Below are 57,519 nucleotides of genomic sequence, written 5' to 3'. Positions count from 1 at the left end.
CATCGGTCCACCCCAATCAACTGAGTTTTCGAGATGCGGCGAGTTATATCATCTTCAAGTTGACACAACTGTCATCACAAACACCGGGGAATGTCCCGAGAGACGTATTGGATATAGAACGAAATGCACGGCAATTTAAGCTGGATGGTAAACGGGAAAGGGCATATCCACGAGTTCTTAAAATGAGCAAAAACAAGTTCCCGGTTAGACCAAAGAAAAATGCCGTTCACTCTTAAGTGAACGGCATTAAGCCATTTGGCTGGTTTTTTGTTTTCTAAAATAGCTAAAAATAATGAGTGATAAAGTCGAACCATTAGTAACCTAAAAATGGGCTAGATGAGCATCATCAAGTGGCACGTTAGCTTTAGGTTGTGGCTATCGATCGTAGTGTAGATTGCGGGTTTAGTTTGTGAGTGTAGATAGTGTCTTTAACTTGGGGTTGTATATTGGGATGTCACGAAACACTCGTCTATGCTGCTAGCATCTCGCCGCCAGTCACATGCGATATTGTCTGTGTTCATTTCATTTTCGATAGCGATGGTTTGCAGGAATACCTAGGGCGAGGAGTTCAAGAAGAGGCAATTGAGAAACATCAAAATAGTTGGTTGTATTACTGAGTGCATAAATACTTCATAGGGATTATTTTTAAACGCGTTTGTTCATTTATACCCACTCGTACGGCTGTTTCAGATAATCAACCCGACATTAGTCTAATAGTGTGTTGCTTGACCTCAGTCGCTAACTCAATGAAACTCTCCATTAAATCACCTCCTACTAAAGTATGGATAATTAAATAATGTTAATTTTCTTTATTTGTATCGCACTCTTAGTGCTTGCATACAAGTTCTATAGTCCCTTTGTTGAGCGGCAAGCGGGTATAGATCCTAAAGCGATAACACCACAGGCGAGATTCGAAGATGGCGTCGATTACGTTCCGGTTCATCCGGCTAAAGCGTTTCTGATCCAGTTCCTCAATGTCGCGGGTGTAGGGCCGATATTTGGCCCGATCCTCGGTGCACTTTATGGCCCAATAGCCTTAGTGTGGATTGTACTGGGGAATATTATTGGCGGCGCAGTACATGATTATTTTTCTGGCGTGCTCAGCATAAAAGAAGACGGTAAGAGTCTGCCAGAGATTGCGGGCCACTACTTTAATATTTACTTTAAAGGCGTGATGTTGCTGTTTACGGCTATGCTGCTGTTTTTTGTGGGCGTGGTCTTCATCATGAGCCCCGCAGGTTTACTGAGTAATCTCGATTATTTTAAAGACACCATCTTTGGCAATAATACCTTCTGGGTGTTAGTGATTTTAGTCTATTACTTTTTAGCGACTATGCTGCCGATTGATAAAATCATCACTAAATTATATCCCGCATTTGGTTTGTTGATGATAGTCATGACAGTTTCTATCGCCGTTGCTCTAATGATCAATGCGCCGCAGTTACCTGAAATGGGTGATGTGTTTGCCTATTTCGACCACAGCCATTACAACAATGAGTTACTCGAACCAAATCCAGATGGACTACCTGTTTGGCCTCTGTTATTTGTGACTATTACCTGTGGTGCGATTAGCGGTTTCCATTCAACTCAAGCGCCCATCATGGCTCGTTGCTTGACGAATGAGAAGTATGTTCGCCCTGTGTATTATGGCGCTATGGTTGCTGAAGGTATCGTTGCTTGTGTATGGGCAACGGCGGGTATTGCAGCTTTCCCTGGCGGTTATGTTGAGCTTAAGAGTTTGCTCGACCAAGGTGGCCCTGGTTTAGTGGTTAACCAAGTGGCTACTACGTATTTAGGTGTTGCGGGCGGTATTATGGCGATTGTGGCCGTGGCTATCTTCCCTATTACCTCTGGCGATACCGCATTTCGTTCGCTGCGTTTGACGATTATCGATGCCTTCCATATTCCGCAAAGTATGCGTAATCGTTTATTGGTTGCAGTGCCTATTCTGACCATTGCGTACTTTATGACGAAGATCGATTTCTCTTTGATTTGGCGTTACTTTGCCTTCTCAAATATGCTGCTATCAACCAGTGTGTTGTGGTTAGCGACTAAGTATTTGTTCGATCGCGGGACTTTCCATTGGATTGTTAGCTTACCAGCAATTGGCGGTACCAGCGTTACTGTGTCTTATATTATGACTGCGGGTATTGGCCTAGGTTTACCGCAACCTTTGAGCCAGCCAGTGGGTATCGCTGTCGGGGTTATCTGTTTAATTGCCCTGATCATTGCGCACAATAGACGTAAACCTGTGGCAGAAGTTAAATAGTCAATTATCCCATAGTTTTACCCAATAAAAATCAAGGGCTGCATTTTGCAGCCCTTGTTTTTTATGATTGGTATCATTCTACTATCCTTTAATAGCTTATTTTAGAAAGGGTAATTTTTGCTGAATATTTTTTAATGAGCGGATTCATCGCGTTTCATCTAGAGGTAAGGTAAGGTCGTTAGACTGGTTTTTATTTCTCTATTGAAACGATTAGTCTGTGGTAGAGAGCGTTAAGCAGTACAAACTTGCGGCAAAAGTCATTTAGATTTTATTTACTTGAATATTTTTTGCGAACAGAAGGAGAGCACGTTATGTCTGAGAACAAATGTCCTATGCACCATTCTGCAGGTGGCACCTCGAATCGAGATTGGTGGCCTAAACAGCTCCGGCTCGATATTCTGCACCAACACTCTTTCTTATCTAATCCTTTGGGTGATGACTTCAATTATGCTGAAGCCTTTAAATCCCTCAATTTAGCTGCTGTAAAGCAAGATCTTCTCGCATTAATGACGGATTCACAGGACTGGTGGCCTGCAGATTTTGGCCACTATGGGCCGCTATTTATTCGTATGGCATGGCACAGTGCTGGCACCTATCGTACCGGTGATGGACGTGGCGGAGCGGGGAGTGGTAATCAACGTTTCGCACCGTTAAACAGCTGGCCAGATAACGTCAACCTCGATAAAGCACGTCGGCTCCTTTGGCCGATTAAACAAAAATATGGCAATAAAATCTCTTGGGCCGATTTGATGATCCTCACGGGTAATGTCGCGCTGGAATCTATGGGATTCAAAACCTTAGGTTTTGCCGGTGGGCGGGTGGATATTTGGGAACCTGAGGCCGATATCTACTGGGGAGCCGAAGATCAGTGGTTAGACGATAAGCGTTATTCTGGCGAACGGGATCTTGAAGACCCCCTCGCCGCAGTGCAAATGGGGCTGATTTACGTCAATCCAGAAGGCCCCAATGGCGATCCCGATCCCTTCGCTGCCGCCGTTGATATCCGCGAAACCTTTGCCCGCATGGCGATGAATGATGAAGAAACCGTAGCCTTGATTGCAGGTGGTCATACTTTTGGTAAAACCCATGGTGCAGGTGACGCAGCATTAGTCGGACCTGAGCCAGAAGCCGCAGGTATTGAGCAGCAAGGCCTAGGCTGGCAGAGTCGCTATAAAAGCGGTAAAGGTGGCGATACTATTTCCAGTGGCCTCGAAGTGACTTGGACCTCAACACCAACCCAATGGAGTAACAATTTTTTTGAAAATCTATTTGGATATGAATGGGAACTGACTAAGAGCCCTGCGGGTGCCCATCAGTGGATACCTAAAAATGGCGCGGGTAAAGGGGTGATCCCCGATGCGCACGACGCCTCAAAACGTCATGTGCCAACCATGTTGACCACCGACCTTGCACTGATCTTCGATCCTGATTACGAGAAAATATCACGTCGATTTTTTGAAAATCCCGATGAGTTTGCCGATGTATTTGCAAAAGCTTGGTACAAGCTGACACACAGAGATATGGGGCCATGCACACGCTATTTGGGTCCTGAAGTGCCTGCAGAAACGTTTCTTTGGCAAGACCCCATTCCTGCGGTTGATCATCCCCTGGTTAATGAGCAGGATGTTACTGATCTCAAACTGAAGATTATTGGTTCTGGATTAACGATTTCAGAAGTCGTTGCCACTGCTTGGGCCTCGGCGTCTACCTATCGCGGTTCTGATATGCGCGGTGGTGCGAACGGTGCTCGAATTCGACTCGCACCGCAAAAAGATTGGCCAGTGAATCAGCCTGAACAGCTCGCTAAGGTGCTCAAAGTGCTTGAGAGTATTCAGTCTGAGTTCAATCAAGGAGGTAAGAAAATTTCCCTTGCTGACTTGATTGTGCTAGCAGGTTGCGTCGGTATTGATCAAGCGGCTAGAAATGCGGGGGTTGAAGTGACGATTCCATTTACGCCAGGTCGTATGGATGCCACGCAAGCACAAACGGATGTGGAATCTTTTGCGGTACTTGAACCTGTCGCAGATGGCTTTAGAAATTATCATCCCACTCCGTTTTCTGTTTCGGCGGAGGAGTTATTGGTCGATAGGGCACAATTGCTGACCTTAACTGCGCCGGAAATGACAGTGCTTATTGGCGGTCTGCGGGTGTTAGATACGAACTCTGATCAGTCAAAAACGGGTGTCTTGACTGCGCGTCCTGAGTTTTTGACCAATGACTTTTTTGTTAACTTGCTCGATATGGGGACGACGTGGAAACCCACTTCCAAAGCGGAGGATATGTTTGTGGGTGTTGATCGCGTCAGTGGCCAGCAAAAGTGGACTGCAAGTCGTGTTGATTTGATCTTTGGCTCTAATTCGCAGCTGCGTGCACTCGCAGAAGTGTACGCGAGCAGTGATGCACAGCTGCGATTTATCGATGATTTTATCGACGCTTGGACTAAGGTGATGAACTTAGATAGATTCGATCTTCGCTGAGCTTATATTTATTAGTCTTTTTAGTGGTATATGGATCCAATTTAGGCGCCGCTGGGGTTAATGCAGACCGAGCGTTTAAGGGGATTTTCAGTTAAATGATCGCCTAATCCAAAGTGGTTAAGCGGTCATTTTTATTCATGTGCTTTGACGCTCATCAATTTAGGTGGAATATGAATATTCAGCAAATGTCGGGTTTAGCCATTTTACAGGCAATGGCAAGGGGGGAATTACCCGCACCTTCTATCTCTCTCACTATGCCAATGTCGCTGGTTCAAGCCGACGAAGGAACGGTGACATTCCATGCGACTGCCGATGATAAGCACCTCAACCCATTGGGCGGTGTTCATGGTGGTTTTGCCGCGACTGTATTGGATTCGGTTACCGGTTGCGCCGTGCATACCTTGCTTGAAGCGGGTGTCGGTTACGGCACTATCGATTTGAATATTAAAATGATTCGACCTGTGCCTAAACATCAAGTGTTAGTGGCTGAGGGCAAGGTGATCAATTTATCTAAGTCTTTAGGTATTTCGGAAGGTACGCTAAAAACGCAGGATGGAAAACTGCTCGCCACTGCTACGGCGACTTGTATGATTTTAAGGCCATAAACCGATTTTGCGGGCTGGCGATATTATCTCTTCGAGTTAACATGCTGAGCAGATAATTAACCTATGCCGAAGGTGCACTTTATCTTCAGGTATTAAGTCGACGGCCTTCTTGCTGGCAGTGAAGTTTTTATGGGCGTGAATTCAGTAAATAACGGAATTTTTTAATCATATTTTCATAAATAGGCCTCAAGATTGAAAATAGCTAGCATGCCATATTCCATTCGACAGAAAGTATGCTAGATTCTGGCGAATTGTTGCTGATCGCTGTATTGTTACCTCTGTCATCAACAGTTCTCCACAGGGCCATCGCTGCAATTGAGTCAGATTTGCAGGGAAGTGTCAGGAAGTTACACCAATTCAGAGTCTGCTTATGCAACCCAATTTATTTCCCGAACAAAGAAACGTTTATCAAGAATCGAGGGTGACACTACCCTCGATTGAAGCCCAATCTTCCTCTCGTCGCGGCCGTTTGCAGCGTATGGTTGGCGGCGTATTGTTAACCTGTAGCGTATTGCTGAGTCTTTCAGCATGTGCGGCAGGTAAGCAGGCGTCACCACAAGAAGGTGAAGAGTTTAGTTACGCTTGGCTAAAGGGTTATGCCCGTACTATGGCGGCACAACCCTATGAGAGTCATAAAGGCGAATTACCTAAAAGCCTTCAGGGCATGAGTTGGGATGATTACCAACAATTCCACTTCAAGAAGAAAGCCGCACTATGGCGTGATCAAGATTCGGAGTTTCGTGCCGAACTGTTCCATCTTGGGCTGTTTTTTGATACCCCTATCCATATTTATGAGCTAAATGAGGGTAAGGCTAAGTTAATCGAATATTCACCTTCAATGTTCGATTACGGCAAGTCAAAGGTCAAAGGTAGTCAGTTGCCTAAGGATCTTGGTTTTGCGGGTTTCCGTATGCAATTTAATACCGATTGGCAGCGTGACATTGTTGCCTTCCTTGGCGCTAGTTATTTCCGCGCAGTGGGTCAAGAAATGCAATACGGTTTGTCGGCTCGCGGCTTAGCGGTTGATACTGCACTGCCAAAACCCGAAGAGTTTCCAATGTTCACCAATTTCTGGTTAGAAAAACCTAAACCAGGATCGAATATCACCACTGTGTATGCCTTGCTAGACTCTCCGAGTGTCACGGGTGCTTATCGTTTTGATATCGAACCGGGTGAACGTTTAAAAATGAAGGTGGATGTGGCTGTTTATCCACGTAAAGCGATTGAACGTTTAGGCGTTGCGCCACTGACAAGTATGTTTATGGTGGGTGAGAACGATCGCCGCACCGGTTATGACTGGCGTCCAGAAATCCATGATACCGATGGTTTAGCCATGCACACGGGGAATGGTGAATGGATTTGGCGTCCGCTAGGTAACCCTGAAAACCTGCGATTCAACGCCTATAGCGATGAAAATCCAAAAGGTTTTGGCTTACTGCAACGTGACCGTAACTTCGATCATTATCAGGATGACGGCGTGTTTTATGATAAACGCCCAAGCCTATGGATTGAGCCAACCAGCAGTTGGGGCAAAGGTTCTGTGCAGTTAGTTGAAATTCCAACACTGGATGAAACCTTCGATAACATAGTGGCTTTCTGGAATCCTGCTGAGCCGATTGTTCCTGGTCAAGAGCTGCTGTACGGCTACAACATGTACTGGGGTGGCATTCCACCGGTTCAATCACCCCGTGCTCGGGTTGTCGATACCTTCACCGGGATTGGTGGCGTAGTTGGCCAGAAACGCAAATACTACAGTAAGCGTTTTGTGGTTGATTTCGCGGGCGGCACCTTACCTATGATAGGTAAAGACACCCAAGTTAAAGCCGTGATCACAGCATCTGAAGGCAAAGTGGAAATTGAATCTGCCCGTCCTTTAGCCTCGATTAATGGTTACCGCGCTATGTTTGACGTAGTGCCCCCCGGAGACGGTACTGAGCCAATTAACCTGAGAGTCTATTTGGAGGTCGATGGTCAGCCATTGTCTGAGACTTGGATGTATCAGTGGAATCCGCCTGCAAAGGATGATCGTGAATTGCACAATGCGGGTCACCTGCAATAAGCGATTAGTGAGTCATTAATCTAAAACGCCAGCTAACTTAGCTGGCGTTTTTGTTTTGGCTTAGCCCGCAGAATCCTGCAGCTTCAGGTTGTTTGGGTATATACGGCTTGATAGGTTAGGACTAGATTATCTAAAAAATGCCCCAGCAACTGATTCATCCTAGCCGTTGATTGCCCCAGTATGAACTCAGGGCTTTGAATGTATGGCATTTTCTGTGTGCTAGAAAAAGCATTTTCTTGAGCAATTAATGGCGCTAATTGGCTACTGATAAATTCAAGATGGCATTGAAATCCAAAAACTAAATGTGTGTAACGTACAATTTGCCGCGGGCAGGCTTCACTTGTGGCGAGCACTTCGCAATCGGGAGTGAGGCCAGGCATGTCGTTATGCCAGTGGCCGACCACTTCAGTGGTCGAAAATGTCTTAAGGTTAACATCACTTTTTCCTGCCGCAGTCAGTTCAATAGGAAAGTAACCAATCTCGGCATGTGGACTCTTTTGATAACGGGCTCCTAATGCCTCTCCGATTAACTGTGCCCCAAGACAAACCCCCACAACGGCTTTATTTTTTTGGATAGCTTGTCTGATAAACCTTTGTTCTGCTTGGCTATCAAAATATGGACAATCGTTTTGGCATGTCGCGGGAGACTGAGGGCCACCGAGGATAATTAATAGATCAAAACCATCACTATTGTCGGGTAAAGCTTCATCTAGATAGATTCTGCTAAAGCTCATACTGTAGTTTTTGCTTGCAGCCCAATCGCTAAAATAGCCTGGACCTTCATAGCTTTCATGGATAATGCAATGAATGCGCATCGAGTTTTCCTGTGTCTTTTATGGGATAACGCTATGCTACAATCCTTTTTATTTGGCTGAATAACGTTATATGGACAAGTAATGATGCTAAGTCGCCAACTCGATTCGATTAACGCCATTATTGAGCAAGCGCCTAATATGCCTTCTTTTGTCAAAACGATTGAGATGCAGAAGGGTTATGTGGATGTTTTACATCAGCACTGTTGGCATCAGCTTATTTTTCCGCTTCAAGGCCTGTTACAGACAGAGGCAAATGAGGCACTTTTTTTGGTCCCCCATACCACAGCGCTTTTTGTGCCTGCAGGTGTCATGCATGAGTCTGTTGCGATTACAGATACCTGCTTTATTGGTGTCTATTTGAATCCTATGTATGGTCGAGATTATGGTGCCATGGTTAAGCCCGTCGCCATGAGTGCTTTTATAAGGGAGTTAGTGCTAACGCTCAGAAAACAATGTGCTTTTAATACCCCAACGAATGTTGATCCAATGGTTCAGGCGCCAATACTGCGTTTGCTTGAGGTGTTATATGATCAAATTAATAGTGCGGAAGGACAGACTTTCAAGTTACTGATACCGCAAGATAGGCGCCTAAAATTGATTTTTGAGCATTTAACCCAAACGCCAGCTTTAGATTTCTCTTTAGTGAAATGGGGTGAGATGGTTGGGGCATCGGAACGAACATTGTCGAGGCTATTTGTGAGGGAGTTTGGTTCTTCATTCGTATTATGGCGTCAACATTTACGGCTGATCTATTCGCTGTCGTTATTGGCCACTGACCTATCAATACAGAATGTGGCCCACCAAATTGGTTATCAAAATGATTCATCCTATATCAAAGCCTTCAAGGAGCGTTTTGGGATGACGCCACAGCGATTTCGGTTAGGCGATCATGGGATATAACCCTGTTACGGTTTATGGCGTTTAACACTGCTTTTAGTTGAACTATTTAATATTGAATCAATATATTGCACCTTTTTGCGGAACAAATATTCATTTGGCCGAATAAAATCAAGCCAGTTGTAATTGCAAGCATGCTACTGAGTTATTGGGGGCTAATTCACTTTTTGACAATCTAAACAATTTTTCACTGTAAAAGACCCCAAACTTGGGCGTAATCTGTGGGCGTTCTCGCCATGGGTAAGTATTTTATGTTTGAAATGTTCACAACGTTAGGCTTTGCGTGGTCGGTGGGTTTAGTCCTTGCCGTACTTTTTGTACTGGCATACGAATTTATTAATGGCTTCCACGACACGGCAAATGCGGTGGCGACGGTGATCTATACCAAGGCTATGCCGGCAAATCTGGCGGTCGTTACCTCTGCACTATTTAATTTTGCGGGTGTGTTGTTAGGGGGGTTAGGGGTGGCCTATGCGATAGTGCATTTATTACCCGTAGACTCCTTGCTCGGTATGGACTCAATCCAAGGCTTGCTGATGGTGTTTTCCCTGCTATTTTCGGCAATTATCTGGAACTTAGGTACTTGGTATTTTGGTATTCCGGCATCGAGTTCCCATACCTTGATTGGTTCGATAATGGGCGTGGGTGGCGCGTTCGCTTGGATAAATCATCAGCCTATCCTACAGGGCATTAATGTCTCTAAAGCAACGCAGATCATGCTGTCCTTGATTATTTCGCCGACCTTAGGGTTTGTGATGGCAGGGATTTTTTTGCTCATCATGAAATACGTTTGGCAGAAACATAAAATTCACCGTACCCCAGATGAGCAGATGCAGATTAATGGTAAAAAACACCCTCCATTTTGGGCAAGGGCGAGTTTAATTATCTCTGCTATGGGGGTGAGTTTCGCCCATGGTTCTAACGATGGACAGAAGGGGATAGGTTTAGTGATGCTAGTGCTGATTTGTATGGCACCGGCTTATTTTGCCTTGGACATGGGCAGTCAACCCTATGATTTAGAAAGAACTCAAGATGCTAATCGTCGCATTATGGCGATTTATGACCGTAACCAAGCCGTTATCGCGGATGTTATCGACTTTAAAGCCTTAGTCAACGTTCCCGAATATATGCTGGCCCATTGCTCATCTGCCAATGTATTACCGGCGATGTCGTTGCTTGACCGTCGCTTAGCAAAAGTCTCGACTTACAAAGATATGGATGTAGAAGAGCGACGCGAGGTGCGACGTTTATTGTTGTGCATCGATGATACTGCTCGCCAAGTGGCTAAATTGGATCTTCCTGCTAAGGATTTGAGTTCATTGGCTAAATGGCGAAAAGATCTCACTAGAACTACTGAGTATGCGCCCATTTGGGTGATTATTGCCATTGCTACTGCGCTGGGGTGCGGCACGTTGGTGGGTTGGCGGCGGATTGTATATACCGTGGGGGAAAAAATTGGTTCATCGAGTATGACTTACAGCCAAGGCATTGCCGCGCAGGTCACCGCTGCCGTCTCTATTGGGATTGCCAGTATGACGGGGATGCCGGTATCGACGACTCATATTTTGTCTTCCGCTGTAGCGGGCACTATGGTGGCTAATCGTTCAGGGCTTCAGATCCAAACCATTAAGCAGATCATGCTTGCTTGGCTGCTGACACTACCTATTACTATGTTGCTCTCCGCGAGTGTGTTTATCCTTGCCAATGCACTTTGGGGTTAGCCAAGAATACTCAAGTTGAATGCTCACATAGCCAAGCCTTGAGGGCTTGGTTTTTCGGTTCAGTGCCGTTTCCCGCGATAATTACCTAAGCCATCTTGTTAGAGTTGAGCCTTCAACACCAACAAGGACATAAGATGGCTGAGCTATCTAGAATACTTTTCAAAGCATTACATCAACAATCAGAGCCGCTGATATTAACTAACGCTTGGGATGCCGCCAGTGCGGCCATCATCCAAGCATCGGGCGCCCGTGCGATTGCGACCAGTAGCGCGGCATTGGCTTGGTCGCTCGGTTATCCCGATGGCCAAGCGCTACCTAAAGCGGCTTTATTGGACGCAGTGAACCATATCCTACGGTTGAGCCGAGTGCCTGTGACGATAGATATTGAATCTGGTTATAGCCAAGATCCCGATGAGGTTGCTGCTTTTGTTGCGCAGCTCGCTGAGCTTGGCGTAGCAGGGATTAATATTGAGGATGGCAGTGCAGGTGTTGCTGAGATGGTGGCAAAAATTCAGGCTATTCGCACACATCCTCGTTGCCAAGGATTATTTATTAATGCGCGAACCGATGTGTATTTACTGGGCTTAGCCAGTGGTGATGCCGCGGTCGCTATGACAATCGATAGGTTAACTCAATATCAGGCTGCGGGCGCTGATGGCGGCTTTATCCCTGGCGCTAATCAGGTCGAGACCGCTAAGCGCTTGTCTGCCGCTGTGGATATGCCACTGAATTTTATGCTATTGAATGAGCAGATGGATATCGGCGAGTTATTTGCCGCAGGTGTGCAGCGTTTTTCCACCGGTCCGGCTTCATTTTTACAAGCCTATGACACTTTGTTTAATCCAATTTTGTTAAATTCAATTAAGGCAAAGCCGTTTCAGCTGCAGCCAAAAGATGCGGTTATTGCCGTTGATAACGGTTCAATACCTAAAGCCATTGCCCTTGATTTTGAGCAAATGAATAACTTATTTATCCCGAGTTAAAGCTGTTTTTCATCTATACCCACGGCGAGTTTGCCGTGGGTTTCTTCTTACGTCCGTTTTACTTAGCGCGCGTTTTACCAAGAAAGTCCCATCTGCGTGCTTGTCTCCTCAGGTTTCTTATCAAGCAGGCGTAGCTCGGCGAGGTGAATGTGCGCTGCAATTTGGCTGCGCAATTTTTGATAGAGACGGATGGCCAGTTCAGGCGCGGCTTCATTGTCGGGAGTATGGATAAACAGATAGGGTTCTCGACCTTCTGCGAGCCACTGCGGGAGTTGGGTGAGCCAATTATCAAAAAAGGCATCGTTATCCTTAGGTAAAGCAGTAACGCCTTGCTGTGCGAGTTGTGTTACGGCATCGTCTGGTTGGCCGATAAAGCGCACCACTGGATTATTGGCGGTGGCAATCGCATGCACTGGCACTCGAGGTTTTTTCTTGTGAGCGTCGATAATCGCGACATTGCAGGGCGGCAGTGCAAACAAGGGCCTGCTGTCCATGATGATGCGATTCACTTTTTTATCGATGAGTAATCGATTAAGCGCACGCTCGGCATCTCCCTTAGCAAAAAACGCAGCATGCCTGACTTCGACGCCATAGGTTAACCCTTGGGGGATTTGATCTAGAAATTGCGCTAACGCAAGCAAGTTTTCTGGGCCGAAATGGGCGGGCAGTTGAATTTTCCAGATCCCTGTTTTATCGATTAATGGTGTCATTATCTGGAAAAAATCTTTCAATTCTTGGCCGCAGTGTTGCAATAATCTTTGGTGAGTGATGGTTTGCGGTAGTTTGAAGGTAAAACGAAAGCTCTCTGGCGTGGCACTGTGCCAATTCATTACCGTTTGCTGTGCAGGCGTTGCGTAGAAGCTGGTGTTCCCTTCGACAGTATTGAATATTGTCGCGTAACGGGCGAGTCGCTCCGCTTGTTTAGTTCCGTGACCATACACACTTTCTTGCCAATTCGAGTGCGACCACATGGCAAGCCCAAGGCGAAAATAGTTGGGTTGATGTAACGGAGAGCACAATCGGTCCAAAAATAAATTCCTTTAATGCGATTTGCGCGTACCAAAGCAGCGCCCTGATGTTGACCAACATTTTAGGGCATTGTGCCGATATCTGTCGTCCATAGTCAAATAGTGCCACCGATGGCCTTAAGTATTGTGTTTGATTTTGTTTGAATTTAACTCTGTAAAAGTCGGACTTAACTGAGCCAACTCTGGAATGACATTGAAAATTAACCTACTCTAATAGTGCGTTATTATTATTTTTATGCTTATGATCAAACTTAGGACTTAGCCAAAGACGGACGTTTATTGGAGAATTACGTGAATAATGATGGCTACACTTCCTTAAGCAATTTTATCGACCTTCTCTTGGATGCTATTTGTGTCGTCGATAAAACGGGGAGGTTTGAATTTGTGAGTGCTGGGGCAGAACGTATTTTTGGCTATACCCCAGAAGAAATGATGGGTATGCAGATGCTAGATCTTGTCATTCCAGAGGATAGGGAACGCACTCTCGCAACGGCCAATGAAATTATGGCTGGTCGCTTTAAAGTCGATTTTGAAAACCGTTATGTGCGTAAAGATGGTGTTATCGTCGATATTCTTTGGTCTGCACGTTGGTCCGATGCTTATCAACAACGTGTCGCAGTCGCTAGAGATATTTCTAAGAGCAAAAATGCCGAACGTAGACAAGCAGCCTTATATGAGATTTCAGAGGCTGTGCATGTCGCTGAGGACTTGCTAGCCCTATATCGTAGAATTCATGAAATTATTGCTAAATTATTGCCTGCAGCAAACTTTGCTATTGCATTGTACGATCAAGATTTAAATGAATTAAGTTTTCCTTATAAAGCCGCTACTGGCGAGGATTCGCTTATTGATATTGCAAGTTTCAGTGTGTTCACTGACCAAGTGATCCGCAGTGCTGGGTCTTTACTCCTGTGTCCCGTGACCTTAACTGATTATCCCCAAGCGATTCGTGAAGATTTGGGTAATGGCTGTTTAAGTTGGCTGGGTGTGCCGCTAAAGCTACAGAAAGGCGTTATCGGCGCTTTGATTATGCATAGCTTGCCCACTTCGGCTTCATATACACATCAAGACCGTGAGTTATTGGAGTTTGTTTCTACGCAAATAGCCTTTGCGATTGAGCGTCGACAAATGCTCGCGCGATTAGAGCATATTGCACTTTATGATCAGTTAACCTTGTTACCCAATCGTGAGCTTTTTTACGATAGATTTCAAAAGGCGCTATCTCGAGCCCATAGGGAATCAAGTTATTTCTCTTTGCTTTATTTAGACTTAGATAAATTTAAGTGGGTTAACGATACTTTTGGTCATAGCGTGGGCGATTTATTACTGCAAGTGACAGCGCAGCGAATAGTCAGTTGTGTGAGGGGCTCAGATACCGTTGCGCGTTTTGGGGGGGATGAGTTTGTCATCTTACTTGAGCGAGTTGATTCAGCACATAATACCCTGCTGGCCGCGCAAAAAATATTGCAAGTATTCGAGCACCCCTTCGAGCTTGCCGAACAGCAGATCCATATTCTGCCGAGTATCGGTATTGCTCTGTATCCAGAGCACGGTGAAAATGAGAAACAGCTTATTTCCTGTGCCGATGCCGCTATGTATAAAGCTAAAAAGAATGGCGGAAATCGAATTGAAATGGGTTATCAAGGATTAAGAAACGTACATGCTGAGCTTCGACCTGAGGCCAATATTCCTGAAAATAAAGCGATGAAGATCATTTAAGCTTGCTTTAGGTAAGCCATTGTAAGTCTATAAAGAAATAATATGTAAAGAAATGCCCGCAAATGTCACTGACACTTGCGGGCATTATTGTATGGAACTGTTGATGTAATCTTTATATAAAATAAGGCTTTTGATTACAGTTTGAAGCGATTAACTTCCTGCTGCAATGATGCGGCTAAATGGGCGAGCTCTTGAGCTTGGACCATAGACGTTTGTGCCTCAATCGAGAGATTCTCTGACACTTCACGAATCGACTCTGTATTACGGTTGATTTCGCTGGTGACTGAGGTTTGCTCCTCGGCTGCAGTGGCAATTTGGCTCGCCATATCTGAAATATCATTAATGGCTTTGCTGATTTGCAACAGACTTTCACTGGCTGAATTAGCATCGGCCACACTGGTTTCTGCCATTTCATGACTTTGAGTCATAGACTTAACGGCTTTGCCTGCGGTTTGTTGTAGGGTTTCGATCATCGCTTGAATTTCTTGTGTCGATGAATGCGTACGTTGTGACAGTACACGCACCTCATCAGCAACTACAGCGAAGCCACGACCTTGTTCTCCTGCACGTGCCGCCTCAATGGCTGCATTGAGTGCAAGTAAGTTGGTTTGCTCTGCGATGCCACTAATGGTCAACAAAATGCTGTTGATCTTTTGTGAGTGCTCGTTCAGTTCACCGATAATTCGCCCTGCAGTTTCGACTTCACTGGCTAAATTACGGATAGATTGCTGGCTTTGCATTACCTGTTTATGGCCATGGTTTGAAAGTCCGACCGCATTTTGAGCGGTCTGCGCTGTATGCTCAGCATTACTGGCAATTTCCTCGGTGGCGCTGGCCATTTCGGTCACCGCAGTGGCAACCATAGTCACTTCATCTTGCTGTACTTCAATGCGCTGACTGTTATCCGTTGCCGACGCACTACTTCCTTTGGCTTGATATTCCAATTGACCCGCAATCTTGTGCATGCGGGAAATCATACCGTGTAGACGTTCTACAAAGCGGTTAAAACCCGAAGCTAACATACCAATTTCATCGTGACTGTTGGCAGTATGAATGCGCACAGTGAGATCGCCATCGCCTTCGGCAATATCATTGAGTGCTTGGGCAACGCGTTCGAGATCTTTAAATTGGATTTTAAAGATGGCGATTAAAATCAAACCAAACAGCACCAATAGTGCAACACCTACGGCAGACATCCACCAAGCAAGATCGGTTGCCTGTGACATGATTTCTTGCTTATCCATTACGAAAATCAGCGCCCAGTCTGTTGAGGGTATTGCCGCAACATAGACTAACTTAGTGGCACCATCGAGGTTTCGCTCTTCCATCGTATTGGCATTAGTGCGCTGTGATAACCAGCTATTACTAAAATCACTATCAATTTTAGTGAGTTGTTGAGTATTTAGCTGGCTATTGGGATGACTAATAATGAGCCCTGCATTATCGACCATCAGAGTATAACCTTCGCCCGGCACTACGAGGCGCTGCACCGCATCGGTTAGCTGATCTATGGTTAAGTTCGCTGCGGCAACGCCTATCAATCGGCCAGAACTCATTACAGGTTCGGCAATGGTCACGACTTGTTTTTTCAGTGTGGCGCTGACGTAGGGCGCCGTCATGATCATTTTACCGGCAGCTTTAGCGTCCATATACCAAGGGCGAACGCGGGGATCATAATTCGCGGTATTTAGCGACGGATCTTGGCGATACATGTTGCCTTGTTCGTCGCCATAGTAAGTGAGGGCAAAGTCAACCGCAGTATGCGCTTGCAGCAAATGAGGGGTAACATTTGTACTCGGATCGGCTTCAACGACTTGTTTTAGGCTGGTAATGGCCATTTTTCTGTCTTGCATCCACTGACCTATGCCGGATGAAAAGGTAATCGCTAGTTGGTCAATTTCATGTTGAGTGTTTTCTAACGCATTATTTCTAATGAAATAACTAGAGATACTTACGAGTACAGCAATAGTGATCAGTACAGCGGAAAGACTGCTGAACAGCAGCCGTGTTTTGAGTGTCGATCGCATAATCTATATCCTTTATATTCCGTTAGCTCTCTAACGTTGTTTTAGTATAGCGGCAGTACGGGGCAAAACATTAAATCATTGAAGAATTATAGTAATAAATTTAGAAGTGACGCCCATAATTTATGAATTTAATAATTACATGATTTTTATATCAATAACGATTGCGTCAGCGGTTGTTTATTTGATGAGCTGATGGAACTTAGTAGACTAAACTGAAGAGATGAATAATATTTTACAGGTGATAAATAACATTGGTTATCGTCAGTAAGCCGTTAAAACACATAAGCTCAAGCTAACAATTTAATTAAATATGTCACTGGTTGTGAGTGTGATTAATTCATTATTCAGAATGCTGGCTTGTTTATATCAAAGGTTAGTGAGCATAATTTCGCGCGGGTAGCATCTTGTGTGCTGGTTCAAGTTTAAGACTCATCTGTAACAGAACATAAAAAAGGGACTCCTAGGAGCCCCTTGTTAATTTTAAAATGACCTTAATATTAGTGAGTCATCTTATTTTTGATCAGCACACAACGCTGCTCTATTTGACGGGTTTCCAGTAGATTACGGCGGGTAAGGTTAGATAGCCCAGTTTGGCGATCAAGTACTTTGTCCAATGCCGCTATGCTAGTGTAATTACAATCGGTTGGGATGAGGAAATGGCTATAATTACGCATAAATACTGGCCCTTTTTTGTCCATATCCATTAAGCTCGCCAGACGCTCTTCCGCTGTAGCTGCGCTTAATAGTTTTTGCTCAGCAGGATAAAGATTTTGCATAATAATCCGCTGTTTGGAGAAAGGCAGGCTGTCTAGATGGACTTTACTTAACCAACGACGTTTTGCGGCCGCTTCAGGGCGGATCACTTGTGCCGCAAGTGCCGCTTTTTCACCAGAGTCTGAATTATCCTTGGTGGCCTCTTTGGTTAAGCGCTGCAGCGCGTTAGGAAAATCATAGCGATTAAGCTGGGTGATGATTGCCCATCGTAAATCTTGGTCTAAGGTTAATCCCTTTATTTTTGTTTCACCGTCAATGAGTTGTGCTAAATGACGCAGTGAATCTCTGTCGCTTGCTAAACTGACATACGCATTGAACCAGATCCGTTGGAAGTCATTATCGCCTTTATTTTCCATTGCTTTTCTCAGACTCATTTGGCTTAAGCCTTTAATTGCATTTTCAGCGTAGTTTTGCTGAATAGGGGCGATCTGCGCGAGATATTCCTTTGAGCGCAACATGCTATCGATGATCTGACCAACAATCGTGTAGTCCGTCTCAGCAGGCGCGTTAACAAACACTGTGCTTAGGTATTGATCTAAGCTCAATTTACCTTCGCGGACGCTGTCCCACAGACTTTGCCACAGCATAGATCGCAGTAGTGGATCGGAAATATTACTCAGTTGTTGTTTTGCGGTATTAAATGACTTGTCATCAAGCTCGACTTTCACAAAGCCCCAATCATCAAAGTTTGGATAGACTAGGTCTGGGCAGCGCTCACCAATCAGTTGTTTAACTTCAGTACGCTCGCCTTTGTAAGTCACTGGCACTGTAATGTCATTTCGCAGATCAAAGCGACCTTGGGTAAATAAAGCCACTTGGACTTTTTGTTCACGTAATGTGGGTAGCTCTGCGCTTGCAGGGAGCTGTCGTAGGCTAAATTCGCTGATTCGGTTGCCCTCACAACGATATTCCGCCTTGATGGTGTTAACGCCCGCGCTGTAGAGCCATTCTTGAGTCCATGCACTTAAATCGCGGCCAGCGGCTTTCCCTAGGCTATTGATAAAATCGTCTAACTCAGCGTTTTGATAACTGTATTGTTTTAAATAGTTACTGACGCCACGACGAAACACCATGTCGCCGAGTAAATGGCGTAATTGTTTCAGCGTTGATGCGCCTTTTTGGTAAGTGATAGCATCGATATTGTCGAAGGCGTTCTGAGTAGTTGCTACGGGTACTTCAATGGGGTGCGTGGTGACTAAGCTGTCTTGCTCATAGGCTTTTTGCTTGCCTTTAGCGTAGAAGGTACGCCAAGCATTGGTGAACTCTGTGGCTTCTTGAGTCGCAAGTGTGCCCATAAATGAAGCAAAACTTTCATTTAACCACAAGCCGTTCCACCATTTCATGGTGACGAGATCGCCAAACCACTGGTGCGCCATTTCGTGCATGATCACGCCCGCAAGATTTTGCTTTTGATCTGCTGTCATCGCCGCTTTATGAAGGAAGATATCTTCGGAAAAGGTCACTGCGCCTGCGTTTTCCATCGCGCCATAAAGGAAGTCTGGCACTAGAATTTGATCGTATTTCTTAAAAGGGTAAGGAATACCAAAGTAATTATCGAAAAAAGTTAACCCTTGTTTCGTATAGGTAAACCAATCTTGCTCCGTGACTTGATTTGCAACGGATTGACGGGCGAACAGGCGCATAGGATAGCGGCCTGAGTTGTCTTGCCACATGTGATAAGGGCCCGCGTGCATCGAAAAGTTATATGGGCTTAGCTTAGGTGTTTGTGGGAAAGTCCAACGATTGTAAGCACCTGCTGGGGTGATTTGGCTTTCACGCATTGAGCTAATGACTTGCCAGTCTTTGGGTGCTGTTACCGTAATTTGATAGTTAGCCTTGAGATCCGGTTGGTCGAATACTGCGAACATCTGCTGAGCTGCAGCGGGTTCAAAATGAGAGTAGAGGTAGACCTTGCCATCGATTGGATCTTTAAAACGGTGTAAACCTTCACCATTGGTGCTGTGGGCACGGCTAAATTGCACTTCAATGGTATTTTCACCTGAGGTGAGCAAACGCGTATTTAAGCTGATGTAAGCGCCATTGTAATTGGGGTATACGGCGGTACCGTTGATGATAAAGCGTTTTATCTGCGCCTTGTTTAAATCTAAGCTCAGTTGTTTTGGCACTTCACTTAATTGAAATGTCACTTTGGAGGTGGCGGAAAACTCGGCATCCCCTGTGAGCTGAAAATCCAAGTCATAGTGAATATCGGAGATGACCTGCGAGCGAAGCGCAGCCTGATATTGGCTAATATAAGCGCTAGCATCACGTGGACCCGTATTGAGTGTACTTTGGGTTGCACACGACATTAATGTGCCGCAGGTAAGGGCAACGAGACTGGCTTTAAACAAGTTCACAACTTAAATCCTTCAACGATTTGTTTTGTTTTCTGCTTGGATGTTTGCATTCAATATCGTGTGTGTAGGTTTGCCTTTGTGGCAAATTATCCCTCGCGCCAGCGCCAATTTTGAGCATCATCATCGCAGTGTATTTTGGCCGAGTACACTACCTTATTTACCTTGGATTACCAATGTTAAAAATGTAAAAAAAAGCCAGCGTTAACGCTGGCTTCTTGAGATTACTGTTTGGCAGAATTAAGTGCCAATAGGACAATTACATGCCTAAGAAAGACTTAGACTTCATCTTACGGATTTCTTTTTCATCAGACCATTCGATAAGGCCTGTTTCTAAATCCATTAAACGCATTGTCATCTTATAGTAGACGTCTTTAGTGCTACCGTCTTGCTTCACTATGCTAGATAAATTGCCATATAACATGTATTGAGCGCCAATTTGACGACCAAACTTGATGGCGGTTGATGGGTCAACCATGCCAGTGTTGTTTTGGTAATCCAGTTGTTTACGGACTGAATCTACTTTAGTCATGTCGATAAAACGGAACTTGCCTGAGCGCAATAATTTGTTACTGATAGAGTCAGTGACAGACTCAGTGTCGATATGTTCTGAGGTTTTGTTTTTGATGCTGTCAACAAATAAAATCGGGCGGTCATTGGCTGTTATTGCCACGATAGGAGGGAAAGTCATCATGCTATCCACCATCTTGGCTGCAATAGCTTGTAGATCCGTCGAGCCAAAGTTCTCATTGACGGTTTCAACTTCTGTGGCATCGCCATATTCGACTTTAGATTGACATGCAGCTAGACCCATAACGGCAGCCAGTACAAAAATCAGTTTAAATTGTTTCATAGTCAGTTCCATTTTGTGATTGTATAAACTTAATGACACACGTCTTATTCAAATACCACAACCGCTAGGCTAAATGATTATTGAATAAATTCGGGTGTAATTACCAGTATCAATTGCCCAGACTAAGGTGGTTTTGCCTGCTGCAACATCAATTTTAGCCGGTGGCGCTTTGTCTAACTGCAAAGTGTATTCACCTGCACTCAAATAACGCCGCCCGATCTGTGCTTGTTTAGGGAGCGTCAGCCAACTACGACGATCTGCTTGTTCTGTTACTACGTTAAAAATCTGCATAGCAATGCTGCCAATATCGGCAGCATTGTTCCCTGGTTTACCACTCTTCTCAATCTGATAGGCCATCTCAGATTTAGCATAGACCCTAGCGACTTGACGAACTAGCGTCGCGGGCAGATCTTCCTTGAGTGCTGTGATGGCTAAGGCATCGATATTGGCAATAGGTTCAGTTTTCAGCACTGTACCTAAACCTTGCACTTGCGTCTCTGGCACAAAAGTATTGTTTGGCATGTAGGTAGCGAGTGACACTGTCTGCCAGTTACCATGGATAGTAAAAGGTACAGTGAGAGCTTGTTTTGCAGGCACAAAGCCGCGCTCGACCATCAAAATCACTTGACCATCTTTGGGATTGGGCAACTTAGCATCGCCCCAACGGCGCTTAAACTCATCATATTGTGGCATGCCGAGTTGCTTGGCGAGGCGGACCAGATCTTGCTGTAAATAGGTGTTATCTGGAGTGATTTGTGCTGCTTTACGATAATCGATATAGGCATCGTTCGGCTCACCCAGCACTTCGTGCAGTACGCCAGTCGTGTAATAACTGTAAGCGTTTAAGAAAGAACTGGTGACTGTGCCCGCAGCTTGTCCTAGTTTGTTAACCTCGGCATCTATGGTGCCGTTTGCCATGGCTTGAACTGACTTTTGTGATTTTTGATAGCGTTCTTGCTCGCTGCTCTGTAGTTCGTTACTGCGACGAACTTCGACTAGAGCCCCCTGATAGTCGCCACTAAACAAATAGTTAAGAGCTTGGTATTGGTGCAGCATAATGCGTTCATACCCAGGGCCTCGGTACGGAATCGCATTGTCGTTTAACACTAAGCTGCTGGCTGTTGCGCCAATGTCACTAACGCTGACTTTGGCCTTATCATCAAAGGCGGTATAAGCATCTACTGCTTGCTGATAATATGTTTTACTGGCAGCAAAATCGCCGGCGACTTGAGCAATTCGTCCCGCTTCTTGGGCATAGAGTAAGCCGTCATTGCCATTGATATTGCTGGCAAGTTTGTCGATATCGGCCATGGGAGTCGCACTATTAAGCTCTTGTTTGAGTGGTTCAATCTGCGCAGGATAATTAATGAAAATACTGTTATAAGCGCAGCCCGATAAGTTTAAAACCAATCCCATTGCCAAGGTTGGTGCAATAAATGCGCGAGAAAAAGGTGTAACGAAGGACAGTTTCATTATTGCGCTTCACCTTTTTTGATGGATTGGGCTGAAATCGCCTGAGTCTGTTCTGGCATAAGTGAACGCTCGAGTAATGTGATCCCTTGAAGGTGATCAAATTCATGTTGAAAAATCCGTGCAATAAAGCCCGTTAATTCGGTTTGTTGCCACTCGCCTTGTAAATTTTGATAGCGTACTTCAATGGCTTGATGTCTTTGTATCGTAAATCTTTGCCCCGGTACAGATAAGCAGCCTTCTTCTCCGCTGACCAACTCGCTTGATGCATTAATGATTTGCGGATTAACCACGACCACAGGCGCCATATTAGGAGCGTCGGGATAACGCTCATTAGGGCGAGAAGCCATAATAAATAAGGCTAAAGGGCTGTGAACTTGGGGGGCTGCGATACCAACGCCATTGGCAGCGTCCATGCTGGCAGACATTTGCTCGGCAAGATGCACGAGCTCTGCATCGAAATGGTGCACTGTTATTGCAGTCTGCCTTAGAATGGGTTCACCCACTAACGCTATGGGTAATAGAGTTGGGGTTTCTTTTGGCATTAAATGTTTAAACATCGCATTCCCTGGATATTTTGCAGTAACTGTTTTTTTAATCAAAGTTAATATCTAAAGCGTCAGTGTTAATAATGTGGTGGTGGCGTTTCTTCAGCCTGAGTCGCCATATTACTCGGTTCCATGTCCTGCAACTTACCAATTAACATGTGAATTTGGTGTTGCTGGTGAGCCACCAGTCGATTTAATTTGATGACCTCTTGGTTTAATTCTTCGACTGTGAGCTCTTGAAAAGCCAATTTGGTTTCTAGATCTTCAATCTGTGCTTGTACGCCTTGCATGGCTAACCTCTATTTCTGCCAAGTTTCAACTAAGCCTTGGCTACTGATACTAACGACTTTATTGGTATCTCGAATTGCCACAGAGTATACAACGGCTCCTCGATTTTGGCTGTTTTTAGTGAGTGCAACCTGCCATTTTTCAATTTGTTTACCCGAGTCACGTTGCCAGAGTATAACTTCCCGCGCTGGCGTACCTGTTAATATCTGGCTGTCTTGTTTGATAAACCTCACCGCTGAAAAGTTCATTTGACGACGGGTAATATCCAGCTTGTTTAATAGCTTACCGCTTGTGTTATCCCAGATCTTTGCTTCATCTGTGCTGCCATTGGTAAAACTTAAACTACCACTGTCGTTGAGTGCCACTTTGGTTATACGGCTGCCGAGTGTCCACGTATGAAGCGGTTGGCCAGTTTGTGCCTGCCAGAGAATCGCCTGCATATCATTTGACCCCGTTAATGCTAATCGGCCATCAGCAGAGAGGGCAACACTATTGACGCGCTCTTTGTGTCCAAGAAATTTGATTAAGGCAGATTTTTCGGCATTAAGCGACATGACTGAACCATCATTTAAACCAATAAGTAGTGCGCCATTATCGGCTACCGCGACACTTTCACCGGATGAAGGTAAGGACCACCAACCTAAAGGCTTACCGTCGGCTATTTTCCACATAGCAACTGAATCTCGGCTTAACGATGCTGCAAATATCCCGTTGGGAGAAATCGCTGTACCTGTGACGCCAGTATTAATATCGCCATGTATCCATTGGTATTTGAGGGTGTGGGTGCTGAGATCCCAACATTGAACTCCACTACTTTGAGTGGCAACTAAGGCGAATTGCCCATTACTTGATAGGCTCGCGCTATAGCTGGGTTCTGTCGTTAGAACACTGATATCTTCTGCTTTTGGGTGGCAAGCGATTAGAAAAACTGTGCAAATTACCAGCAGTAGATTTTTCTTCATGAACTTGCTCCCTAAGTTGTTGTCTTTAGACTTGATCAAGTGACATTAATCACTGTTAACCCATAAAGAATCTAGTTGGTATAACCGAGATAACTAGTATAAAGTTGTCACGCTTAGGTTATTGTAACCGCTTGAGGATGCTGAGGAAGCTTTAATGAAATCGATTTATAAATTATCGTTAGTTGCATTGGCTATTATTGGCCTATCTGCTTGTAATCAAGAAGAAAAAGCAGCTACGAGTACAAATGTTGAATTAACGACTGAAGCTCAAAAAGAAGCTTACAGTGTAGGCGCTTCAATCGGTCGTTATATGTCTGGCCATATCAAAGAGCAAGAAGAATTAGGCCTGCCAGTTGATCGCACTCTGATCGTCACTGGTTTCACTAATGGTCTGAATGACCAATTAAGTTTAACCGAAGAAGAAATGCAAACCATTCTTCAAGGTCTAGATAAAAAGTTAAACGATAAACGTCAGGAACAAGCAACAGCGATTTCTGCGAAAAATATCGAAGATGGTAAAAAATTCCTTGAAGAAAACAAGGTTAAGCCTGGTGTAGTGACAACTGAGTCTGGCTTACAATATGAAGTATTAACTCCAGGCACGGGTGAAAAGCCTGCCGCAGAAGACACTGTAGAAGTGGATTATGTCGGTACTTTACTTGACGGTACTGAGTTTGATAGTTCTTATAAACGCGGCGAAGCGGCTAAGTTCCCTTTGAATCGCGTTATTCCTGGTTGGACTGAAGGCGTGCAATTAATGCCTGTTGGCGCTAAGTTCAAGTTTGTGATCCCATCGGAATTAGCCTATGGCGTACGTGATACTGGTACTATTCCACCAAACTCTACGTTGATTTTCGAAGTTGAGTTGAAATCAATCGAGAAAGCTTCTGCGGCGCCAGTAGCTGAACCTGCTAAAAAGTAATTGATTAGCTGCGACGTGTAATACGCCGCAATTGAAAATACCGCTCCTAAATGAGCGGTATTTTTTTGTCTGTAAAATTCACATTATTGTTTTAATATTGAGCTCACTATCTTACAGCCGTTGGTTCTCAGACTGGCTCTATGTTTCATTTTTATACCCATTATCAACATTAATCTGCTGCAATAACCAAGGGTACCCATCATCAACTTTAGAAGTTTGATTGTTATGTTTATTTCAAAATAATGAATGCTAAATTAAGTTTTAATTATATCCATTACCTTTTAAGGACCCGTGTTCCTTATATTTTATTAGGTATTGCATACCGAATAATATCATCAAAATATCACATTAAAATATTGATTGTTATTTGAGCAGGACACTAAATACTTTGAGCTTATGTGTATTGATCTTACTGTTTGTTTTTACATGGCTAATACTTTTGATTTACCATCCTGTTCTGTTAGGTGAACAGTGAGGTGTCTATAATTAGTTACTCATCAATGTGTTACATTGGCAATGTGCGATCTTGCCCTCTTTTTTTACGCATTCAACTCTGAAATAATCCGCTCGCACGTTAATAGAAGTTAGCGGCAATATTATAATAATGGGGTTGATGATATGGATAATGTTAATAAATTAACGGCTATTTCTTTAGCTGTTGCAGCGGCTTTGCCTATGATGGCAAGCGCAGATGTGATGATCACCGAATATGTTGAAGGTAGCTCAAATAATAAAGCGATTGAACTGTATAACAGCGGCGATACGGCAATTGATCTCGCGGGTTATAAACTGGTTCGTTATAAAGATGGTGCTACTGTTGCGTCGGATATGGTGGCTTTAGGTGGTCAAACTATTGCGGCAAAATCGACAAAAGTTATTTTAAATACTAGCGGTACTATTACTGTTGCTCAAGGGGTTGATAGTTACTCTGGTAGTTTAAGTTTTAATGGCGGTGATGCGGTTGCCTTAATGAAAGATGATGCCGTCATCGATATTATTGGTGATGTGCCGACGCCAACGGGTTGGGGATTAGACGTTACCTTAAAACGTAAATTAGATGCGTTAGTGGCGAATACAGTATTTAATGCCGCCCAGTGGGAACAATTACCTAAAGATACCTTCTCTGGTTTAGGTTCTCTAGAAACGCCTGCTGAGCCAGAAGTGCCGCTCTTTAGCTGTACTGGCGCTAAAATTGTGCCTATTTATCAAGTACAAGGTGCGGGCGAGTCGAGCCCATTTGTACCAGCAGGGGCATTCGAATCTGAAGCCGAAGTGACTGTGCGTGGCGTAGTGACTGCCCGTGGTGAAAGCTTGTTTAAAGGTTTTTACTTACAAGAAGTTAAGGGTGATAACTCACCGTATACCTCTGATGGTGTATTTGTATTCTTAGGTGAAGCTGCACCTGAAGCGATTCAACCAGGGGTTGAAGTGTGTGTGCAGGGTAAAGTGAAAGAATACTTTGGCCTAACTCAAATCGATATTAAAGCCGATAAGAAATTTGATGTTGGCGCTAAGGGTGAAGTCCCTGTTGCCGCACCTTTCTATGTGGCCGATGGCGAAACCTTAGCGCAAGCATTAGAGCGCTATGAAGGCATGAATGTGGCCTTAGATGCGGGCAGCGATCTTAAAATCAGCCGCACCTTCAGCTTCGACTATGCGAGTAGTCGCAATAACATGCTAGTGTCATATCAAGCACCTTTGATGAAGCCGACACAGCTGTATCCAGCGCTTTCTGCTGAAGCAACGGCATTAGTTAAATCTAACCGCGAGAACCAACTCTTTATCGAATCCGATTACAAGCCTGCCAATGGTGTTATTCCATACTTCCCTGATTTCAATGTGGAAACGGGTTACATCCGTGTTGGCGACCAACTGACTAACCTGCAAGGTGTGATTGGTTATAGCTACGGCGCTTATCGTTTAGTGGCGACTAATACTATTGCAGCGGGTGATTTTATCCGTGGTGACGATAGAACCGAAGCCCCAAGTGTTGCAACTAAGGGTGATCTGCGCGTGGCTAGCTTTAACGTGCTGAACTTCTTTAACGATGTTGATGGTGGCGATACCAACCCATCAGGCAGTAACCGTGGCGCTCTAACGCTGGAAGAAATGGTGCTACAACGCACTAAAATCGTTAGCGCTATTACCGCCATGAACGCCGATATCGTCGGTTTGATGGAAATTGCTAACAACGGTTTTGGTGAGAAGAGTGCGATTAAGGATTTAGTCGATGCACTAAATGACAAGCAGACGCCTGAAAACGCCTATAGCTTTGTTGAAATTACCGATGCTGATAAGTATGACGGCAAGTACTTTGGCACAGATGCGATCACTGTCGGCATGTTATACCGTGGTGGTAAAGTGACTTTAGCGGGGGCCGCACAAGTTATCGGTACTCCAGAACAGCACGCCAGTGCTGGCAGCGTGACTCGTACTAAAGATGGCAAAACTGAGGCTAACCCTGGCAATGATGCTTATCAACGTCACAGCTTAGCGCAAACCTTTAAAATCCATGATGAGTCTCTGACCGTAGTCGTTAACCATTTGAAATCTAAAGGCTCAGGCTGTTTAGAAGATTGGGCTAACTTCGAAGAGTCAGTTGATCCTGCCGATCAACAGGGCAAGTGTAATGCTTTCCGCGTATCTGCAGCCAAAGTCTTGGGTGAAACGCTAAAAGATGTGAAAGGCGACTTACTGATCATCGGTGATATGAATGCCTATGGTATGGAGGATCCTATCCGTGTACTAACCGACTTCGATGCGAGCAAGTCAGAGCGTGACATCCTGACCGCTTCGTGGACGACGCTCGACGGCAAAGTGTTTGAACGCCAAGGCAGCAAGATTGAAAAAGGTTATGGCTTTATCAACTTGAACACGAAAGCCCACGGTGCAAGCACTTTCTCTTATAGCTATAACGGCGAGTTAGGTAACTTAGATCATGCTTTAGCCAATGCTAGCTTAGCCAAACGTTTAGTGGATATTGAAGATTGGCACATCAACTCAGTGGAATCTAATCTGTTTGAATACGTTAAGAAGTTCTCTGGTGATCTGGCTAAATCTGAAAATGCTTTTTCTGCATCGGATCATGATCCTGTGATTGTTGCTTTAAGTTATCCTGCGCCAGTAGTGCCGCCAAAACCTGAGCCAAAGCCTAAAGATGATGGCGGTGCTTTAGGTTATTTAGGTTTAGCACTGATGTCCTTGTTTGGTTTGCAGCGTCGTCGCCGTTAACCTGTATATGGGGTTAACTCACAAGTGCAATTTGTGAGCTAGACTGAAACAAAGGGATGGTTAACCATCCCTTTTTTATCTCTTTTTTTCAGTTTTTATTAGGAGTGAGTATGGATACCACCTCAAATCCGCTGAAAACCATGAATATCAAGGCGCCACTGTGGTTTTACTTTGTCGCAACGCTCAGTTTGTTGTGGAATATCATGGGGCTGATGGCTTTTGTGATGCAAATGACTATGACGCCAGATGCACTCGCACAGATGAGCCCAGATCAAATTAAACTCTATGAAACGACGCCAATTTGGGTTGATGCTGTGTTTGGCTTTGCCGTGGTTTCAGGGGTTCTAGGATGCCTATTATTGTTATTCAGAAAATTAATTGCTTATAAAGTGTTGGTCGCCTCGCTTATCGCTATTTTGTTGCAAATGACCTATGTATTTTGCATTCAGCAAGCGGCTGTGATGCTAGGAGCTGACGCGTTAATTATGCCAAGTGTAGTCGTGGTGTGGGGATTATTTCTTGTCTGGTTTAGTCAGCTAAGTACCGTTAAATCTTGGTTAGTTTGAGCCTTATTTTTGCTGATATTGATGTGACCAGCTGAGAGTAAACTAGTTGAACTTCATCCACTTCACAGTAAACTGCTGATTGGTTTTATTGACTAGGAAGTTGCAATGAGTATTTGGTTTAGAGCTGTAACGTTAGAGGATTGCGCGCGTTTAGACGCCGGTATGGGTGGCAAAGGCACCTTGATGCAGACTTTAGGAATTGAGATCAGTGAGATTGGCGACGATTACATGAAGGCCACTATGCCTGCCAGTCCGGCGGTGCATAACCCTTTGGGCATAGTGCATGGTGGCGCGAATGTCGCGCTTGCTGAAACCGTTGCCAGCTATGCGGCAAATTTCGCGGTGGATTTTGAGCAGTACTATTGTGTCGGTCAAGAAATTAACGCTAACCACTTACGGGCTTCCCGTAATGGGGTATTAACCGCCACGGCTAAGCCTATCCACTTAGGGAAGCGCAGCTCTGTATGGGAGATTTTAATCCACAACAGTGCGGGTGAACTGACTTGTATTTCACGGATGACGGCGGCTGTCGTTAAACGCTAAATGCAATGAGCCAGCTTATTACCTGTGGTGTGAATGGCGTATCAATCGTTTGATTTAAATAATATATAGATAAGGATTGGATATGGATAACGCTACAATTTGGGAATGGGTTGGTTATTTAGCTTCAGTGGTCGTTGCAATATCACTGATGATGTCAAACATTAAGAAACTGCGCTGGTGGAATCTCATTGGTGCGGCTTTATTTGTGGCCTACGGTGTGGCAATTGGGGCTTATCCTGTTGCCTTAGTTAACTTTTTTATCGTGCTGATTGACACTTATTATTTGGTTAAGCTTTATCGTGAAGCCGACTTATCCAGCAGTTAATGGCAGTGTATCAGCTTAACTCCGCTTTCTTGCACCGCACTTCGCTCCATTGTCCTGAGCAGCTATTTGGTTTTTCAACAACATCTTAAGTGATGTGAGCGGACCATTGGCTGTGAGTCCGTGTAATTCATTAACTGTCTTGCTAAACTCATTCTTAATCTTTTTTTTAGATTGTATAAATCTGGTTTAATCGCTTTATTCTCAAGCGGTAATTCTCTATTCTTGCTCTATCGACAACACGTCGCCAGCCAAGGAGATAAACCATGGCCACCATTTACGATTTAATTGAAACCTGGTTAACCAGCAATCAAGACTAAGGAGCAGGGCATGAGTCAACAACATCAAACAAGTCAGTACTTAACCAGCCAAAACGGCGCCCCAGTGGCCGATGATCAAAACTCACTGTCGGCGGGTGAACGTGGTCCTCTGCTATTACAAGATTGGCATTTAATTGAAAAGTTAGCCCATTTCAACCGTGAGCGTATTCCTGAGCGTATCGTGCATGCTAAAGGTACTGGGGTTTACGGCACATTTACGCTGACTAAAGATTTAAGCGATTACACCATTGCTGACCATTTCAATGGTGTTGGTAAGCAAACCGAAACCTTTATTCGTTTCTCAACCGTAGGTGGAGAAATGGGTTCTGCCGACGCAGAGCGCGATCCACGTGGCTTTGGTTTACGTTTTTATACTGCCCGTGGTAATCACGATATCGTGGGTAACAATACGCCGACCTTTTTCTTGCGAGATGGGATTAAGTTTCCAGACTTTATTCATACGCAAAAGCGTAATCCTAAGACAAACTTAAAAGATCCGCAGGCTATGTGGGACTTTTGGTCATTGAATCCTGAAGCTATGCATCAAGTGACCATTTTGATGTCGGATCGTGGTATTCCGGCAAACTACCGTCAAATGCACGGTTATGGTTCACACACTTTCTCGCTGTGGAATGCCAAGGGCGAGCGTTTCTGGGTAAAGTTCCACTTTAAATCGCAGCAAGGCGTGGTCAACTTAACCAATGAACAGGCTGATAAATTAAAAGGGATTGATCCCGATTCATCGCAGCGCGATATGGTGGTTGCTATTACTGATGGTAACTTCCCGCGTTGGACGGTTAATGTGCAGATTATGCCTGAGGCGGATGCCAATACTTACCATATCAATCCATTTGATTTAACTAAGGTTTGGCCGCATAGCGACTATCCATTACTTGAGATTGGTGTATTAGAGCTGAATCGTCTGCCACAAAACTACTTTGCTGAAGTTGAGCAAGTGGCATTGGCACCTAGTAATTTGGTCCCAGGCGTCGGGGCTTCACCAGACAAGATGTTACAAGCGCGTTTATTTGCCTACGCCGATGCGCAGCGTTACCGCATTGGTGCTAACTACAACCAATTGCCAGTGAATTGTCCGCATGCCGCTAAGGCAAATCACCATCAACGTGCAGGTGCGATGGCGGGTACACAATGTCCTTATCATGGCAGTCAAACTGGTGGCGACGCTTCGGCAAACTATGGCCCGAACAGCACTGCTGATGCCTTGGTTGAGCCAGTAAACTTTAGCGAACCACCATTGCGTTTAGAAGGTGAAGCGGCGCGTTACAGTCGTTATAACCAAGACGATTATACCCAAGCGGGTAATTTGTATCGCATCTTCTCTGAAGCTGAGAAAGCGCGCCTAGTGGCAACAATTTCGGGTTCATTAAGTCAAGCGAGTTTAGATGTGCAGCAACGTATGGTGGCGCATTTTACTCAAGCCGATGCGGATTACGGACAACGTATTAAACTGGCATTAGGTCTTTAAACTATTGCTGTTGCGAATGTTTGAATAATAGTAGAAACGATAAAACTGAGTAGAAAGCCTCTACTCAGTTTTTATTATCAGCGACAATAATATTAACATTCTCGTTAATGTGCTCTTAGGCCGCGATGAGTGCCGCGTTAGGGCTATTTAGCTGCTTTAACAATCCAAATGCTTGCTGCATTTTATCCTCGGTTACGATAAATCCTATAAATGTTTCATCCACGTCGAATGCTTTAATACAGCTTCCTTGAGCATCAATATCGACTTGCCAGCGATGGACGCCATTCACTGTTATACCGCTGAGTTGCATAGGTAACAGTGGCGTTTTCACTTTAATGAGCATGGCGGGAAAATTCACTGCTGTCGGTTGGTTCAGTAATGTGTTCGCCAGCGCATTGGCGCTCAGTAACGCAGGTTGCAAATAGGCCCTATTTTGGCCGTTGATTTGGGCGCAATCACCTAGCGCATAAATATGGGCATCGTTGGTTTGTAAGCATTCGTTAACGACGATACCTTTATTGACTTCTAGCCCCGCATGCTGGGCAAGTTGGCTGTTAGGGAGAAGTCCCGCTGCACAGATAACCGCATCACAAATAAACCGCTGGTCATTATCTAGGCACACAGAGATACTGCCATCTTGGTGTTGCAGTTGGCTGACTCGGGTTTGCAATTGCACTGTGACGTTATGCTGCGTTAGTACAGCGGTCAGTTTGTGGCTTAACATTTCGGGTAGCATATTCGGCATTAAGCTCGCTTGTGGATCGACCAAAAATACTTGCTTACCTGCAGTTGCTAAGTCCATTGCCAGTTCAACTCCGACCAAACCAGCACCGATAACCAGTACTCTCCTCGCGCGATGGATGTCTGCTTCGCAGGCCTGATACTCCATTAAGCTGTTAACTGTGTGGATGATATCAACGCCATCCCCCTCTATAGGCGGAATAAAGGGCCGAGCACCCGTGGCAAGCACTAATTTTTCGTACGCAATTTCGCGTCCTTGATGGCAACAGACTACCTGACGAACTTTATCTATTTTTATGACTTCACAGTGATTTATTACATCAATTTGTTGTTCATGTGCAAATTCAGTCGCGGTCAATTTTATGAGGTCTGACGCCATTTTTTTAAGGCTAAACACATGGCTTAAATCTGGTTTATGGTATTCGTCACCAGAGTCGGCTGTGATAACTGTAATCGGTTGTTCGCGGTTTAAACGTCGCAGTGTTTTGACTAGCTGATATGCCGCGAATCCACTGCCGATAATGACGATTGGCTTAGGCATTAGTCACCTCATTTTTTATGACAGCGAAAACGCTTTTACCTAGGCCACATTCGGGACAGAGGAAGTCTTCGGCCACTTGAGTCCAAGGTGTGCCAGCAATGACATCTTGATTAGGTTCTCCTTTTTCAGGGTCGTAAACCCATTGGCAAACGGTGCAAATCATTGATTGTGTATCATTTAATTCGCACGCGTTTGTTGCAATCGGTGCCGTCACAGGGACGTTATTAGTAGCAGTGTTTTCAGCTGTTTGACTGGCCGTGGTGGCTTGGCTAGGTTTTGACATGACTTGATTAATGATAGAGCGACTATTCGCGCTATCAAGGGGCCGCAATGCCCATTCTCGCGCGATTCGCTGGCCGTGCTGACGGCATTCTTGCATCGCATCTCGATCGGGACGCCATTTGACTTTTAATCCCACCGAGGTTTCAAAACCAGCATCCATCAAACGAGTGTGAATTCTATCGACTGCGCCGCCATTCCAGCCATAACTACCAAAAGCTGCCGCCTTTTTATTGCGAAAACGCAGGCCCGTGATTTCTTCAAGCATGGCGGCAATTTTAGGCATCATCACATTATTCATGGTGGATGAGCCGACTAAAATACCTTTTGACCTAAATGCCTGTGCAAGGATTTCGTTTTTATCATGACGTGCGACGTTATACACTTTTACTGCTACATTGGGGTCAACATCATGAATACCTTGAGCAATACCGTCGGCCATCATGCGAGTATTATTGGACATAGAGTCGTAGAAAATCGTGATGCGGTCTTCTTGATAAGCGTCGGCCCAAGCTAAATATTGGTGAATAATTTGGGCAGGATTATCACGCCACACAATGCCGTGTGAAGTTGCGATCATATCTACAGGTAAATTAAAGCTTAATACTTCGTGAATTTTAGCCGTCACTAGGCTGCTAAAGGGCGTTAAAATGTTTGAGTAGTACCGTAGGCATTGTTCCATTAATTCATTTTGATCAACCTCATCATTGAATAAATGTTCGTCGCAATAGTGTTGGCCAAAGGCATCGTTACTGAATAAAACCGCATCTTCGGTGAGGTATGTCATCATGCTATCTGGCCAATGCAACATAGGTGCTTCGATAAATATCAGTTGCTTACCATTGCCTATCGCTAAACTATCCCCTGTCTTTACGGTAATGAAATTCCATTCTGGGTGGTGGTGATGTCCTACAATGGAGTCGACCGCATTTTCACTGCAGTAAATTGGTGTGTTAGGAATTTTGGCCATTAATGCAGTCAGGGCGCCTGAGTGGTCTTCCTCTGCATGGTTCATCACAATATAGTCTATGTCGGTTAAATTAATTTCAGCTTCAAGATTTTGTAAGAATTGCTGGCTAAACCGATGATCAACTGTATCAATTAACACGGTTTTTTCTTCACGGATAAGGTAGCTATTGTAGCTTGTGCCTTTAGTTATCTTGTACTCAGTACCATGAAAATCTTGCACTTCCCAATCGCGTTGACCCACCCAGTGGATATTGTTTTTTACATGAATAGTCATAAATACACCTGTGATAATTAATAATGAATGCGCTACGTAAATCTTGCTTATTTAGTTAAATCTCTTATTGCACTCACCATGCCAATATTTTAAGGTCTTGATTTTTATTGGTATTAGCGTATTTCAACATTTTAAATCACTTGCTGATGTCATAATGACAATTTGATGTTAGTCAAATTGACATTACACTATTGTCAATATGACTTTATTTGACTGTGGATGTGCTATGAGTGCCCATGCTGATTTAACTCAGTTAGCCTTAGATTTAACTGTCGGCGTGTCGACGCAAGACAGATTTGAGCGTTTGTTGGCAGTGGTCAGGCGGCGTGTCAATTGTGATGCTGCGGCATTATTGGCATTTCGGGAGCAGCAATTTGTCCCCTTGGCGATAGATGGGCTCTTTGCCGAAGTGTTAGGGCGGCGCTTTCAAATTAGTGAACATCCGAGATTAGAGGCTATCGCCCGTGCTGGCGATGTGGTTCGTTTCCCGGCCGACAGTGAACTTCCCGATCCGTATGATGGTTTAATTCCACATCATAGTGCGAGCTTACATGTACATGCTTGCATTGGTTTACCACTAATCGCAAACGATCGCTTAATTGGGGCGCTCACCATTGATGGTTTCAACCCTCATCAGTTTGATGGTTTTAGTGATAGCGAGTTGCGTGTGATCAGCGCACTGGCCGCAGCCAGTCTTAATACTGCGTTATTGATGCAACAGCTAGAATCCCAAGTTGTTGAAGTTTCCAATGGAACTGAGGTGCTCAATCGTCCTGCTAGTCAGCAGGAGATCATAGGGCAATCCACACAGATCCAATCGCTAAAGCAGCAGATAAGTGCCGTGGCAGGCACTGATTTATCGGTATTAATTACCGGCGAAACTGGCGTGGGTAAGGAGTTAGTGGCCGCGGCGATACATAATCAATCGACCAGAGCCGATAAATCACTTATCTATTTGAACTGCGCTGCATTGCCTGAGTCCGTCGCCGAAAGCGAGTTATTTGGACATGTAAAAGGGGCATTTACGGGGGCAATCAGTCATAGGCAAGGCAAGTTTGAACTCGCTGACAAGGGGACTTTGTTTTTAGATGAAATTGGGGAGCTTCCCTTGGGGCTGCAAGCTAAGTTATTGAGGGTTTTACAATACGGTGAATTACAGCGAGTGGGCAGTGATAAGAGCCTAAAAGTTAATACTCGGATTATTGCCGCCACTAATCGAATTTTGCACCAAGAGGCAACGGAAGGGCGCTTTCGTTTCGATCTTTACCATAGGTTGAGCGTATTTCCTATCCACGTAGCACCATTAAGAGAGCGTGGGCAAGATATTGTTATGCTGACAGGTTTTTTTCTTGAACGTTGTAAAGCGAAGTTAGGACTCACCCATATCAATATCACACCCGCAGCGCAGCAGTTATTAGAGCAATACACATGGCCGGGTAATGTGCGTGAGCTAGAGCATGCGATACACAGGGCTGCGGTGTTGGCGAAAGCCGAGCTAAAAACGGCTTACATCAGCTTAAGTGATAAACATTTTCAGCTCGATTCTTTGATGAATCAAGCACACAGAACAGTTGACGAAGATAGACCATCAGATGCCGCAACGCCAGCCAGTGAATTAGCATTTAGGTCTGAGTCGGCCTGTCGTGAGGGACAATCGCAAGATAATTCCAGTGTTATGCTGGGGCTTAAGGCTGCGACTGAGAGATATCAGCGTCAACTTATTCGCCAAGTTTTAGCCGCGAATCAACAAAATTGGGCTGCGTGTGCAAGAATATTGCAAATCGATACAGGTAATTTGCACCGACTTGCAAAACGGTTAGGTTTAAAAGAATAAAATATTGCGTGAAGAGATTTTATTCTGCAGCAAAACCCCAGCCTCGATTCTTAGAAGAACAGTGTTGCTACGCCTAAGAGTGCGAACAATACGGCGCAGCCACGGTGTATCCACAACATAGGTAATTTTTCGGCGCTGAAGTGGCCTGCGATCACTACGGGTACGTTAGCAAGCAGCATGCCTAAGGTTGTGCCAGCAACCACCATAGTTAATGAATCGTATTTTGCGGCTAATACCACAGTTGCGATTTGCGTTTTATCCCCCATTTCGGCGATAAAAAACAGGATAAAGGTGGCGAGAAAGGGGCCCATTTTATAGAAGCGGCTCTCTTCTGCATCGACTTTATCGGGGATTAACACCCAAAGAGCGATCGCAAAGAATGACGCAGCCACTAAATAACGTGCCAGATCTGGGCTTACCCAGTTAATCGCCCATTGGCCAATCCAAGCTGCGGCAAAATGGTTAAATAATGTCGACAGCAAAATACCTAAAACAATGGCGGTTTTATTTTTAAATCTTGCGGCGAGGATTAGTGCAAGTAATTGAGTTTTATCACCAATTTCAGCGATAGCAACCGTAAAGGTTGAGGCAAGTAGGGCTTCCAAGTGTGATCCTTTAGGGGTGGTCATGACATAAGCACAATAAACCGTCCACCCCTAGGTGCGGTCATTGTGCTCAGGTCTTGCTGGGCAAATCTATGATTTGCTGTGAACACCATGGCATGTTGCCAAGTATGTTGATGTTCACCCTAGATGACGATGGCTCGAAATCCAGTTAGCTACTCCCCCGAAGCGAGGTGGGCATTATACCTAGGTAAGATTTAGTTTCAAGCACGAGTTTATAACAGTAGGTGCTGATAAATGTTTGACGGGTGTCAGAAAAATACCGATTCACATTCTTTAACTTAATGAATGTAAATGAATTATTTTTTTGACAACGTTGTCTTTTGTTGCTAATTTAGCCAAGTCATTTCTACTTGGTTACATACTGTTAACTCGTAGTGACTCAATGATAACGACTGTATTTGGCAAACTAATTGAAAAGTTAGGACGCAAAGCTTCCGGTCTAAGGTTGTAAATGGATTTTTTAGTGAACTAAGATAGCGGAGTTGCCGCAGAATTCGATTTCTGTGAAAGATAAACGACTGCTGTTTAATGCTGTTGTTTGCCCAAATACCACTTTTATATCTAAGCCTATCATTATGTTTAGGATGATAGGCAATCAATGGAGTGCATTAAAGTGGCAAATCCTACTGTTTTTTCCCCTATTTCTAAATTGAGTTTATTGGCCGCGGCAGTAATGGCGACGAATGCGTTTGTGAGTATCTCTGCGCAGGCGCACGGTTATGTTGTGGCACCTGAATCGCGTTCATATGCCTGTAAAACAGGTAAAAATGCCAATTGTGGCGCGGTGCAATGGGAGCCGCAAAGTGTTGAGGGGCCATCGGGTTTTCCTGAATCAGGTCCTGCTGATGGCAAACTGGCGAGTGCTGGCAATGGTGCTTTTTCACCTTTGGATGAACAAAGTCCGAGCCGTTGGGCAAAGACGGATATTAAAGCGGGCTGGAATAAGTTCAGTTGGCAGTTCACAGCAAACCATGTCACCCGTAATTGGCGTTACTATTTAACTCGCCAAGATTGGAACCCAAACCAAGCTTTGAGCCGAGCGAGCTTTGACTTAGCACCCTTTTGCGTAGTTGATGGTGGTATGGAACAGCCGCCTAAGTTAGTGACCCATGACTGCTACGTGCCAGAAGGTCGCAGTGGTTATCAAGTGATCTTGGCCGTGTGGGAAGTTGGAGATACGACGAATAGTTTCTACAATGCTATCGATGTGAACTTGGGCTCGGGTCCTATTGTGCCGAGTGAATGGCAAGATGTGGGGGATATCAATCCGTCACTCGATCTAAAAGCAGGCGATAAAGTGATGACCCGGGTGTTTGACGCCAATGGTGAGCAAGCGGCTAAGCAAACAGTCATTACCATTAGCGATGCGACTCAAGGTGATAAACAAAATTGGCCTTTCCTATTAGCAAGCGCGATTAATGCCCAGCAGTCCCAGTTAAAAGCGGGACAAAAAAATGCATCGGGTGTGATTGAGCCTGTGTATGGCAAAAACGACATTTTTACAGCGAAAAACTCAGGTATTGAGCGTGTCGAAGTAGGATTTGATTTAGCTCCTGCTCCGGGCAACAGCTTAGAAGTCACTTCACTTGCCGACGATTATCAAATTATCGATGGTGCGGCGAAGGTCAGCTTTGATGTAACCAGTAACGCCGAGATGCTAGTGTCAGCGTATTTGTTTAGCCATGATGGCACCGCGTCAGGTTTTGTGAGCCAAACTGTTAACAATGCCAGTGCTAGCTTAGTGTTAGACGTTGTTGAGCCTAAAGCTGGGCATTATCATTTGCAGGTAAAAGCTGAGCCTAAACAAGGTGATGTTATTCAGCAGAACTTTGACCTCTTCTTAAAGGATCAAGCTCCTGCACCAGAAGCTGATTTTGTATTCCCAGCAGGCGTGAAAGGTTACGTTGCAGGTACTACAGTGTTACAGCCTAAAAATGGCAAAGTGTATCAATGTAAGCCATTCCCTTATAGCGGCTATTGCGTGCAGTGGTCGGCTTCTGCCACAGGATTTGAGCCAGGTGTTGGCGCTTCTTGGGCTATGGCGTGGACTGAGCTGTAAATTAACATTTTGAGTTAATCAATTCTCAACATGATGTGATTGGGCTTAAACATATTCGCTGTGTTTAAGCCCTTTTTGTCTGCATCGGATGGAAAAAGACCGGCTTTATTTTGATTCGAGCCTAATACAAGATTACAGGTATTCTCAACAAAGGTAGCGATTTTGTTGGCTTGTTTATTTTCGTTTATCACAGCGCTATTAAGTTGTTACCGTACCGTTTGCTACCCTTCTTTGTTCACAACTGGCTTGCCCACTGGGTTTGGCTCTGTTAATGTCCCAAACTATCTATTTAATCGATGCTTATATCGGTACATTCATTTGGGCTATCACAATTGAAAGTCATGCCATTTTTCAATAATCGATTTAGTTAGCCTCAATGGCTACTGGGTTGAAACATTCAAAAGCTATTGGGGCCAATTGATCTGCTAGGTCGAGATCTGATTGGATGCTTTAAGTGATGTGTCGCTTATTTCGATTTAAGACGCAAGGCTTTATCGGTTCAAATCTTACTCAAATAAAATAATAATTAATTATTGAACAGGACTATTGTGTGAATTCAAAAATGTTAGGCTCGATCGCCATCGTTGCCGGGACGGCCATTGGCGCAGGTATGTTAGCGTTACCTTTAGCCACAGCGGCTTTAGGTATTATCCCTGCTTTAGTGTTACTCGTCGTTATTTGGGGCGTGTCCGCCTATACCTCATTACTTATGCTCGAAATTAACTTACGCACTGGCGTGGGGGATAACGTGCATGCTATTACGGGTAAGTTACTGGGTAAAAAAGGTCAAATAATTCAAGGTGCTTCTTTCCTGAGTTTATTATTTGCTTTGACCGCGGCTTATCTCACCGGCGGCTCTTCGTTATTAGTGCTTAAAGCGAAGAACATGTTCGATATCGTGCTCGATAATCAAGTCGCAGTGTTGTTATTTACACTCGTGCTCGGTGGCTTTGCGGCGCTAGGTGTTGCTTGGGTCGATAAAGTTTCACGTTTCCTATTTTCGTTAATGATTCTATTGCTCGTGGTGGTGGTATTATTTTTATTGCCCGAAGTCAGTATTGCTAGCATGGCAACTGGCGCGATTGCCGAGTCTATGACCAGCAATTGGATGGCGGCAATTCCCGTAGTGTTTACTTCGTTTGGTTTCCACGTCTGTATCGCCACTTTAGTGCGTTATCTCGATGGCGATGCGGTATCACTGCGTAAGGTGTTGTTAATCGGTTCGACTATCCCACTTGCTTGTTATGTTCTGTGGTTATTGGTGACTTTAGGCACAGTAGGCGGATATGAGGTGAATAGTTTTGAAGGTTCACTACCTTCACTCGTCACGGCATTGCAGGATATTGCTCATACGCCTTGGATCAGCAAATGTATTTCATTATTCGCTGACTTAGCTTTAGTGACCTCATTCCTCGGTGTGACCTTAAGTTTATATGACTTTATCGCCGAATTAACTCGTGCCAAAGAAACGTTTGCCGGTCGTATTCAAACTTGGTTACTGACCTTTATTCCGCCTGTTTTGTGTGCCTTGTATTTGCCTGAAGGCTTTGTGGCGGTACTGGGATTTGCGGCCGTACCATTGGTCGTGATGATCATCTTCTTGCCAATTGTTATGGCACTGCGTCAACGTCAGTCGCAGCTGGGTGGTTATCAAGTGTCTGGCGGATCTGTTGCATTAGTCATTGCAGGCTTGTTAGGTGCCGTGATTGTGGGTGCCCAACTATTTGTTGGGATCTAATTCATTGCGATAGATGAGGGCTTTTTAGCGAATACATCTGGGTAACTTTGATTAAATGTATTTGCTTTGTAAGCGAGTTTTTCAGAGTCTGTTATAGAGAGTGTCGCATGTGATAAAGTCAGGCCCCGGCCTGACTTTTTGCTTTTTAGGTTTTAAAGCGAGTGATGCTGGGTTTTAGCACAGTTATTTAAAATTAAAACAACGCTATTAAAACGAGAAAATGGCCCAGCTTGCGCGTGGCTTCATTCACATAAAACGGACTTAACACAATGAAAAAATGGTTACTCACAGTTGCCGTGGCCGCTAGTTTTGGCGCACAGGCTGACGAAGGTATGTGGCAGCCCCATCAACTGCCTGCTATGGCTGATGAACTGAAAGCAAAAGGCCTTGAAATTGATGCGAAATCGATTTCAAAGCTGACCGAATTCCCTATGAATGCAGTGATAAGCCTTGGCGGTTGTACTGCATCATTCGTATCGCCAAAAGGCTTGGTTGTCACTAACCATCACTGTGCCTATGGTGCGATTCAGTACAACTCAACCCCAGAAAAAAACCTGCTACAAGATGGATTTTTAGCTAAGACATTTGCTGATGAATTACCTGCCACGCCAGGTTCACGTATCTATGTGACCGAAGAAGTGACTAATGTAACCGACACGGTAAAAGCAGGGCTTGAGTCGAAAGTGGGCAGTGAGTTTTACCAAGGCATTGAGGTACAAGAAAAAGCGTTAGTCGCTGAATGTGAAAAAGAAGATGGCTACCGTTGTCAAGTTTATAGCTTCCACGGTGGCCTCGAATATTACCTAGTAAAACAACTAGAAATCCGTGATGTTCGCTTAGTTTATAACCCCGCCGCGAGCGTGGGTAAGTACGGCGGGAATTTGGACAACTGGATGTGGCCACGTCACACAGGCGATTTTTCTTTCTACCGTGCTTATGTCTCTAAAGCGGGTAAACCCGCAGAGTTTAGTGCTGACAACGTGCCTTATGAGCCAAAAAGTTTCTTAAAAGTATCGGCTAAAGGTGTGAGCGAAGGTGATTTTGTGATGGTTGCAGGCTACCCAGGTCGCACCAACAGATATCGCACAGCCACTGAAGTTCAAAATGAGTTTGAGTGGGCTTATCCCGAAGGCAAAATGCTGCGTGAACGCTTTATTGAAATCATTAAAGAAACCGCGCCAGAGGGCAGCGACGAGCGTATTAAGTACGAGAGTCAAATTGCTGGCCTTGCAAATTACGCGAAAAACTTCACTTCTATGATCGAGTTTTACGGTAAATCAACCATGTTGGCCGACCGTAAAGCCCTCGAAGCTAAGCTTGCGGCGTGGATAGCCAAAGACAGCAGTCGTGAAGCGAAATACGGTAAAACCTTAGCGGAATTAGATGCCTTGATTGCCAAAGGCAAAACGCATCAAGAGCGTGACATGATCTTAAGCTACATAGGCAGTACGACTATGTTGCCGACGGCGCGCAGCTTATATCGCCTCGCGAACGAGAAACAACTGCCAGATATGCAGCGTGAACCGGGCTTCCAAGATCGTGATATGACACGTCTAAAAGCCAGCATGGAGCGTATCGACCGTCGTTATGCGCCAAGCGTTGATAAAGCGGTATTGCTCGACATGCTAAAACGCTACGCCGCACTGCCAGAAGATCAGCGCCTACCCGCATTGGATAAAGCCTTTGGTATCGATAAAAAGTTTAGTGAAGCTAAGCTTTCGAAAACCTTAGATAAAATGTACGCCAAAACTGAGTTAGGTAAGAAAGACGTTCGTCTGGCGTGGATGGATAAATCCGTTGCCGATTTTAAAGCCTCTAAAGATCCTTTCATTCAATTCGCTGTCGCTATGTATGACACAGATATGGCCGAAGAAAAGAAAGAAAAAGAATTAGCGGGTGAACTAATGAAGGTGCGTCCGCAATATATGGATGCCATTATTGCTTACAACCTAGAGCAGGGTAAGCCTGTGTATGCCGATGCTAACTCTAGCCTGCGTGTCACAGTTGGCCATGTGAAAGGCTATTCGCCAAAAGACGGTTTAGTGGCCGTGCCATTCACTCGCCTTGAAGGCATAGTGCAAAAGGACACGGGTGTTGACCCATTCGATGCACCGAAGAAAGAGTTAGAGCTGATTAAGCAGAAGCAATATGGTGATTTCTATATGAAATCAATAGATTCTGTGCCAGTAAACTTTTTATCAACTTTAGATACTACTGGCGGAAATTCTGGCTCACCGACCTTAAACGGACGTGCTGAATTAGTGGGCCTGTTGTTCGATGGTGTGTATGAAAGCATTATCGGCGGTTGGGCATTTGATAACGAGATTAACCGTTCTATTCATGTCGACAGCCGTTATATGCTGTGGGTAATGAAGTATTTAGATCATGCCGACAATTTATTAGCTGAGATGGAAATCGTTAAGTAATCCATTGCCGCACCAGCAATGGTGCGGCCTATAATGGCATAGTGAATTTGGATTATCAGCATTCAAGTGCGATTTAGTGCTTTAAGAATACTGAAATAACAAGACAACAAAATAGCGATAAACTCACTGGGTTTATCGCTATTTTTTTGTGCAATGACTGCTGATAGCTGTTGAGATAGCTTCGCTATGGTATTAGCTCACCGACTCGCAGCAAGTCCATCCGTGGATGCTCGACCGCCCCGTCCATGGGGCGGACGGTCGTCTCGCAAATCACCATAGCTCGCCTTTTTAGCATTAGCGGAACCTGTAGATTTAAAAGATTACGTAACATACTTTGGGACAAAAGCGTGATAGACCCTTTGCTCTAACTCGTCAGTTTCGGATTAAAATTTCTATGGGTTTAACGCTTGGCTTTGCGGCGTGCTGGAGCGCAGCGTAGGTACGTCCGCCAACAGCCATTGGTTAGGTAGACACTCACCAAAGTCATGACTTAGACCCCAGAAGATAATCTACCATTGCTGACATAACGAGGCCACCGTCTTGCTCTAATGCCTCTAGTTTGCACCTGAGGACACCATAGCCCTTTCCGGCCTTTGGCGGACTCTTTCCTACGGCTGTGACACGAACGCTCAGTTGGTTAGGAAGGGTAACTGGACGATGCCAGCGGACACTCTCCATACCTGATACTCCTGTCATGGAGGTGTGGACGAGAAAACCATCGACAACGATAGAAGCCGTTAACGAGAGGGTATGCAAGCCGCTACACTTACCGATTACATCGAGCACTCCCTGGAGCAGTTATCTTACGTTAACTTCGATATAAATAGCCCTCCCCCCCCTGAAGGCCAAACTTAGCTAGAGGTAAATTACCGGATGCTTATAGTTAGACTACGACTCCTTACGACACTAAGCCTTAGTGCCACAAGCTTTTAAGTAGCCATCGATAACACTCACGCCAATTTGACGTTCTGAAAAACATTCAAGCTGTAATTTTGTCAGGCTGTGCCGTCATTTGTACCGTAACTTAGGTAGCTAACATATTTTGGTGTAATGACATGAATTCTTTGTACTCATCACAACAGCTAGAAAGGTGACTAGCAGTGCCATCACCAATGATCTTTCCCTTCGACATAAACAGTACTCGGTCCGCATTCGCAATCGTATTTAGGCGATGCGCTATGGTCAAAGTTAGAGAACCGTGGCTGGCCGCTGCAATTGCGCTTTGGATTTGATGTTCATTCTTCACATCAAGTGAATTGGTGGCCTCATCGAGCAGTAACACATCTGCGCTTTTGTACAAGGCTCGCGCCAATGACAATCGCTGTTTCTCACCACCAGACAACTTGTTTGCACCATCACCAACTGTTGTATTCCATGCGTGAGGTAAGCGATTAATAAAATCTAGACATTCCGCTTTTCGAGCCGCTGTTTCAATTTTGCTTGAAAAATTGACCTCTTTCCCGAACGATATATTTTCAAGAATCGTTCCATCTAAAATAAAATGCTCTTGCAGCACAACCGAAAATCGTTCGCGGAGCATTGCACTAGATAGATCATTAATATTAACGCCGTTTACCAAAATCTCACCGGATGTCGGCAAATAGATTTTTAGTAGCAATTTGAATAAGGTTGACTTTCCTGCCCCAGAGTTACCAATTAGTGCGATATTTTCACCAATAGTAAAAGTTACAGATACATCGTCTAATGCTTTTTCAGTTGTATTCGGATAGGTAAAAGAGACATTATGGAACGCAATACTAACGACATTTTCAATAGGCGAAAGAAGGCTCTCCAGGCGAGTAGCTTGAGCGGACATAAGAAGTTTATTGATACGAGCCATCGAACTTTGCGTCCGTTTATACTTGGCAAAAACTCCACTTATTGATGCAAAAGACATGGCAACCATAAGCAGCACACCCATAAAGGAAGTTAATTCGCCAATAGTCATGATTTGAAAGTTAACGAGCTCAAGGCCATATAATGCTATAGAAGCCAATCCACCAAATACCATCAAAATCAATAAACTAGACATCAAGGATTCGATACGTAAGAGGTAAGTGCTTTTCACCAAAGATAAATTGACATTGCCGTTGAATTTGTGTGTTAGGGTTGCCTCAGCATTAAAACATTTAATAACTTCTAAAGATTGAATACTTTGCGTAATTGCGCTACTCATGCGGTCATTAACTTCTTGCACATCTCTCGCATACAAACCAATTTTTTTACCGGTCAGTAATAATACAGCAAGCGCAATCGGACAGATCAATAAAGAGCACAGTAGTAACTTCCAGCTCATCATTGCCATCATGACAATGCCGACAACAATCGTCAGTCCACCACGAAGAATCTGCGACAATGAGCTACCGTAAAACTGTTTAATCACCATGGTGTCATTAGTTAACAGTGAAACGTAAAATCCGGTTTCTTTTTCACTTAAGACATAATAAGGCATCCGCATGATTTGTGCGTATAGGTCAGCTTGCAATCGACACCGAACCCGTTCTCCCAATAGCTCCATAGTGTACTTTCGTAAGCCAGTACACACACCAAGCAACACCAGAATACCTAAACTAACAGGATATATATCAATAACGTATTGATATGAGCCACTTTCAACCAGCTCTCCAAAATGGACGAAAACAAATAAGGATAGTAATGAAGAGCTAATGATGAATAGCAGCCCTACGACAAGAATCACATACTGACGTTCAAGTAAACTGATGGTCGTAACTTGCTTGCTATACATCTACAGCTCCTTTGAGCATATTGTTCAAATACCACTGAAACCAAGACTGGGTACCTTGTTCAAACTGGCTAAGTCGACCAGAAGGGTATGGTTTACTCATCGCACTACTGCCTACATTCAAGTAGGCACCGATATCCTCCCCGGCTATGTGTTCAATTGAACTTCTTAATTGCGGCAATCTCACGCTCATAGCCTCATCGGCAATAATCTCTGGAAGGCCCAAAATATGGTAATGAGCACGGGTATAGAGTCGCTCTACAATCTCGAGCTCTATCCAGATAACAAAATCTGGCGTCAAACCGATCAGCAGCATCGGATACAACTGAAAGTTACAAGTATTTGCAGCAGTATTTTTAAGATTGAACCGGGGTTGGGGAAAAAAAGTCCGTTCAGCATCAAAGGAGGGATAATTTGAAGCATTAAATTGTTCAGTGGCTCGCCAGTGGCTCCGCTTAAAATCAATACTATCGTATATAGAATCTTTGTGCGTCCCTATCACATGATAAGATTCGCCAAAATTATCGATAACACTCTTCCAGTTGAACGCTCCTTCGAAAGTAATTTTGTCAGCTAAGGGGACCAACTCAGATAAACGGTAATCCTGCAATTCGGCATTGACACTGTCGGTATTAAACATCTCGATATCGGCATCACCAGATAAGTTGACAAAAATCCAGCCTTGCCAAACCAAGCAGCCGTATCGATGCAACCCTTGGCAGTCTTTTTTCTCCATAAACGGCGCGCCAATTAAACTCCCATCAATCGAGAATTTCCAAGCATGGTATGGACAACGATGATGCTTGCCGACGCCGACGCCATCGGCAATCACTGCACCTCGGTGGGGGCATATGGCAGAATATGAATAAAACTGATTAGCCTTATCTAACGCAATAATCACTTTATGATTGAGTATATTATAAGTTTTATAAGAGTAAGCCGTTTCAAAATCACTCACTCTAGCCAACGCTACCCAGTGCTTCTCCAAATAGGCTGTTTCCAGCTCAAATACATTTGTGTCAAAGTAGAATCGACGATCTAAAGCGTACCCTGATTTTAGCCGTTGTTTAGCTGTTTTAAGCCAATCCATAATTTTACCCATTTATACATAGAGACAAAAAAAGGAGAGGTACGCTCTCCTTAGCAACTAAACAGTTAGTGTCGAATTATTGCTCGAATTGGTGACCCCAAGTCCAGTTAGTAATCTCGTGCTTAGGCAGATTTTTCATTCTTTCTAACGACTGACAAGTTAGGACAAGCTTAGCATCTGATTTAACTAAACCAGCAAGTAATTTCGCTTGAGACAGTTGTTGTTCAATATTTTGATCACTTAACGTTTCGTTATTTTTTTCAATAGTTAACATAGTATTTCCTTTTTATTTAGTGTAATTCCCTAACAGACTACCTGTGAGAATTATGGTATACAGAAACTAAGGACGTGATAGCCCAAACTCTCTATATTTTTGCTCCATCAAGTTAAACAGAGGCGCGACTCCACAGCACAAATATTCATCCTCTTCCTTGAATTTATTCTTAAGGTTAACAAGACGATCATGCGGGCATCCCCCTTGACATAGGTGATACCAATTGCACTGTTTCATGCGTGTTTGTGCCGACTCAGCTTCCTGTAAGCCGACTTGATGGTAATCTGATTTATCTAGTAATTGCCCGAGTCCTACTTTGGTGACATCACCGTGTCGAGAGTCTTTATCTCCGACATACTTGTCGCACGGTGCGATCACACCATTTGACTCCAAGGTAAAGATTTCCGTTGAACAATTACCGCTCCAATAACAATTTGTCGTTGTAGTCTCTCGCTGTTCAATAACGTCAAGCAAATCAGTAAAAATGCGCACGGTAATCGTCTCTCTATAATGCGCAAACCACTCTTGGTAGATTTCGCACAGAAAGACAATAAAATCGTCGTAATTCACAAACGCTTTACCTAAGGTGCAAGGCGCCTGACTGTTATCGGGAACTAAGTTAAGAAAATCAATATTATAAAAACCAATTTCATCAAAATATTGTAATAGCTTGGCTGCAGGTATGGCTCTAACTTTTTCATCCACCACGACCAATCCACCAAAACTAATACCATGCGCTCTCAATTGACTTATGCCATGCGCGACCTTGGCCGATGTGCCTTTGCCATGTCGATCGAGTCGGCGGAGGTCATGAACTTCTGGAGGGCCATCAATACTAATGCCAATGCCCACTTTGGCTAAAGATAAAAACTCCAACCACTCTTCAGTCAGCATGGTTGCATTTGTCTGCAAAGAATTACCAATCGTGATCCCAGGACGTCTAAATTGTTGTTGCAGCCAGATAAGCTTCTTGAAATAACTCGGCGGAAGCATGGTGACTTCACCACCATGCCAAACAAAATCGTACCTAGTCACACCCTCTATGTTTAATAGGTTCTTAATCGATTCTGCTTGTGTTCTAAAACTCATAACATTACCAGGCCCTTCAGCCCAAGCATTGCAATAAGTACAGCGTAAATTACATAAACGAGTAGCTTTAACCACGACTACGGCCTTACCTGCACCGGTACTGTCCGACCGAATAGGCTTACTCGCCACATCGTAAAAAATCGCTAATTCATCTGCGTTTAAAATCGACTCAGGGGTTTGCAACCCAATTAGCTCCGCCGCCGCCTGTGATTGAGGCAATTTACTTAATAAGTCAAACAGCTCCACCGTTGAGTCTGATAAACGATGCGAAAGCGCATCATCCACAACTTGCTTAGCATCATAAGTCGGCTCAGTGACATCTATTACATCGATTCTTTTCATGTCCTTATGCATTATTGTGTTCCTAGTTACTTTCTAATAGTGACTTTATATTTTTGTTATTACTAAGAATTTGAACTGTCGGTAGAACAATAGACAACAGTGACGTAACCATAGTTAGCAATGCTGTCGTCATAATAATTGAAGGCTCAATTAGCACTGCTTTACTAGCAAAATTAAAACCTAACATTGACAATAGAACCGTTGTTAACAAGCCAAAAACTAATCCGTAAATTACCGGATTTGAATATTGAGTTACCGAGTCAACAATAAGCGCTTTATCACTTGCTCCCAAGGAGAGCTTTAACCCTAGTTCTCTTGATTTTGCATGCACATTAAATTTAGTCAAACCGTATAACCCTGAAAAAGAAATAACTAATGTTATCAACAACAAAGAATTGAAGAGCACGCTTCCAACAACATACGGAGCACGAATTTCAGCATACTCGTTGTCCAATGAGGTGAGCGTAATATTCAATAGTTCTGGATGGCGTTCATCAATAGTGGAACGTAAGCTCGCCTGCTGCTCAGTGTCGCCATTAGATCGAAATAGAATCACAACATCTTCTTGCGTATTACTTTGCTTTTCGTCGGCATTGTATGGTACATATGCCTGATTATTCATGACGCTAGCTACCCCAGCGGTATCCATTAATCCTGGGTTCTGTATGTCTTCCATTACGCCAATAATTTCGAAATCTTTTTCTAAAGCAGTAATTTCAACAAACTGACCTAAACCATTACCATCTGGAAAAAGGTAGCCAGCTAAAGATTGGCTAATAATCACTTTCGCTGCCGCATTCAATCGATCATTTTCAGAGAAAAATTCGCCGTCTATTAATGTTAACCCCGCTACGCTCTGATAGCTGTCGCTTACTGCAATGGGGTTTACTTGACTAAGGAAATGGCCTTGAAGATCTTTAACATCGGTTGTGAATATCCCCGTATCCAAAGGTCGCTGATTGGTAAATGCACTATGTTTAATCCCTTGGTCAATAAGAATTTGTTGAATGCTACTCACTAAGTTGTTCATATAGCCTGGTTTAGCACTATCTGCTTCCCGAGCTTTGACTTCAATCTGATAGACATCCTCCAAAGCAAAACTGGGCTCCATAAGCACTCGCTTATTAAATTCAAATGAGAACTTAACAAAAATAATCAACAACAACGTTCCCAGCATCACCTGACAGAACACAATAGCATTACGGGTACGGCTGGAAAGTAAGGCCCCAGCGCCTTTCGTTGCAGTATTAAGTGAGGAATAGATATTATTTACACGCAGAGTTTTCATCACTGAAAGCTGGAAAGTTAAACAGATCAGTACTGAGGTAATCAGGTAAGCAGCAATCAAGCCTGCATCTAGCCCTAACGTGTTCGCTCCCGCTAGAAAGTCGCTTGAGAAATGTTTAAAGCCGTTAAGTAAGCCCGCAGATAACAATATCGCGATAACCGAAGAAAATAGCGTTAACAGCAAAATTTCACTGAACAATAATCGTGCAACATCATTTTGGGTTGCGCCCAACGCCTGGCGGATCAGCATCTGGTGTTTGGCCTTCGCTGCATTAGCAATATACAACGAAGCTAAATTAACCATAGTCAATACCACAAAAAAGATCGCACACAGCCCGATACCAAGAATGATGTTTTTACTATCTTTTACAATAAGGTCTTTCAATAATGTCGCTTTTCCGTCAATTTGAATGAACGGCGGTAGCCCCTTACGACCAATATCTTTCATCTCTTTATTAAGTTGTTCGTTGAGTACCGCTAAATCGCTATTCTTCGGAATGGCCAGTAGCGACATTTCACTGCCAAACTCCGGAATCTTATAGAAGTTTTTCCCACTGGCAGAAGTGGGCAACCAAACGTTAATAGGCTTTTCAGAAAGGTTCCACGGTGTGTCGATGTCCTGCACAATACCTACCACGCGGAAAAACTCTTCATTGAGTTGTATTTGGTCTCCCACTTTTATGGGTGATTTACGCAACTCAGATTGAGCAAATGACTCACTGACAACCGCAACTAGGTTTTTCTTCCCTGGAACAAAGTCATCCTGGAAAGCTGAGCCGTGTTGAAATTCAAAAGACAGCATTTCAAAATAGCTCGGCGTGACATATCCGACGGGAAGGGAGGTTTTACCGCTACGGTCCACAGTAGTACGTTGATCCAATATATGTAGTGCCGTGAGATCCAATAGTGGCGACGTTTCAATAATTTCTCTTGAGATGCCGGGAGAATTACCATTCATCGTGGCGTCGGGAAGATGAACCGCTGTCTCTATCGCTACAATGCTTTCTGCTTTCGGATATGGGAGTGGTTTTATCAGAGCATTATCTACTAACGCCATGACACTAAAAGTAAAAGCCAAGACAATTGACAGTGTAGCGACAAAAGCCGCGGTAAAGTGTTTTTCTCGACGTAAGCGCACAAACGCATGTCGAAAATCCATCATAATATTGTTCATCTAAACCCCAATCTAGTTCAAAAGACAGCCATCTTTCATGGTGTATCGCGTTTTCGAATAAGCCGCACAGTGCTCATCATGCGTTACCATTATTATGGTTAATCCTTCCTCGTTAAGTTGTTTCAACAATGTCATGACAATCTCAGAGTTCTCTGAATCTAAGTTGCCCGTTGCTTCGTCTACCAACAGCACTTTGGGGTTGGCTATCAACGCTCTAGCAATAGCTACTCGCTGTTGCTGACCTCCGGAGAGTTGATTCGGATAATGGTTGATTCTGCTGTCCAAATTGAATTTGCGTAACCATTGCTTAGCATCCTTCTCAGCATCCCTGCGGACGTTCTTCGCATACCTTAACGGTAGCAACACATTTTCTAGTACCGTAAGTTCATCGATAAGATGAAATGATTGGAATATTAGGCCAAAAAAACTACTTCTTAAATTGGCCTTTTCTTTTCTACTTAGCTCACCAAGATTGCTTTGCTTACTGACATAACTACCCGAATCAAATTCATCTAGCATTCCAAGTATAGAAAGTAATGTCGACTTACCTCCTCCCGATGGACCACATATAGAAATAAAGTCGCCCTCTTTCACCGCTAAACTAATATCGTTAAGAGCAAGCGTATTAAGGGTCTTTGTTTGATAGCTTTTATTTATATTTTTAAGTTCTAATAAATTGTTCATTGTTAGTCCAAATTCAATGTGGGTTGGTAGTCAAAATTTTCGGGTAGTATAGCCACTAGTTTGTCGCCAAAAATAACGCCTGACTTAACCTCGTGGTAGCCATCATACTGTTCACCAAATATAATATTCTTTAAACTTGCGACTTTTTCATCACTTGATACAACGTAAAAAGCATGTAGCCCTTGTTTACTCGCCCCTTTTCCTTGAGGTAGTTTGACAACCAGCATTTCTTCTGGCTCTCCAATGGAGATTTCACCTGATATTTTTAGATCATTCCGTGCATTATTGGGATACGGTTTATTAAGTTTTAATTGAACCAGAACTGTACCATCAGATACTTTAGAAAAAATACGTTCAACCTGACCATTGATACGCCCACTACCTGTATTAACAATCCCCTCTGCGTTAATTAACACATTAGAAGCTTCATCTTGTGGAACATATAAATCTGCTACAAGCTCCGTATTTGTACTAATTGTCGCTATTTTTCCGCCAACAGCTACTGTCTGCCCCTGCTCAATATTAAGCTCAGTAACATTGCCATCCATTTCAGCTTTAACAACTAACTTATTTTTAATCGCTTGTATTGACTGCAAAGAATAATTTTCTTGCTGAACAAGTTTTTCTTGGGCGACTTCTTTTTGTCGGTGGGCCAATTTCATTTGCTCTAACAGGTAGTCTTCTCGCTCAAATCGATTAGTCAGCAGCTTAACTTTGAGACTTGCCTGTTTCGCTTCCAACTCGGATACAGCTTTGGTTTCAAATAGTTTTTTATAAATGACATCAATCATTTTGGCTTCTTCTAACTCGATAGCAATATCATTAATGGTCGACTCTTTTCTAAGGGCCTCTAAACGATTGTTGGCCTGAGTTTCAGATAGCTGCAGTTTTGACCTTTCGTAACTCAATTTTGCTGTATTAAGGTCCCTATCAAGTTCGGAACTCGCTAATACGGCAATAATTTCACCTTTACTAACCTGCTCTCCTTGCTTTATTAATACCTCTTCAACCACCGAAATAACCTCTCCGGTTAAAAAATGATTCCGCAGAGGCCTTAGCTTTCCATAACCACTCACAGTCTTTTGAATGAACTTATTTTCAACATAAGTGTAGGTATAAGAGTCAGTTTCAGTGTGATTAACACTGCCATAATAAAAAACTATGTAAGCTAACATTACGAAAAAACCTAATATCAAAATGATATTTTTACGGATGAGGTGTTTTATTTTTCGGTTTTCCCCACTTAAGACACTATCCACTCAAGACCCCATTTAAAATAACAACACAAGATATTAATATGCGCTAATGTACATAGGACAAAGTGATGCGTCAACTCGATATGGTTTAATTGATATGTAGAGTCAATGGATATCGCGACAATATCATCATCACTTATTCCCTCGCGACGCTTAAAACAAGGAGTGGTTAACCCAAGCGTATTTAAGCGCTTTTAGAGCAGAGTATATTCAGGGCATCGGAGGTGAGGCTTGCCAAATAAGACGAGTAAACCTTTGATAAATCCATGTACTTAGCGTAACGGTAACTTAAATTGCTGGTCACTTGCCAAGTGGTGATATATCGGTGTCGGACGTCCAGGGTGATTGATATAAACACATAACTTTTTCCACCATATCTTAAAAATGGCGTTGTTGCCTAAATCAATCTTAGGTATGACCTGATCTAGTAATAGTGGACACTTTGCTAAGCACTATTTTTTAATTTAATTTAAAGTTTTCTGGGCTCAAATACCGTTCGTCTCATTTGATCACGTGTCATGAGTGGCTCATCTTGCAGGGCGCTGAAGAATCCCCTGATGATTTTCAGATAAATCATTAAATTAGAGTGAACTTGCACCTTAACGTGTGATCAGATGGAAGTGCGAACAAACATCAATCACAGGGCATTAAGGTGCAAGTGTTAACTATCTTACATCAATCTCTCTATCAACATTGTCCAGAAATCCATCAAAAGCGACTGAATACACTCATGGTTGCTTGCCGAGCACTTATCAACGCGGATTGTCTCACCCTCACGCATTTAGGGCGGCACATTGATGGCACCAGCACCATGAAAGACTGGCTGTTTATCAGTGGCATGCAAAGTGGCTGCTAACAGCACATACGATGCCGACCATACTGGTGGATTGGTCGGATATGCGTGAAGGTCGTGAACTGATTGCACTACGCGCCTCTATTGCTATCAAGGGCCGCTCAATCACGCTCTACGAGCGAACATTTCCGTTAATCCAGCAAGGGACTCAAACCGCCCATAATCAGTTTCTGAATGAACTCCATAAAGTCTTACCTGACAACATTACCCCGCTGATAGTCACTGACGCTGGCTTTCGTAATCCATGGTTTCGCAAAGTTGAGCAGCTCGGTTGGTATTGGCTGGGTCGTGTCAGAGGATTAAGTGTCTATCGGCCGCCCCCCTTCGGTCGCCAATTTTCGCTAAAAGCGCTTTATCCCAAAGCCAGTCGTCGCGCAAAACATGTTGGACGGGTGGCGTTATCGGTAAAGAAACCCTTGTTATGCGAGATGGTATTGTTCAGGGCTCCAAGTAAAGGCAGAAAAGGTCAGCGAAGTACGACAACAGACTGTCACCATACGGCGCAATGGACGTATGAACTGACCGCCAAAGAGCCTTGGGCACTGGTGACCAACTTGACCATAGAAGCCATGTCGCCTCAAAAACTGGTTAATATTTACCAAAAACGGATGCAAATAGAAGAAACCTTTAGAGATTTAAAAAGTCCCGCTTATGGCTTTGGTTTACGTCATAGCAGAACACGTTATGCGGCGAGGATGGACATACTGCTATTGATAGCGTTATTGGTGCAACTGGCATTTTGGTGGGTAGGATTATACGGTGAAACACAGCAATTACAGCGGCACTTCCAAGCCAACACGGTAAAGAAAAGGAATGTGCTATCAACAATCAGGATGGGCAAAGAACTGCTGCGACGACGGCATGATTACCCCATATCAGCAGATGATTTGCTTTGTGCTGCGAAGAAACTAGCTGAACTCTCATTAATTCATGGTTGTTGGGGAGGGGATCCTACAGAGCGCAGCGTAGGCAGTCCCGTGGAGGCCACGCTGTTTGTGGCCGGAACGAAATTAAGTAACTTGTTATACGATTTCATAGTATGCAGGTTCTTTAAACTCGAATTCTTTAGATGTTAACCCGCTTACAGACAACTTTTCTTTCGTCTTCGGTATAGTTCCTTGGTCGCCTTCCCAACACGCGAATAAAGCTACTTTTCCGCCTCTCAATTTTAATGCTGCGATAAGATGTGCGAGAGAATAATAATTTTCATGCGCGAGCTCAAACTCTTCTCCTTCAAGCCCATCTTTAAAAAATCCACAGTCGCAGCCTTCGTTACTGCCTGCATATGCAACATTGGGTAAACAGAATTGCTTTTTTACCAGAACATCCTCCGAACCCAAATCAGAAACATAGAACCTTGGAATACGGTCGTTATGTGCCGCTCTAGGGATCTCTATATCACTTGCTATATATAATGCTAGGCACATACTCCCTCACGTATAACATCTTAGTATTTATGCGCTGCGCTGTTTGCAGGGCATAAATCGCTTGTTGGACTTGGCCGCTGCCACATCCATGTCAATTGGTATAAATGATGCTATAGGAATTTGCTTTTTTGCGGTAGCGGTTTTTTATATAGTTTGATGGGTAATCACTTGATATCGTTTTAGCTTTCTCATTCTTTTACGCTCACTTTCGACTGATTATTAACCTTGGTTGACAGCATTTTGGCCTCGAATTACGGCTGAAACTCATACCACATTTTCTCATCTGCGAATGTAATTGCGTTTGGATAACACTGATTAGACCAGAGCCCTGTAGCATTACTAAAATTGAGTCAACATACAGATGTTGAAGTAAGTTGGATGCAACTTTGCTAACAAGGAATGGGGCAATAGCTTTTTTAGCTGAATGAAAAGCTAGTGGGTTAGTGAGGATTGGCATTGTTGCAACTGTGACCGTTGACGGCGGACATGGCTGCTCTTCATATTCGTATGTTCGCGGCATCTCCACTTCTGTGTGCTATTTAAAGATGGAGGGCTTTATATTCTCTCTTTATTTCTTCTGTGTATTTCCTTTTCAATAAAAAGTATTACTTTTATGCCGTTTATACCTAGATAAAAATTTTTATCGTATTATCCCATCACTATTTCTTTATCTAGTTGATTCGCGAGAGCTAGATTCCCCACAGAAAAGGATTATTTATGGGACATAAGACATTATTGAGTGCTGTACTTTTAACCGCGACCTGCGGTGTCGCCACTTTTGCGGTGAATGCTGAATCGCTGTTTACTCCCTTTCCTGACGCCAAATCGCCTGAAGAAAAGCGCATCCACTTTACGCCCTTTGAACTTATCACCGCAGTGAATGGTGACAAGTTCACTCTGTTGCCTGTATCGGGGAAATTGACTCGACAAAGCGTTGAGTTACCAGAGGGGTATAGTCCTGAGCATGTTATCAATAACTATTTGGCACAGCTAAAAAAGCTGAATGCTGAAGTGTTATTTAGTTGTCAGGCCGTCACCTGCGGTGATGGTCAAGCCATGCAAACTCAGCTAAAGCCGCTTAAAAGCGTGAATGCCGACTATCACAGTGCTTACGTGGCGGCAAAACTGAAAGGTACTCGCGGTGAGGTTTACACCAGTATCTATGTCGTCAATCGCGAGGACAGATATACCTATCTGCAAGTCGATATTCTCGACGCTATCTCTGAGCCGCTGGACTTAATCCAAGCGAATAGTGACTTTTTACAGCAGGCGCCGAAGAACATTGAGATTAAAGATAGGCGTAGTGACGATGCTCAAGGCTCGACAGACCATCCTTTGCTGGGACGTATGCCCGGCAGTTATATTACAAGTTACAAACAAACTAACTTTACCCAAGTGCCTGTATTAGTGGGGATCTCGGGCGCAAATTATCAAACCAAATCGCTGGACACCAAGCTTACCCAAATAAGTTATCAGATGCCTGAAAGCTATTCCCTGTTTGAAATTAACAGCAATTATGCCGCAGCCGCACAAAAGCTTGCAGCAGAGCGGGTATTCCATTGCAAAGGCACGGCTTGCGGCGACGATGATAGCCTGATTAATGCCATCAAATTAATCAAGGACGATAAAGAGGACGAATGGCAGGAGTATCAGCTGTTTAAGCTTAGTCACGCAAAGGGCGATGTTTACTTCGATATCTATTCCCAAGGATATTTCGATGGCACACCTGCCGATACTACCCTCAGGGTAATGGAACTCTCTACTCTGAAGGATGATCGAGTGGCGATTGACCTCAATGCTTTGACCGATGCGATTAGCCAAACTGGCAAGGCGACGTTGGAGGGATTGCTGTTTGATTATGACAGTGAGCGCATGTTGCCTGAGTCCAAACCTGTACTGGAGGTGCTGGCAAGCTATCTTAAGCTGCATCCGACACTGAGTTTCTATGTGGTTGGACATACCGATGACAAGGGCGAGCGGAGTTACAATCAAAGCCTGTCGGAGCGCCGCGCCGCAGCTGTGATTAAGCAGTTGAGTGACGGGTTTCAAATTCCGTCGGCCCAATTAACCGCCCACGGTAACGGGGAATATAGCCCTGTCGCCAGCAATACTAATGACGCCGGACAAAAACTGAATCGCAGAGTGGAGTTAGTACTTCGTTCCGATAAAAAGTAGCTCATATTAATAAGCTTGAAAGGGGAGCTTCGTTTTATAGAAACGCCTGAGTCATCTCAGGCGTTTCTATCTTCATTGGAGTTCATTGGAAGATATTGTTCACGCGGGCATTTGTCTAAAATTGAGGTTAGTAGCTTGAGTGTATTCGCCACTTGTCTTTCTCTAAATTGTCACTGCGGCTTTAAGCACTGCAACTTCCTGTGGGGTGAGTGGCCGCATCGCTCCTTCGGCTAAGGATTCTAGCGTTAATGTCATTAATGCGACGCGCTGTAAGTCAATTACCTTATAGCCTAAGGCGCTGGACATACGCCGAATTTGTCGATTTAATCCCTGAGTCAGCACGATTTCAAAGCTGTCCGAACTGAGGCGGTGGACTTGGCAGGCCAGGGTTTGCAGGTC

41 protein-coding genes, 2 pseudogenes and 1 riboswitch (1 of these 44 cut by a window edge) are annotated in these 57,519 nt (G+C 44.1%); of the genes and pseudogenes, 21 read left to right on the top strand and 22 right to left on the bottom strand.

The window, feature by feature from the left end; translation table 11 throughout:
• From L5L98_RS13960 to L5L98_RS13940, 5 genes and pseudogenes are all read left to right on the top strand, one after another.
• Window positions 1-236, top strand: a pseudogene (locus L5L98_RS13960) (IS4 family transposase); the annotation flags it as partial.
• A 560-nt stretch (window positions 237-796) separates the two neighbouring features.
• Window positions 797-2,269: a carbon starvation protein A gene (locus L5L98_RS13955; protein ID WP_263141778.1), complete on the top strand. Its 1,473-nt coding sequence runs from the start codon at window positions 797-799 to the stop codon at window positions 2,267-2,269.
• A gap of 311 nt (window positions 2,270-2,580) precedes the next feature.
• Window positions 2,581-4,746: a catalase/peroxidase HPI gene (gene katG, locus L5L98_RS13950; RefSeq protein ID WP_263141775.1), complete on the top strand. Its 2,166-nt coding sequence runs from the start codon at window positions 2,581-2,583 to the stop codon at window positions 4,744-4,746.
• A 170-nt stretch (window positions 4,747-4,916) separates the two neighbouring features.
• Window positions 4,917-5,351 carry a PaaI family thioesterase gene (locus tag L5L98_RS13945; RefSeq protein WP_028761608.1) on the top strand — a complete coding sequence of 145 codons (435 nt, stop codon included), beginning with the start codon at window positions 4,917-4,919 and terminating at the stop codon, window positions 5,349-5,351.
• Between the two features lie 370 nt (window positions 5,352-5,721).
• Entirely contained in the window at window positions 5,722-7,410 is a 1,689-nt protein-coding gene (locus tag L5L98_RS13940) for a glucan biosynthesis protein (RefSeq protein WP_263141773.1), read from the top strand.
• 83 nt (window positions 7,411-7,493) lie between these two features.
• On the opposite strand, the gene L5L98_RS13935 is transcribed toward L5L98_RS13940, so the two are convergent.
• Window positions 7,494-8,225, bottom strand: a complete 732-nt coding sequence (locus tag L5L98_RS13935) for a type 1 glutamine amidotransferase (RefSeq protein ID WP_263141771.1) — start codon at window positions 8,223-8,225, stop codon at window positions 7,494-7,496.
• 84 nt (window positions 8,226-8,309) lie between these two features.
• Between L5L98_RS13935 and L5L98_RS13930 the strand changes: the two genes are divergently transcribed.
• The 3 genes from L5L98_RS13930 (at window position 8,310) to L5L98_RS13920 (ending at window position 11,826) form a co-directional block, all read left to right on the top strand.
• Window positions 8,310-9,125 (top strand): AraC family transcriptional regulator, encoded by an 816-nt coding sequence (locus L5L98_RS13930; RefSeq protein ID WP_173248684.1) that lies wholly within the window; start codon window positions 8,310-8,312, stop codon window positions 9,123-9,125.
• 248 nt (window positions 9,126-9,373) lie between these two features.
• Complete coding sequence (locus tag L5L98_RS13925) at window positions 9,374-10,843, top strand: inorganic phosphate transporter (protein ID WP_105252986.1); 1,470 nt, start codon at window positions 9,374-9,376, stop codon at window positions 10,841-10,843.
• A gap of 134 nt (window positions 10,844-10,977) precedes the next feature.
• On the top strand, window positions 10,978-11,826 hold the full coding sequence (locus L5L98_RS13920; RefSeq protein ID WP_263141766.1) for an isocitrate lyase/phosphoenolpyruvate mutase family protein: 849 nt from the start codon (window positions 10,978-10,980) through the stop codon (window positions 11,824-11,826).
• Between the two features lie 74 nt (window positions 11,827-11,900).
• Here the strand turns inward: L5L98_RS13920 and L5L98_RS13915 are convergent, their stop codons facing one another.
• On the bottom strand, window positions 11,901-12,854 hold the full coding sequence (locus tag L5L98_RS13915) for a DUF72 domain-containing protein (RefSeq protein WP_263141765.1): 954 nt from the start codon (window positions 12,852-12,854) through the stop codon (window positions 11,901-11,903).
• A 291-nt stretch (window positions 12,855-13,145) separates the two neighbouring features.
• Between L5L98_RS13915 and L5L98_RS13910 the strand changes: the two genes are divergently transcribed.
• Entirely contained in the window at window positions 13,146-14,573 is a 1,428-nt protein-coding gene (locus L5L98_RS13910; protein WP_263141763.1) for a GGDEF domain-containing protein, read from the top strand.
• Between the two features lie 134 nt (window positions 14,574-14,707).
• Here the strand turns inward: L5L98_RS13910 and L5L98_RS13905 are convergent, their stop codons facing one another.
• From L5L98_RS13905 to L5L98_RS13875, 7 genes are all read right to left on the bottom strand, one after another.
• Window positions 14,708-16,600, bottom strand: coding sequence for a methyl-accepting chemotaxis protein (locus L5L98_RS13905; protein ID WP_173497344.1), 1,893 nt, complete (start codon window positions 16,598-16,600; stop codon window positions 14,708-14,710).
• Window positions 16,601-17,097: 497 nt separating this feature from the next.
• Window positions 17,098-19,731, bottom strand: coding sequence for an aminopeptidase N (gene pepN / locus L5L98_RS13900; protein ID WP_173497345.1), 2,634 nt, complete (start codon window positions 19,729-19,731; stop codon window positions 17,098-17,100).
• Between the two features lie 256 nt (window positions 19,732-19,987).
• The gene (lpoB, locus tag L5L98_RS13895) at window positions 19,988-20,581 is read right to left on the bottom strand and encodes a penicillin-binding protein activator LpoB (protein WP_173246506.1); all 594 of its coding nucleotides are present in this window, start codon (window positions 20,579-20,581) and stop codon (window positions 19,988-19,990) included.
• Between the two features lie 69 nt (window positions 20,582-20,650).
• Entirely contained in the window at window positions 20,651-22,054 is a 1,404-nt protein-coding gene (locus tag L5L98_RS13890; RefSeq protein WP_263141758.1) for a COG3014 family protein, read from the bottom strand.
• Entirely contained in the window at window positions 22,054-22,611 is a 558-nt protein-coding gene (def, locus tag L5L98_RS13885; RefSeq protein ID WP_168824914.1) for a peptide deformylase, read from the bottom strand. Before def ends, L5L98_RS13890 begins: the two co-directional genes overlap by 1 nt.
• Before the next feature lie 65 nt (window positions 22,612-22,676).
• Entirely contained in the window at window positions 22,677-22,889 is a 213-nt protein-coding gene (locus tag L5L98_RS13880) for a SlyX family protein (protein ID WP_006080410.1), read from the bottom strand.
• Window positions 22,890-22,898: 9 nt separating this feature from the next.
• Window positions 22,899-23,849 (bottom strand): WD40 repeat domain-containing protein, encoded by a 951-nt coding sequence (locus L5L98_RS13875; protein ID WP_028761597.1) that lies wholly within the window; start codon window positions 23,847-23,849, stop codon window positions 22,899-22,901.
• Window positions 23,850-24,003: 154 nt separating this feature from the next.
• On the opposite strand from L5L98_RS13875, the gene fkpA reads away from it, so the two are divergent.
• The 6 genes from fkpA to katB all read left to right on the top strand — a co-directional run bounded on the left by fkpA (window position 24,004) and on the right by katB (window position 31,239).
• On the top strand, window positions 24,004-24,771 hold the full coding sequence (fkpA, locus tag L5L98_RS13870) for an FKBP-type peptidyl-prolyl cis-trans isomerase (RefSeq protein WP_131524662.1): 768 nt from the start codon (window positions 24,004-24,006) through the stop codon (window positions 24,769-24,771).
• Window positions 24,772-25,389: 618 nt separating this feature from the next.
• Window positions 25,390-28,002 carry an extracellular exonuclease ExeM gene (gene exeM / locus L5L98_RS13865; protein WP_263141753.1) on the top strand — a complete coding sequence of 871 codons (2,613 nt, stop codon included), beginning with the start codon at window positions 25,390-25,392 and terminating at the stop codon, window positions 28,000-28,002.
• Window positions 28,003-28,112: 110 nt separating this feature from the next.
• The gene (locus tag L5L98_RS13860) at window positions 28,113-28,568 is read left to right on the top strand and encodes a hypothetical protein (protein ID WP_198573840.1); all 456 of its coding nucleotides are present in this window, start codon (window positions 28,113-28,115) and stop codon (window positions 28,566-28,568) included.
• A 105-nt stretch (window positions 28,569-28,673) separates the two neighbouring features.
• The gene (locus L5L98_RS13855) at window positions 28,674-29,111 is read left to right on the top strand and encodes a PaaI family thioesterase (RefSeq protein ID WP_028761594.1); all 438 of its coding nucleotides are present in this window, start codon (window positions 28,674-28,676) and stop codon (window positions 29,109-29,111) included.
• An 82-nt stretch (window positions 29,112-29,193) separates the two neighbouring features.
• Entirely contained in the window at window positions 29,194-29,436 is a 243-nt protein-coding gene (locus L5L98_RS13850) for a YgjV family protein (RefSeq protein ID WP_028761593.1), read from the top strand.
• 327 nt (window positions 29,437-29,763) lie between these two features.
• Window positions 29,764-31,239, top strand: coding sequence for a catalase KatB (gene katB / locus L5L98_RS13845; protein ID WP_173246491.1), 1,476 nt, complete (start codon window positions 29,764-29,766; stop codon window positions 31,237-31,239).
• Between the two features lie 115 nt (window positions 31,240-31,354).
• Here katB and norW read toward each other — a convergent pair whose 3' ends face one another.
• Window positions 31,355-32,521 (bottom strand): NADH:flavorubredoxin reductase NorW, encoded by a 1,167-nt coding sequence (gene norW / locus L5L98_RS13840; RefSeq protein ID WP_263141748.1) that lies wholly within the window; start codon window positions 32,519-32,521, stop codon window positions 31,355-31,357.
• Entirely contained in the window at window positions 32,514-34,043 is a 1,530-nt protein-coding gene (gene norV, locus L5L98_RS13835; protein WP_263141745.1) for an anaerobic nitric oxide reductase flavorubredoxin, read from the bottom strand. Before norV ends, norW begins: the two co-directional genes overlap by 8 nt.
• Window positions 34,044-34,269: 226 nt before the next feature.
• Between norV and norR the strand changes: the two genes are divergently transcribed.
• On the top strand, window positions 34,270-35,877 hold the full coding sequence (gene norR, locus L5L98_RS13830) for a nitric oxide reductase transcriptional regulator NorR (RefSeq protein WP_263141744.1): 1,608 nt from the start codon (window positions 34,270-34,272) through the stop codon (window positions 35,875-35,877).
• Between the two features lie 50 nt (window positions 35,878-35,927).
• Here norR and L5L98_RS13825 read toward each other — a convergent pair whose 3' ends face one another.
• Window positions 35,928-36,482, bottom strand: a complete 555-nt coding sequence (locus tag L5L98_RS13825; RefSeq protein WP_263141741.1) for a TMEM165/GDT1 family protein — start codon at window positions 36,480-36,482, stop codon at window positions 35,928-35,930.
• A 411-nt stretch (window positions 36,483-36,893) separates the two neighbouring features.
• A riboswitch (cyclic di-GMP riboswitch) is annotated at window positions 36,894-36,993 on the top strand.
• A gap of 123 nt (window positions 36,994-37,116) precedes the next feature.
• Between L5L98_RS13825 and gbpA the strand changes: the two genes are divergently transcribed.
• The 3 genes from gbpA (at window position 37,117) to L5L98_RS13810 (ending at window position 42,726) form a co-directional block, all read left to right on the top strand.
• The gene (gbpA, locus tag L5L98_RS13820; protein ID WP_263141739.1) at window positions 37,117-38,562 is read left to right on the top strand and encodes an N-acetylglucosamine-binding protein GbpA; all 1,446 of its coding nucleotides are present in this window, start codon (window positions 37,117-37,119) and stop codon (window positions 38,560-38,562) included.
• A 562-nt stretch (window positions 38,563-39,124) separates the two neighbouring features.
• Window positions 39,125-40,300, top strand: coding sequence for an aromatic amino acid transport family protein (locus tag L5L98_RS13815; RefSeq protein WP_173248682.1), 1,176 nt, complete (start codon window positions 39,125-39,127; stop codon window positions 40,298-40,300).
• Between the two features lie 269 nt (window positions 40,301-40,569).
• The gene (locus L5L98_RS13810) at window positions 40,570-42,726 is read left to right on the top strand and encodes a S46 family peptidase (RefSeq protein ID WP_263141736.1); all 2,157 of its coding nucleotides are present in this window, start codon (window positions 40,570-40,572) and stop codon (window positions 42,724-42,726) included.
• Window positions 42,727-43,209: 483 nt separating this feature from the next.
• Here L5L98_RS13810 and L5L98_RS13805 read toward each other — a convergent pair whose 3' ends face one another.
• The 8 genes from L5L98_RS13805 to L5L98_RS13770 form a co-directional block, all read right to left on the bottom strand.
• The gene (locus tag L5L98_RS13805; RefSeq protein ID WP_263141734.1) at window positions 43,210-43,482 is read right to left on the bottom strand and encodes a hypothetical protein; all 273 of its coding nucleotides are present in this window, start codon (window positions 43,480-43,482) and stop codon (window positions 43,210-43,212) included.
• Between the two features lie 268 nt (window positions 43,483-43,750).
• Window positions 43,751-45,472, bottom strand: a complete 1,722-nt coding sequence (locus tag L5L98_RS13800; RefSeq protein WP_218738440.1) for an ABC transporter ATP-binding protein — start codon at window positions 45,470-45,472, stop codon at window positions 43,751-43,753.
• Window positions 45,465-46,559, bottom strand: a complete 1,095-nt coding sequence (locus L5L98_RS13795) for an aromatic ring-hydroxylating oxygenase subunit alpha (protein ID WP_218738441.1) — start codon at window positions 46,557-46,559, stop codon at window positions 45,465-45,467. Before L5L98_RS13795 ends, L5L98_RS13800 begins: the two co-directional genes overlap by 8 nt.
• A 76-nt stretch (window positions 46,560-46,635) precedes the next feature.
• Window positions 46,636-46,833: a hypothetical protein gene (locus L5L98_RS13790; RefSeq protein WP_218738442.1), complete on the bottom strand. Its 198-nt coding sequence runs from the start codon at window positions 46,831-46,833 to the stop codon at window positions 46,636-46,638.
• Window positions 46,834-46,899: 66 nt separating this feature from the next.
• Complete coding sequence (locus L5L98_RS13785) at window positions 46,900-48,276, bottom strand: radical SAM/SPASM domain-containing protein (RefSeq protein WP_263141727.1); 1,377 nt, start codon at window positions 48,274-48,276, stop codon at window positions 46,900-46,902.
• A gap of 10 nt (window positions 48,277-48,286) precedes the next feature.
• A complete protein-coding gene (locus L5L98_RS13780) occupies window positions 48,287-50,725 on the bottom strand; it encodes an ABC transporter permease (RefSeq protein WP_218738445.1) in 2,439 nt (812 codons plus the stop codon).
• A 12-nt stretch (window positions 50,726-50,737) separates the two neighbouring features.
• Window positions 50,738-51,409, bottom strand: a complete 672-nt coding sequence (locus L5L98_RS13775) for an ABC transporter ATP-binding protein (RefSeq protein WP_263141724.1) — start codon at window positions 51,407-51,409, stop codon at window positions 50,738-50,740.
• A 2-nt stretch (window positions 51,410-51,411) separates the two neighbouring features.
• Window positions 51,412-52,668 (bottom strand): efflux RND transporter periplasmic adaptor subunit, encoded by a 1,257-nt coding sequence (locus L5L98_RS13770; protein ID WP_263141722.1) that lies wholly within the window; start codon window positions 52,666-52,668, stop codon window positions 51,412-51,414.
• A gap of 649 nt (window positions 52,669-53,317) precedes the next feature.
• Between L5L98_RS13770 and L5L98_RS13765 the strand changes: the two are divergent.
• A pseudogene (locus L5L98_RS13765) lies at window positions 53,318-54,462 on the top strand (IS4 family transposase); the annotation flags it as partial.
• Between the two features lie 78 nt (window positions 54,463-54,540).
• Here L5L98_RS13765 and L5L98_RS13760 read toward each other — a convergent pair.
• Window positions 54,541-54,945 (bottom strand): hypothetical protein, encoded by a 405-nt coding sequence (locus tag L5L98_RS13760; protein ID WP_263141720.1) that lies wholly within the window; start codon window positions 54,943-54,945, stop codon window positions 54,541-54,543.
• Window positions 54,946-55,662: 717 nt separating this feature from the next.
• On the opposite strand from L5L98_RS13760, the gene L5L98_RS13755 reads away from it, so the two are divergent.
• On the top strand, window positions 55,663-57,120 hold the full coding sequence (locus L5L98_RS13755) for an OmpA family protein (RefSeq protein WP_263141718.1): 1,458 nt from the start codon (window positions 55,663-55,665) through the stop codon (window positions 57,118-57,120).
• A gap of 162 nt (window positions 57,121-57,282) precedes the next feature.
• Here the strand turns inward: L5L98_RS13755 and L5L98_RS13750 are convergent, their stop codons facing one another.
• Window positions 57,283-57,519: the 3' end of a 23S rRNA pseudouridine(2604) synthase RluF gene (locus L5L98_RS13750; protein WP_263141714.1), read on the bottom strand. Its footprint extends 474 nt past the window's final position; only the last 237 of its 711 coding nucleotides appear in the window; its start codon lies off the right edge, out of view — the gene reads right to left on this strand; its stop codon occupies window positions 57,283-57,285.

The organism is Shewanella sp. SM23 (assembly GCF_025654295.1).
Lineage (GTDB): Bacteria > Pseudomonadota > Gammaproteobacteria > Enterobacterales > Shewanellaceae > Shewanella > Shewanella oncorhynchi.
This window is presented reverse-complemented; position numbering and strand designations above follow the sequence as displayed.

What these genes read in the sequence shown, in the direction of transcription:
- norV (WP_263141745.1), bottom strand. Translation starts at nt 34,043, where the DNA reads ATGACTATTCATGTAAAAAACAATATCCACTGGGTGGGTCAACGCGAT.
- L5L98_RS13810 (WP_263141736.1), top strand. Translation starts at nt 40,570, where the DNA reads ATGAAAAAATGGTTACTCACAGTTGCCGTGGCCGCTAGTTTTGGCGCA.
- L5L98_RS13935 (WP_263141771.1), bottom strand. Translation starts at nt 8,225, where the DNA reads ATGCGCATTCATTGCATTATCCATGAAAGCTATGAAGGTCCAGGCTAT.
- L5L98_RS13785 (WP_263141727.1), bottom strand. Translation starts at nt 48,276, where the DNA reads ATGCATAAGGACATGAAAAGAATCGATGTAATAGATGTCACTGAGCCG.
- L5L98_RS13875 (WP_028761597.1), bottom strand. Translation starts at nt 23,849, where the DNA reads ATGAAGAAAAATCTACTGCTGGTAATTTGCACAGTTTTTCTAATCGCT.
- L5L98_RS13815 (WP_173248682.1), top strand. Translation starts at nt 39,125, where the DNA reads ATGTTAGGCTCGATCGCCATCGTTGCCGGGACGGCCATTGGCGCAGGT.
- L5L98_RS13880 (WP_006080410.1), bottom strand. Translation starts at nt 22,889, where the DNA reads ATGCAAGGCGTACAAGCACAGATTGAAGATCTAGAAACCAAATTGGCT.
- fkpA (WP_131524662.1), top strand. Translation starts at nt 24,004, where the DNA reads ATGAAATCGATTTATAAATTATCGTTAGTTGCATTGGCTATTATTGGC.
- L5L98_RS13855 (WP_028761594.1), top strand. Translation starts at nt 28,674, where the DNA reads ATGAGTATTTGGTTTAGAGCTGTAACGTTAGAGGATTGCGCGCGTTTA.
- L5L98_RS13890 (WP_263141758.1), bottom strand. Translation starts at nt 22,054, where the DNA reads ATGAAACTGTCCTTCGTTACACCTTTTTCTCGCGCATTTATTGCACCA.
- L5L98_RS13930 (WP_173248684.1), top strand. Translation starts at nt 8,310, where the DNA reads ATGCTAAGTCGCCAACTCGATTCGATTAACGCCATTATTGAGCAAGCG.
- L5L98_RS13955 (WP_263141778.1), top strand. Translation starts at nt 797, where the DNA reads ATGTTAATTTTCTTTATTTGTATCGCACTCTTAGTGCTTGCATACAAG.
- L5L98_RS13925 (WP_105252986.1), top strand. Translation starts at nt 9,374, where the DNA reads ATGTTTGAAATGTTCACAACGTTAGGCTTTGCGTGGTCGGTGGGTTTA.
- L5L98_RS13755 (WP_263141718.1), top strand. Translation starts at nt 55,663, where the DNA reads ATGGGACATAAGACATTATTGAGTGCTGTACTTTTAACCGCGACCTGC.
- L5L98_RS13795 (WP_218738441.1), bottom strand. Translation starts at nt 46,559, where the DNA reads ATGGATTGGCTTAAAACAGCTAAACAACGGCTAAAATCAGGGTACGCT.
- L5L98_RS13905 (WP_173497344.1), bottom strand. Translation starts at nt 16,600, where the DNA reads ATGCGATCGACACTCAAAACACGGCTGCTGTTCAGCAGTCTTTCCGCT.
- katB (WP_173246491.1), top strand. Translation starts at nt 29,764, where the DNA reads ATGAGTCAACAACATCAAACAAGTCAGTACTTAACCAGCCAAAACGGC.
- L5L98_RS13775 (WP_263141724.1), bottom strand. Translation starts at nt 51,409, where the DNA reads ATGAACAATTTATTAGAACTTAAAAATATAAATAAAAGCTATCAAACA.
- norR (WP_263141744.1), top strand. Translation starts at nt 34,270, where the DNA reads ATGAGTGCCCATGCTGATTTAACTCAGTTAGCCTTAGATTTAACTGTC.
- L5L98_RS13860 (WP_198573840.1), top strand. Translation starts at nt 28,113, where the DNA reads ATGGATACCACCTCAAATCCGCTGAAAACCATGAATATCAAGGCGCCA.
- L5L98_RS13940 (WP_263141773.1), top strand. Translation starts at nt 5,722, where the DNA reads ATGCAACCCAATTTATTTCCCGAACAAAGAAACGTTTATCAAGAATCG.
- L5L98_RS13790 (WP_218738442.1), bottom strand. Translation starts at nt 46,833, where the DNA reads ATGTTAACTATTGAAAAAAATAACGAAACGTTAAGTGATCAAAATATT.
- L5L98_RS13780 (WP_218738445.1), bottom strand. Translation starts at nt 50,725, where the DNA reads ATGAACAATATTATGATGGATTTTCGACATGCGTTTGTGCGCTTACGT.
- lpoB (WP_173246506.1), bottom strand. Translation starts at nt 20,581, where the DNA reads ATGAAACAATTTAAACTGATTTTTGTACTGGCTGCCGTTATGGGTCTA.
- exeM (WP_263141753.1), top strand. Translation starts at nt 25,390, where the DNA reads ATGGATAATGTTAATAAATTAACGGCTATTTCTTTAGCTGTTGCAGCG.
- L5L98_RS13920 (WP_263141766.1), top strand. Translation starts at nt 10,978, where the DNA reads ATGGCTGAGCTATCTAGAATACTTTTCAAAGCATTACATCAACAATCA.
- L5L98_RS13945 (WP_028761608.1), top strand. Translation starts at nt 4,917, where the DNA reads ATGAATATTCAGCAAATGTCGGGTTTAGCCATTTTACAGGCAATGGCA.
- L5L98_RS13800 (WP_218738440.1), bottom strand. Translation starts at nt 45,472, where the DNA reads ATGTATAGCAAGCAAGTTACGACCATCAGTTTACTTGAACGTCAGTAT.
- norW (WP_263141748.1), bottom strand. Translation starts at nt 32,521, where the DNA reads ATGCCTAAGCCAATCGTCATTATCGGCAGTGGATTCGCGGCATATCAG.
- katG (WP_263141775.1), top strand. Translation starts at nt 2,581, where the DNA reads ATGTCTGAGAACAAATGTCCTATGCACCATTCTGCAGGTGGCACCTCG.
- L5L98_RS13760 (WP_263141720.1), bottom strand. Translation starts at nt 54,945, where the DNA reads ATGTGCCTAGCATTATATATAGCAAGTGATATAGAGATCCCTAGAGCG.
- L5L98_RS13850 (WP_028761593.1), top strand. Translation starts at nt 29,194, where the DNA reads ATGGATAACGCTACAATTTGGGAATGGGTTGGTTATTTAGCTTCAGTG.
- def (WP_168824914.1), bottom strand. Translation starts at nt 22,611, where the DNA reads ATGTTTAAACATTTAATGCCAAAAGAAACCCCAACTCTATTACCCATA.